At 45.3% G+C, this 48,693-nt stretch carries 44 protein-coding genes, 1 pseudogene and 2 riboswitches; of the genes and pseudogenes, 5 read left to right on the top strand and 40 right to left on the bottom strand.

Annotated elements, in window-relative coordinates; genetic code table 11:
- Positions 1 to 342: pseudogene (locus tag BLS23_RS22090) on the top strand (transposase); the annotation flags it as partial.
- Here BLS23_RS22090 and BLS23_RS22280 read toward each other — a convergent pair.
- The 11 genes from BLS23_RS22280 to BLS23_RS19335 form a co-directional block, all read right to left on the bottom strand.
- Entirely contained in the window at positions 306 to 692 is a 387-nt protein-coding gene (locus tag BLS23_RS22280; RefSeq protein WP_115893455.1) for a YuzC family spore coat inner layer protein, read from the bottom strand. The pseudogene BLS23_RS22090 and the gene BLS23_RS22280 sit on opposite strands and share 37 nt — an antisense overlap.
- 753 nt (positions 693 to 1,445) lie before the next feature.
- Positions 1,446 to 1,895 (bottom strand): Hsp20/alpha crystallin family protein, encoded by a 450-nt coding sequence (locus tag BLS23_RS19380; protein WP_089654659.1) that lies wholly within the window; start codon positions 1,893 to 1,895, stop codon positions 1,446 to 1,448.
- 73 nt (positions 1,896 to 1,968) lie between these two features.
- Positions 1,969 to 3,681 (bottom strand): assimilatory sulfite reductase (NADPH) hemoprotein subunit, encoded by a 1,713-nt coding sequence (gene cysI / locus BLS23_RS19375; protein WP_089654658.1) that lies wholly within the window; start codon positions 3,679 to 3,681, stop codon positions 1,969 to 1,971.
- 24 nt (positions 3,682 to 3,705) lie between these two features.
- Positions 3,706 to 5,502 (bottom strand): assimilatory sulfite reductase (NADPH) flavoprotein subunit, encoded by a 1,797-nt coding sequence (locus BLS23_RS19370; RefSeq protein ID WP_089654657.1) that lies wholly within the window; start codon positions 5,500 to 5,502, stop codon positions 3,706 to 3,708.
- A 23-nt stretch (positions 5,503 to 5,525) separates the two neighbouring features.
- On the bottom strand, positions 5,526 to 6,338 hold the full coding sequence (locus BLS23_RS19365; RefSeq protein WP_089654656.1) for a uroporphyrinogen-III synthase: 813 nt from the start codon (positions 6,336 to 6,338) through the stop codon (positions 5,526 to 5,528).
- Positions 6,326 to 6,952 carry an NAD(P)-binding protein gene (locus BLS23_RS19360; protein WP_089654655.1) on the bottom strand — a complete coding sequence of 209 codons (627 nt, stop codon included), beginning with the start codon at positions 6,950 to 6,952 and terminating at the stop codon, positions 6,326 to 6,328. Before BLS23_RS19360 ends, BLS23_RS19365 begins: the two co-directional genes overlap by 13 nt.
- Entirely contained in the window at positions 6,949 to 7,707 is a 759-nt protein-coding gene (locus BLS23_RS19355) for a sirohydrochlorin chelatase (protein ID WP_089654654.1), read from the bottom strand. Before BLS23_RS19355 ends, BLS23_RS19360 begins: the two co-directional genes overlap by 4 nt.
- Positions 7,708 to 7,723: 16 nt before the next feature.
- Positions 7,724 to 8,500 carry a uroporphyrinogen-III C-methyltransferase gene (cobA, locus tag BLS23_RS19350; RefSeq protein ID WP_089654653.1) on the bottom strand — a complete coding sequence of 259 codons (777 nt, stop codon included), beginning with the start codon at positions 8,498 to 8,500 and terminating at the stop codon, positions 7,724 to 7,726.
- Positions 8,501 to 8,516: 16 nt separating this feature from the next.
- Entirely contained in the window at positions 8,517 to 9,110 is a 594-nt protein-coding gene (cysC, locus tag BLS23_RS19345) for an adenylyl-sulfate kinase (protein WP_089654652.1), read from the bottom strand.
- A gap of 5 nt (positions 9,111 to 9,115) precedes the next feature.
- Positions 9,116 to 10,264 (bottom strand): sulfate adenylyltransferase, encoded by a 1,149-nt coding sequence (sat, locus tag BLS23_RS19340; protein WP_089654651.1) that lies wholly within the window; start codon positions 10,262 to 10,264, stop codon positions 9,116 to 9,118.
- A 13-nt stretch (positions 10,265 to 10,277) separates the two neighbouring features.
- Positions 10,278 to 11,012 carry a phosphoadenylyl-sulfate reductase gene (locus BLS23_RS19335; protein ID WP_089654650.1) on the bottom strand — a complete coding sequence of 245 codons (735 nt, stop codon included), beginning with the start codon at positions 11,010 to 11,012 and terminating at the stop codon, positions 10,278 to 10,280.
- Positions 11,013 to 11,094: 82 nt separating this feature from the next.
- Positions 11,095 to 11,209: riboswitch (SAM riboswitch) on the bottom strand.
- 169 nt (positions 11,210 to 11,378) lie between these two features.
- A riboswitch (SAM riboswitch) is annotated at positions 11,379 to 11,476 on the top strand.
- Between the two features lie 129 nt (positions 11,477 to 11,605).
- Here BLS23_RS19335 and BLS23_RS19330 point away from each other — a divergent pair.
- Positions 11,606 to 12,487: a sulfite exporter TauE/SafE family protein gene (locus tag BLS23_RS19330; protein WP_089654649.1), complete on the top strand. Its 882-nt coding sequence runs from the start codon at positions 11,606 to 11,608 to the stop codon at positions 12,485 to 12,487.
- Between the two features lie 37 nt (positions 12,488 to 12,524).
- Here BLS23_RS19330 and BLS23_RS19325 read toward each other — a convergent pair whose 3' ends face one another.
- Together BLS23_RS19325 and BLS23_RS19320 are read right to left on the bottom strand one after the other, a co-directional pair.
- Positions 12,525 to 14,192: a DAK2 domain-containing protein gene (locus tag BLS23_RS19325; RefSeq protein ID WP_089654648.1), complete on the bottom strand. Its 1,668-nt coding sequence runs from the start codon at positions 14,190 to 14,192 to the stop codon at positions 12,525 to 12,527.
- Positions 14,193 to 14,223: 31 nt separating this feature from the next.
- On the bottom strand, positions 14,224 to 14,586 hold the full coding sequence (locus BLS23_RS19320; RefSeq protein WP_089654647.1) for an Asp23/Gls24 family envelope stress response protein: 363 nt from the start codon (positions 14,584 to 14,586) through the stop codon (positions 14,224 to 14,226).
- Positions 14,587 to 14,828: 242 nt separating this feature from the next.
- On the opposite strand from BLS23_RS19320, the gene rpmB reads away from it, so the two are divergent.
- The gene (gene rpmB / locus BLS23_RS19315) at positions 14,829 to 15,017 is read left to right on the top strand and encodes a 50S ribosomal protein L28 (RefSeq protein WP_035505437.1); all 189 of its coding nucleotides are present in this window, start codon (positions 14,829 to 14,831) and stop codon (positions 15,015 to 15,017) included.
- Between the two features lie 147 nt (positions 15,018 to 15,164).
- On the opposite strand, the gene spoVM is transcribed toward rpmB, so the two are convergent.
- The 14 genes from spoVM to BLS23_RS19240 form a co-directional block, all read right to left on the bottom strand.
- Positions 15,165 to 15,245, bottom strand: coding sequence for a stage V sporulation protein SpoVM (gene spoVM, locus BLS23_RS19310; RefSeq protein WP_035505439.1), 81 nt, complete (start codon positions 15,243 to 15,245; stop codon positions 15,165 to 15,167).
- Between the two features lie 48 nt (positions 15,246 to 15,293).
- Positions 15,294 to 15,947 (bottom strand): thiamine diphosphokinase, encoded by a 654-nt coding sequence (locus BLS23_RS19305; RefSeq protein WP_089654661.1) that lies wholly within the window; start codon positions 15,945 to 15,947, stop codon positions 15,294 to 15,296.
- Positions 15,948 to 16,737: 790 nt separating this feature from the next.
- Positions 16,738 to 17,391, bottom strand: coding sequence for a ribulose-phosphate 3-epimerase (gene rpe / locus BLS23_RS19295; RefSeq protein WP_089654645.1), 654 nt, complete (start codon positions 17,389 to 17,391; stop codon positions 16,738 to 16,740).
- A 2-nt stretch (positions 17,392 to 17,393) separates the two neighbouring features.
- Positions 17,394 to 18,275: a ribosome small subunit-dependent GTPase A gene (gene rsgA, locus BLS23_RS19290; protein ID WP_089654644.1), complete on the bottom strand. Its 882-nt coding sequence runs from the start codon at positions 18,273 to 18,275 to the stop codon at positions 17,394 to 17,396.
- Between the two features lie 11 nt (positions 18,276 to 18,286).
- Positions 18,287 to 20,356: a Stk1 family PASTA domain-containing Ser/Thr kinase gene (pknB, locus tag BLS23_RS19285; RefSeq protein WP_089654643.1), complete on the bottom strand. Its 2,070-nt coding sequence runs from the start codon at positions 20,354 to 20,356 to the stop codon at positions 18,287 to 18,289.
- Positions 20,356 to 21,117, bottom strand: a complete 762-nt coding sequence (locus BLS23_RS19280; RefSeq protein ID WP_089654660.1) for a Stp1/IreP family PP2C-type Ser/Thr phosphatase — start codon at positions 21,115 to 21,117, stop codon at positions 20,356 to 20,358. Before BLS23_RS19280 ends, pknB begins: the two co-directional genes overlap by 1 nt.
- A 133-nt stretch (positions 21,118 to 21,250) precedes the next feature.
- Positions 21,251 to 22,597, bottom strand: coding sequence for a 16S rRNA (cytosine(967)-C(5))-methyltransferase RsmB (gene rsmB / locus BLS23_RS19275; RefSeq protein WP_089654642.1), 1,347 nt, complete (start codon positions 22,595 to 22,597; stop codon positions 21,251 to 21,253).
- Positions 22,590 to 23,537, bottom strand: coding sequence for a methionyl-tRNA formyltransferase (fmt, locus tag BLS23_RS19270; protein ID WP_089654641.1), 948 nt, complete (start codon positions 23,535 to 23,537; stop codon positions 22,590 to 22,592). Before fmt ends, rsmB begins: the two co-directional genes overlap by 8 nt.
- Before the next feature lie 22 nt (positions 23,538 to 23,559).
- Positions 23,560 to 25,968, bottom strand: a complete 2,409-nt coding sequence (gene priA, locus BLS23_RS19265) for a primosomal protein N' (protein ID WP_089654640.1) — start codon at positions 25,966 to 25,968, stop codon at positions 23,560 to 23,562.
- Complete coding sequence (gene coaBC, locus BLS23_RS19260; protein WP_089654639.1) at positions 25,965 to 27,170, bottom strand: bifunctional phosphopantothenoylcysteine decarboxylase/phosphopantothenate--cysteine ligase CoaBC; 1,206 nt, start codon at positions 27,168 to 27,170, stop codon at positions 25,965 to 25,967. Before coaBC ends, priA begins: the two co-directional genes overlap by 4 nt.
- A 105-nt stretch (positions 27,171 to 27,275) precedes the next feature.
- Positions 27,276 to 27,503, bottom strand: a complete 228-nt coding sequence (rpoZ, locus tag BLS23_RS19255) for a DNA-directed RNA polymerase subunit omega (protein ID WP_089654638.1) — start codon at positions 27,501 to 27,503, stop codon at positions 27,276 to 27,278.
- A 2-nt stretch (positions 27,504 to 27,505) separates the two neighbouring features.
- On the bottom strand, positions 27,506 to 28,120 hold the full coding sequence (gene gmk / locus BLS23_RS19250) for a guanylate kinase (protein ID WP_089654637.1): 615 nt from the start codon (positions 28,118 to 28,120) through the stop codon (positions 27,506 to 27,508).
- 14 nt (positions 28,121 to 28,134) lie between these two features.
- Entirely contained in the window at positions 28,135 to 28,398 is a 264-nt protein-coding gene (gene remA / locus BLS23_RS19245) for an extracellular matrix/biofilm regulator RemA (RefSeq protein ID WP_027954142.1), read from the bottom strand.
- A gap of 79 nt (positions 28,399 to 28,477) precedes the next feature.
- A complete protein-coding gene (locus BLS23_RS19240; protein WP_244157281.1) occupies positions 28,478 to 29,368 on the bottom strand; it encodes a YicC/YloC family endoribonuclease in 891 nt (296 codons plus the stop codon).
- A gap of 141 nt (positions 29,369 to 29,509) precedes the next feature.
- Here BLS23_RS19240 and BLS23_RS19235 point away from each other — a divergent pair, with 141 nt between their 5' ends.
- On the top strand, positions 29,510 to 31,225 hold the full coding sequence (locus BLS23_RS19235) for an Rqc2 family fibronectin-binding protein (RefSeq protein ID WP_089654635.1): 1,716 nt from the start codon (positions 29,510 to 29,512) through the stop codon (positions 31,223 to 31,225).
- A gap of 105 nt (positions 31,226 to 31,330) precedes the next feature.
- Positions 31,331 to 31,456, top strand: a complete 126-nt coding sequence (locus tag BLS23_RS22170; protein WP_258871051.1) for a hypothetical protein — start codon at positions 31,331 to 31,333, stop codon at positions 31,454 to 31,456.
- 37 nt (positions 31,457 to 31,493) lie between these two features.
- Here the strand turns inward: BLS23_RS22170 and BLS23_RS19230 are convergent, their stop codons facing one another.
- From BLS23_RS19230 to lspA, 13 genes are all read right to left on the bottom strand, one after another.
- Positions 31,494 to 33,668, bottom strand: coding sequence for an FUSC family protein (locus tag BLS23_RS19230; RefSeq protein WP_089654634.1), 2,175 nt, complete (start codon positions 33,666 to 33,668; stop codon positions 31,494 to 31,496).
- Positions 33,669 to 34,856: 1,188 nt separating this feature from the next.
- Positions 34,857 to 35,483, bottom strand: coding sequence for an orotate phosphoribosyltransferase (pyrE, locus tag BLS23_RS19220; RefSeq protein WP_089654632.1), 627 nt, complete (start codon positions 35,481 to 35,483; stop codon positions 34,857 to 34,859).
- The gene (pyrF, locus tag BLS23_RS19215) at positions 35,458 to 36,180 is read right to left on the bottom strand and encodes an orotidine-5'-phosphate decarboxylase (RefSeq protein WP_089654631.1); all 723 of its coding nucleotides are present in this window, start codon (positions 36,178 to 36,180) and stop codon (positions 35,458 to 35,460) included. Before pyrF ends, pyrE begins: the two co-directional genes overlap by 26 nt.
- Positions 36,146 to 37,078, bottom strand: a complete 933-nt coding sequence (locus BLS23_RS19210; protein ID WP_089654630.1) for a dihydroorotate dehydrogenase — start codon at positions 37,076 to 37,078, stop codon at positions 36,146 to 36,148. Before BLS23_RS19210 ends, pyrF begins: the two co-directional genes overlap by 35 nt.
- On the bottom strand, positions 37,075 to 37,833 hold the full coding sequence (locus BLS23_RS19205; protein WP_089654629.1) for a dihydroorotate dehydrogenase electron transfer subunit: 759 nt from the start codon (positions 37,831 to 37,833) through the stop codon (positions 37,075 to 37,077). Before BLS23_RS19205 ends, BLS23_RS19210 begins: the two co-directional genes overlap by 4 nt.
- Positions 37,830 to 41,033, bottom strand: a complete 3,204-nt coding sequence (gene carB / locus BLS23_RS19200) for a carbamoyl-phosphate synthase large subunit (protein ID WP_089654628.1) — start codon at positions 41,031 to 41,033, stop codon at positions 37,830 to 37,832. Before carB ends, BLS23_RS19205 begins: the two co-directional genes overlap by 4 nt.
- Positions 41,012 to 42,121, bottom strand: coding sequence for a carbamoyl phosphate synthase small subunit (locus BLS23_RS19195; RefSeq protein ID WP_089654627.1), 1,110 nt, complete (start codon positions 42,119 to 42,121; stop codon positions 41,012 to 41,014). Before BLS23_RS19195 ends, carB begins: the two co-directional genes overlap by 22 nt.
- On the bottom strand, positions 42,102 to 43,391 hold the full coding sequence (locus tag BLS23_RS19190; RefSeq protein ID WP_089654626.1) for a dihydroorotase: 1,290 nt from the start codon (positions 43,389 to 43,391) through the stop codon (positions 42,102 to 42,104). Before BLS23_RS19190 ends, BLS23_RS19195 begins: the two co-directional genes overlap by 20 nt.
- Positions 43,392 to 44,288, bottom strand: coding sequence for an aspartate carbamoyltransferase catalytic subunit (locus BLS23_RS19185; protein ID WP_089654625.1), 897 nt, complete (start codon positions 44,286 to 44,288; stop codon positions 43,392 to 43,394).
- A gap of 164 nt (positions 44,289 to 44,452) precedes the next feature.
- Positions 44,453 to 45,841 (bottom strand): solute carrier family 23 protein, encoded by a 1,389-nt coding sequence (locus BLS23_RS19180; protein WP_089654624.1) that lies wholly within the window; start codon positions 45,839 to 45,841, stop codon positions 44,453 to 44,455.
- Positions 45,842 to 46,026: 185 nt separating this feature from the next.
- A complete protein-coding gene (pyrR, locus tag BLS23_RS19175; protein WP_089654623.1) occupies positions 46,027 to 46,569 on the bottom strand; it encodes a bifunctional pyr operon transcriptional regulator/uracil phosphoribosyltransferase PyrR in 543 nt (180 codons plus the stop codon).
- A gap of 191 nt (positions 46,570 to 46,760) precedes the next feature.
- Positions 46,761 to 47,672 (bottom strand): RluA family pseudouridine synthase, encoded by a 912-nt coding sequence (locus BLS23_RS19170; RefSeq protein ID WP_089654622.1) that lies wholly within the window; start codon positions 47,670 to 47,672, stop codon positions 46,761 to 46,763.
- Entirely contained in the window at positions 47,669 to 48,142 is a 474-nt protein-coding gene (lspA, locus tag BLS23_RS19165; RefSeq protein ID WP_089654621.1) for a signal peptidase II, read from the bottom strand. Before lspA ends, BLS23_RS19170 begins: the two co-directional genes overlap by 4 nt.
- Positions 48,143 to 48,693: the final 551 nt, after the last annotated feature.

The following is a 48,693-nucleotide window of genomic DNA, read 5'->3' as shown; positions in this document are numbered from 1 at the left end:
GAAGGAGAAGCTTTCAGACGAGAAAACGGGTGAAATCTACGGAAAACGTAAGGTAGACGTAGAGCCAGTTTTTGGATTTTTGAAGGCTAATTTGCGTTTCACTCGAATGTCCGTGAGGGGCAAAGAGTGTGTGGAAAATGAATTAGGATTTGCCTTCCTGGCCGTGAACTTGAGAAAGTACACGGCCAGAAACGGAAACCGTCTAACCAATGATAAGATAAACTCAGTAAAAAAGGGTTCCGGTCATCAAAATTCGATGACCGGGACCCTTTTTTACGTTTTCGACTGGTTATGTCCCAGCCTCTTTATTGTATCCTCCATCGTAAAACAATGGTTAACTGACAGCATTCTACTTGTTGATTGCTTGCAGACAAATGGATTTTCATTCGGTCTGGATTATAATCTGCTTGAAAGGGGGACTCTACACCAGAACTTCGAATCAAGGAGTCTACTTTCGATTGATCTGATTCCTGAGCAGCCCCCATCACATCATTGGCAAAATCATGTGAATTGCTGATTTTTCCTACTACTTTTCTGGCATCATCCATCAACTTTTCCATCTCTGAGGCAGACTGGACAAACATGTCCTCATCAACTTCTGGATACAAGCGAATGTCCCGATGGTGAGGGTAATGGTGGTAAACATTATGGTATACGACAGGGACATAGCACGGAACCCACACGACATACATACAAAAACCCCCCGGGTCCTTGAGAACATTTCCTCCCTTTTTTTGAACCATTATTAAATATATGTACCCTACAAAAATTCAGAAGCCTCAAAATCCTCCCTCCTTCTTCCTGAAAAGCTCCCGATTGTGGAAGACTCAGTTTCGAGACGTTTGTTGAGTGGATTTGGGGCTGCGGGGAATGGCTCGCTTTCCGCGGGAGCGCGGTGAGCCTCCTCGGACTGCGTCCTGTGGGGTCTCACCAAGCACTTTTTTCCCGCAGGAGTCTCCCCATCCCCCTCCGCCCCTTTATCAAATAAGTGTCTCGAAACCACTTCCGGTATAGGATGTTTTTACTGACAAGGGAAGTAGAGCTATATGAATTTCCATAACCGCTATTTTGGATAAAAAGCTTGCTATAGAGCGCTTAATTACTATAAATCAGGAGTTGTGAAAGACATTCATCCTCGGGAAAGGGGTTCGTTTCACATATGCATCGAATGGGGTGGTTGGGAAGCTGCGAGACTCCCGTGGGAGAAGGAGATAGGCGAGATCCCGCAGGGCGGTAGCCCGAGGAAGCTCGTCGCTCCCCCACAGGAAAGCGAGTTGCTTCCCAGCCACCCCTGACGCTCAACATGGCAAACGAACCCTGAAACACCTCAAAATCGTGTCCTTTACAATCCTTCCATTTAGCTTTAAAACGACATAACAATGGATAAAAAAATCATCAAAAAAGCGTCCAGGGTATTCTGGACGCTTTTTGGTGTGAGGACAGGATTATTGATCATCCACGTCTATGACCTTAATGGAAGAGTTATGCTTTGGAAATACAATCGTAAGAACGCCACCTTTAAAGGATGCACTGCTTGCTGTATCAGCAACGGCAAAAGGAAGAGTGATCATGCGTTCTCTTTGACTAAATGAATGAGAACGGTTGTAATAATGAGCATCTTCATTTTTCACTTCTCGAAGTTGTCGTTCATCCACGCGGATTCGAAGCTGGTTCCCAGAGCGATCAATGCGTATTTGCTCACGCGTCACATTAGGAAGATAGGCTTCCACGGTGACGTCCCGTTCTGTTTCAAACACTTCAACAGGAATGGCCGTTTGTTGAAAGAAATCCTGAACATGTTTGATAGATTCATCAAAGAATGAATCGAACGCTTTGACGATGTCACGAAAGCGTTGATCGAACAAATCCGGCAATTGTTTCTGTTTGTCATCCATACCTTTGCACCTCTTTTTGCATAAAGTCTGCCCTACACTTTATGCATGGCGCTTCATATGGTGAAAATTTTATTTATGAATGAAAGTCTTGACCTGAAGTTACCGGTTGGATGTACCCTTTACGTATGACAAAATCTCCAAACCTTTCATTATCTTCCCGCTGCTTCGCATAATGGACAAGTAAGGGCCTTAACTCTTCTAAGATTTCTCTTTCTCCGATATTTTCACGATAGAGTTTATTCAACCTGTCCCCCGCAAACCCAGCTCCCAGATAAAGGTTATATTTACCAGGGGCTTTACCTATAAAACCTATCTCCCCAAGCGCTGGGCGTGAACATCCATTTGGACAACCTGACATTCTTATAATAATTTCTTCATTTCTCAAGCCCACTTCATCCAGGACGTCTTCTATTTGATCAATGAGTGAAGGCAGATATCTTTCCGATTCAGCCATGGCAAGCCCACAGGTAGGCATAGCAACACAGGCCATGGAATTCCTTCTTAAGGCCGAGTTTTGCTTTCCTTCCGATAATCCGTATTCTTCAATAATCGCTTCGATTTCTCGTTTGTTCTCTTCCTTTATGTTGGAAAGCGTAACGTTTTGATTAGGGGTCAGTCTAAACTCTCCAAGTCCAAGCTCGGCAATCTTTCGTATTCCTTCTTTTAATAGATAGGATTCTTCATCTTTTATTCGTCCATTTTGAATAAAAAACGTATGATGCCATTCCCCGTCTTCTCCCTTCAACCATCCGTATCGGTCTCCGTTATTCGTGAAGTGATAGGGTTTTGCCTCTGCCAGCTCCCAACCTGTTCTCCGGTTCAATTCTTCACGGATCCAATCCAGACCAAGTCGATCAACAGTGTATTTGAAACGGGCATTTTTCCGGTTTGAACGGTTACCGTAATCGCGCTGAATCGTCAGGATTTTTTCAGCCACATCTTTCCCTTTTTCTTTCGGGCAAAAACCGATGACACGGCCTAATTGAGGGTATGTGGTCTCATCCCCGTGAGTCATACCCATTCCACCGCCAACCACTACATTAAAACCGGTCAGCTCTCCTCCTTCTTCAACAGCTATGAAACCAAGGTCCTGTGAGAATACGTCCACATCATTGGAAGGAGGAACAGCGACACCGATTTTAAATTTCCGCGGCAGGTAGTGGGAACCATAGATCGGCTCTTCTTCCTTTTTTCCATCTGTAATTTTTTCTTCATCAAGCCAAATCTCATGGTAAGCTCTGGTCTTAGGAAGCAAGTGTTCACTGATTTGTTGAGCAAAATGATAGACTTCTGCATGATAGGCAGACTGATCCGGATTTACGTTAGCCATAACATTACGATTGACATCCCCGCAAGCAGCAATGGAGTCCAACAAAGCTTCATTCATTGCTTGTATGCTGTTTTTCATATTCCACTTCAATATCCCGTGAAGTTGGAAGGTCTGTCTTGTTGTAAGCTTCATGGTTCCGTTTCCATATTCATCCGCTAACGAATCCATCGTCAGCCATTGCTCTGGTGTCGCCACTCCACCAGGGAGGCGTACACGGACCATGAATTGATAAGCAGGTTCCAGCTTCTGCTTTTTACGTTCGTTCCTCAAATCACGATCGTCCTGCATGTAACTTCCATGAAATTTCAATAATTTCGTATCATCTTCTTTAATACTCGCGCTGATCGGGTCTTGAAAACTATCTACGAGGGTGCCTCTTAAGAAACGACTTTCCTCTTTGATTCTCTCCATATCATCCGGGGGACCTTCAGGCCTTAGGGTTTTATTTTCAGACACTAGACGTTCTCTCCCTTCTCTTTTTTAATAAACGTCTCTTTGGTAACGTTTCGCTTTTCTCATCTCTTTCAAATATTCTTCTGCTTCCGCTTCGGTATAGCTTCCTTCTTCTTTTATGATTTGTAAGATCGTGTTGTGGACATCTTTAGCCATATGTTTCTCATCCCCACATACATATACATAAGCACCAGAGGTTAACCACTGGTAAAATTCTTTCCTGTTCTCAAGCAAGCGATGCTGGACATACACTTTTTCTGATGTATCGCGGGAGAAAGCGACATCCATTTTGGTTAAGACCCCTTCTTTTAACCACTGCTGCCATTCCACTTGATATAGGAAATCCGTGACAAAATGCTGTTCACCGAAGAAAAGCCATGAGCTGCCCTGCGCCTCACTTTCTTCTCTCTCTTCAAGGAATGACCGGTATGGGGCAACCCCTGTGCCTGCTCCGATCATGATAATCGGGATAGAAGGGTCATCCGGCAGTTTGAAATTGTTGTTTTTCTGCACAAAAACAGAAAGATGATCTCCCACTTCCGTCCTTTCTGCACATTGCCCAGAGCAGACCCCCGTGCGTTTCCGACCATTTGAATCGTATCTTACTGTCCCGATGGTCAGGTGTACTTCATCAGGGTTTCCTTTCAAACTGCTTGCAATGGAATACAGCCTTGCAGGTATTTTCCTTAAGGCACTGACAAATTCTTCGGCTCCCGCTTTCCACGGTCCATAGTCTCTCACGACATCGAGCAGATCCCTTCCGTAAATGTAAGCATTCATCTTTTCTTTCGATGACACCAGTTGTTGGAATGCTTCCTGATCAGTCAGGGGTGCTAATTTCTCCAGTAAAGGAGTTGTCAATGAAGTAATCTCGTAGTGGGAAATTAAAGCTTCCCGTAAAGCTCGGAGTTCCCCGTCTTTGTTCACGATGACCGATAAGTCTGGGTCCCAATCCATTTCTTCAATCAGCTCATCTACAAGGGCTTCTTCATTTTTCGGATAAATCCCGAGACTATCGCCAGGTTCGTAGGTGAAGTTCGACCCCTCAAGGTCCAGTTCCAAATGGCGGGTCTCTTTATTCGATCCACGTCCGTTCAGATTGATATTCTCCAAGACTTCTGCTTGAAAAGGGTTTTTCTTCGAGTAAATCGGCCGATCGGTAACGGAGGAGACTTTTTCAATCGTTTGTGAGATCTGCCCCTGGGTGTCCCCTAATTGATCAAATACACCATGCCACCATGATTCAGCATCCTCTTCAAAATCCAGGTCACAATCGACACGTGGATGGATACGCTCTGCACCAAGTTCGTGCAGCCGTTCATCAATTTCTTTTCCTGTCTGACAAAAAAACTCATAAGAGCTGTCCCCCAGTGCAAGGACCGAATATCGGATTCCGTCTAACTTCGGCGCCCGTTTACTGAAAAGGAAATCATAAAAGGATAGGGCATTATCCGGTGGATCTCCATCTCCATGTGTGCTCGTTAATATCAATAAATCCTGCTCATTTTTTAAGTTTTTCGGCTTATATTCATCCATATCCAAGTAACGAGCTTCAAAGCCCTTTTCTTTTAATTGGTTCGCATATTCTTCTGCAAGCCCCTCGCAGTTTCCTGTATGAGATCCATACAACAGGGTCACTTGCCGAGCTGCCGTTGAGTTTCCTTCTCCCTCGTGATCTTTTGTCGTATGGGAAGAAGGGCTTTGGACGGCCGCCAAATAACCGCTCAGCCATATTTTCTGTCGATCATCCATTGTCACAAGCAAACGGTTCAATTGGTCCGTTTGTTCTTGATCAAAAGGGCTGTTCTTGACTTCAAGATTCAATAATGACACCTCCATATTGGTAGCTAGTGATTCAACAATTGTCGTTGAAAATACCGATCAAGCTCTACAATCATCGCCCCCATTTTCGGACGTTCAGGTTGAACAATTGAAGAAATCCCATTGTCACGCAAAGCTTGGGCTGTTACTTTTCCAACAGCTGTCGCCTGGACATGATGATTAAAAGCCTCTACAACACCTTTCATCCTAGCGGGATGGTGAAATAAATTTTTCACCTGCGTTTTACTTGTGAATACCACCGCATCCAGTTGAGCGTTTAAGATGGAATGTGTCAAGCTTTCAACGACATCAGGGTCTGGAGGCAGGAACTTGTAAGGATTTGCCCCATATACCCTGTATCCTTTATCTACTAGTTTTCTTTTCAAAAGTTCTTCATCTTCATTGTATGTCTGAAGAAAAACCTGATTGTTTTCCTCTTTATCTACGATGGGAAGCTGATTTAATAGATCTTCCATCGTTCCATCTGCAGAAATCATATCAGGGGCCAAATCATTCTCCTTTAACCAATCCATCGTTTTCGACCCTCGAATGGCAAGAGACTCTTTTTTCAACTTCTGAAGAAACGGGCCGTCCAGATCTTCTTTCCTTGCCGCATCACCAAGGGTCCGGGCACCAATTCCTGTCGTTAAAATGACCTGGATGAACGATTGTTGAAGGTAATCTTCCACATGGCGGTGAGAGGCCTTCTCATCCAGCAGCTGCTGCCCTTGCAATGGAAAAACAACCGGTTCTCCTCCCATGTTTGTAATTAATTTTTCAATCGCATCCGAACGGCGGTCTGCCGCAATGCCTACCTTTTTTCTTTTTAATCCTGACAAATGGTTCCTCCCCCTTTGTTATGTATTTCATCCTTCATGACCCATTGTTTTTCCTGTTCTAAATAAGAGGGATCAAGCATTCTTTCCAAGTAATGATCTTTTTCCGTCCCGGATAAAGGAGAGGCCTTCAGCATATGCCTGCATTCATATAAAAAATCGACATATGCTTCATAAGCCGGTGGGAACTGTTTTTCCCATTCTTCACGCAACCGGCTGGCGAGCTTAGGGCTTGCTCCTTGAGTCGTCACAGATAAGTTTAATTTTCCTCTGGAAAGTTGTGCAGGGATTTGAAGGTTTCCACCCGTTCCTCCATCCGCTCTGTTCACAAGAGGGACACCGTTTGCGAGCCTTGCGATGCTGTCGTTTGTATCACCATCATCTGTCGCGATCACTAAAAGGAAAACATCTCTTACATCACTCGCTTCAAAACTGCGGTTCAACCAGCGAATCTCCCCTGCCTCTGCCCTTTGTTTCAGCTCGTTGGTTACTGTAGGACTAACGACTGTCACTCTTGCTTTTTCTTCCTGCAACACTCGCACCCTTTTCGAAGCTACTTTTCCTCCCCCAACGACCACGACAGGCTGGCGGGCTAGATCAACGGAAAGCGAAATCATTTCACACCTTCCTCCTTTTCCACCCCTTTGTTTAACGCTTGATTCACTCGGTCCACAAGGGATTGAACCATATTTGGATGATCATTCAAATAAGAAGCAAGATCGACATGATGCCCTTCTCCTCTTGCTTTTTGAACGCTACTTTCCAAAGAATCATAGAGAAGGCCGGTAAACCACAAGTAAGGAACCACAATGGTTTTGGCATATTTGCGCAGCGATTCGTCAAACGCGTCCGTAAACCGAGGGGAAAGAGCAGCAAGATAGCATGTTTGGATATGCTGGATTCCACTCTTCTCTTTCAACACGCGTGCAATGTATTCGATGGATGTCTTTGTATCGGGATGTCGACTCCCTCTTCCCACAAGTAAAACATTGGTTGTATCATCCAGTTCGGCCGGCAGTTCTTTCAAGCGGTCTACCAGCACATCCGTGATTCGTTCCTGCACTCCAAGCGTTTGACCATAAGTGATTGAAAGATTTGGATAGATTGCTTTGGCTTTCTCGATCTCATTGGGAATATCCTTGAAATAATGCCCGGCACTTAAGAGCAGTACGGGGATGACGGCGATCTTATCTGCCCCTTTTTCTACAAGTTTACGAATGCCTTCCAGGACATCGGGATCTGCTAGTTCGAGAAAACAAATGTGATAGAGATCGACATCGATTTCCTTGTGAACACGGGTCAAAAAGTGGATGGCTTCGTCTTTGGCTTCCTTTTTTCTACTTCCATGACTGACATATAAAACAGCTTCCATATTACCCTCCCCACTTTCAGCCAACGCTTGACGCCACTACATTCACATCTTCTTCCAGCGAAGGCTCAAACCATTGCAGACGCTCTCTTAATTGGACAACATCACCTACGATAATCATCGCCGGATTCTCAATGCGTCTGGATTTTTCAACAATATCTTCTATTGTTCCTGTGACCGTTTTTTGTTCCTTTGTTGTGCCCCACTGCACCAGGGCTACGGGAGTATGAAGAGGTCTTCCGTGTTTCAAGAGTCGTTCACAAATGTCCGGTAATTTCTTAACTCCCATATAAATGCACAGGGTATCCATACTCTTGACGACCCGCTCCCAATAGGCGTCTTCATCGCTGTCTTTTTTATTGACCCCTGAAATGAAAGCGACGGAAGAACTATATTCCCGGTGGGTCACCGGGATGCCTGCATAGGCAGGCGCGGCAATTCCCGAAGTGATTCCCGGTACAATTTCATAGGAGATATTTCTTTTGGCGAGTTCTTCCGCTTCTTCTCCACCGCGCCCGAACACAAATGGGTCTCCTCCTTTCAAACGAGTCACCACTTTACCTTTCAGCGCATATTTGCACAGCAGATGATTGATGGTCGTTTGACTAAGGGCGTGATGATCCGGTCGTTTCCCGCAAAAAACAAGTTCCGCGTCTTCCTTCGCTTCATCCAGGAGCTCTTGGTTGATCAAGCGATCATAAAGAATCACGTCCGCTTTTTGGATCGCTTTTAACCCTTTGACAGTGATGAGCTCGTAATCTCCCGGCCCCGCACCCACAATATAAACGTTTGTCATTTTCCGGCCCCTTTCATTACACCCAATTTTTCTTTTGCAAAAGCTTCCACACTTGTTCTGCACAGCTTTCCACATCATGCGTTTTAGAATCGAGCACAAGTTCCGGTTTCGGCGGTGCTTCATATGGCGCATCAATACCTGTAAACCCTTTGATCTCCCCGTTTCTCGCTTTCTTATAAAGTCCTTTCGGATCACGGGTTTCACACTCTTCCACAGGACAGTCGACATGAATTTCAATAAAATCGCCCGCTTGAACAGAGGCCCTTACGAGATCCCGGTCTTTTTGATAAGGAGAAATAAATGCTGTTAAAACGATGGTTCCACTGTCTGCAAAAAGTTTCGCGACTTCACCGATTCGTCTGATGTTCTCCTCCCTGTCTTCTTCCGAAAATCCGAGGTCTGCGTTCAGTCCATGTCTCACATTGTCGCCATCGAGTAAATAGCTTTGGATGCCTTTTTCGTACAGCACCTTGTTCAATTGGTTGGCAATGCTTGATTTACCTGAGCCCGAGAGTCCTGTAAACCAGAGCACACCACTTTGGTGCCCATTTTTTCTACGATAATCTTCATTGCCAACGGATGTCTCATGCCAGGTAAGATTTTCACTCATTGTTTTCACCCCTTCTGTTCCACTGTTTCCTTCTGCATTCCTTCGATTAGTACGTCCACCACTTCAGGACGACTGAACGTTTTGGGTGGCTTTTCTCCTTTTCGCAAAAGCTCTCTCACTTTCGTCCCTGACAAGATCATGTGATGTTCTTTGTCGTGGGGGCAGGTTTTATGGGAAGCCATCGATTCGCAAGCGTTGCAATAAAAACTATGTTCAAAGAAAAGTGGCGTGATCCCAAGCTCCCCATCTTCATAATGGCTGAAGATTTTCTGCGCATCGTACGTACCATAATAATCCCCTACACCTGCATGATCGCGGCCGACTATGAAATGAGAGCAACCGAAATTCTTTCTGACGATTGCATGAAAGATCGCCTCCCTTGGACCTGCATACCGCATCGCTGCATTGAAAACGGCCAATGTGACTCTTTCTTTTGGATAGTATTGATCAAGAAGGACTTGATAGCTCTTCATTCGGACTTCACTGGGAATATCATCACTTTTTGTTTCACCCACCAGAGGATTTAAAAACAATCCATCCACCGTTTCCAGTGCAGCTTTCTGGATATATTCGTGAGCTCTATGGACAGGATTTCTTGTTTGGAAACCGACGACCTTTTTCCACCCGAGTTCTTGGAAATGCTCCCTCGATTGTTCTGGATCCAAATAAAAAGCTTTTCCATGTTCGTAAGGAGGTTTTTGAAAGACCTCAATTTCGCCTGCTACGTACCAATCTGGTCGGTTGTATAATTTGTTCACCCCAGGATGCTCAGGCTCTGTCGTTAAGTATACGTTTTGAGCTTCCTTTTCCTTATCCGGTTTAAATCGATCAGTTATCGTAATCGTTCCATATACAACCCCGTCTTTGACCAACTGCGCTTTCCTTCCAAGCGTCCGGGACTGTGACTCTGTGATTGGGAGCGTTATAGGAATACTCCATGGAGTGCCATCTTTCAACCTCATCGTATCGATAACAGATTCATAGTCGTCCTTGTTCATAAATCCTTTTAATGGACTATAAGCACCATTCGCAATCAAACCGACATCACTTAAGGCCATTGAATCAAGCTCGATGATATCTTCCGGCAGCTCCTCCGGTCTTTTTTCCTTCCATCTGTTTATAAGTTCTCCACCGTGCGGGGTTATGATTGACATACAAATTCCTCCTTCATGAATTTTCCTCTTCCAAAGGCTCCGCTGTGTGTAAACCACATTCGGATTTATTGAACCCTTTCCATCTTCCTGATCTCCCATCATCGGCTGCCTGAGCCGTACATGGAATGCATCCGACACTGGGATAATTCTGATCGTGCAATTCATTGTAATCCAACCTATTTAGTCGGATATATTGCCATACGTCTTCCCATGTCCAGTGAATCAACGGACATATTTTTATGGATTTGAATCTTTCATCCTTGTTGACGAAGTTTGTTTTTTGTCGGCTAGGGGATTGTTCACGCCTCAGCCCCGACAACCACGCTGTTTTCCCACTGAGGGCATCTTCGAGCGGTTTTATTTTACGGATGTAACAACATTGATCCGGCTTCCGTTTCCATAAGGCGGATCCGAATTGTTCTGCCTGTTCTTCCAGATTCATGTCAGGCTTCTTTATCGTTATGTTTAGTGCCGGATATCTCTTTCTTACTTTTTCAATAAGCTCATAGGTTTCTTGAAAATGAAGGTCTGTATCAAGAAAAACGACTTCGGCATCCGGCTGAGCCTTCGAAATCAAATCTATGAGAACGATACCTTCGGCTCCGAAACTACAGGCATACGCAATGTCCTTATACTGAGAATATGCCCAGCGAATGACTTCCGCTGCTCCTTTTGTATCGTCGCCCTTCGGTGGATCACCCTCAAATGGGTTTTCAAATGATTGATATGTGATGAGTGATGGTTTCATTTCCTCCTCCTTTCTTAAAAGCAAAAAAGCCTATCTTCACGATAAGAAGAAAGGCTTTTACAAATACATGTAAACTACATTCTCCCTATCTTCTCAAGCGTTCACCACTTGCTGGAATTGGCACAGTATCTGTATACATCATCAGACCCGTTGCCGAGGTTTCAAAGGGCCAGTCCCTCCACCTCTCTAGATAAGAAAAGGTATGAAATTTTTTGAAAAACAAGTTGATACAAATCTTATGCTCCTTTTCAACAGATGTCAATGTTTTTTTGAAAAATTATAATTTTTCTGCTTTTTTAATAAATATGTTTGACAAACAAATCCATGTCGGTTAGTTTTAGAATTATTCTAAAAATATTCATACGATCCTTATGAAGAGTCGGGGGAGGAACCTGGTCTGACGATCCCGCAGCAACCTTTAAGAAGGTGCTCATTCCAGCAGCCAGAAGGCTGAAAGATAAGGTGCGGATCACTCCCCCTTCTTTCAGACGGGGGAGTTTTTTTTTGATTATAAAACCAAGTAAATGCATAGGAATAATGAAAAATAAAAATACTTTACTATACATTGGACTTTTTAAAAGGAGTGGTACACTTTGCAAAAACTAACGATTTTCGCACTCATTGGGTTTGTTGCTCAACTGATGGACGGTGCACTCGGCATGGGGTTTGGGCTTAGCTCATCAACCATTCTCTTATCCTATGGACTTGCTCCTGCTGTAGCATCCGCTTCCATCCATATGTCTCAGATCGCCACCACGGCTGTTTCAGGCTTTTCCCACTATAAATTTGGCAATGTAGATAAACGCCTTGTCATGATTATCGCAGTTCCTGGAGCCATCAGTGCCTTTTTAGGTGCGGCATTTTTAAGCTATATATCAGGGGAATTCATTAGACCTTACATATCCATATTCCTACTCACACTAGGGATTTATATCATTTTTCGTTTCCTATACCTTTCGAAAAAAACACATACCAAAGAAAAGAAGTCTGTAAACAAACGTTTCCTCTTGCCACTTGGAATTGCCGGGGGTTTTTTGGATAGTGTCGGAGGGGGTGGATGGGGACCTGTGAATACACCTGCGCTTCTTTCTCAATCGGGGATCGCTCCAAGAAAAGTCATTGGAACAGTGGATACGAGCGAATTTCTGGTAACGATTTCAGCAACGGCAGGGTTTTTGATTTTTTTAGGGCATGACCAGTTCAGCTGGCTGCTCATTTCATCTTTCGTTATAGGCGGTGTTGTGGCGGCACCCATCGCCGCTTGGCTTGTCAAAACCCTCCCCTCTTCTGTTCTTGGAGTATTAGCCGGAGGTTTTATCATACTTACAAATACGAGGACTTTACTTTCTTCGATCCAAGTCAGTGATTCGATCTTAACGTTTGTGTACACTTGTCTGCTATCCGGCTATCTCTTGATTGTTGTTTTTTCTATTCGAAACCATCTTCGAGTCAAGGTGGTTCGAAAACAAGCATAAAAGAAACGCAGCCCCAAGAGCTGCGTTCCTGCACGTTTTATTCGATTGAAAAGATATAGGAGTAAATCGGCTGTCCACCATTGTGGATTTCCACTTCTAGATCTTCATACGTTTCTTCTATGAATGATTCAAGTTCTGCTACATCTTTTTCGTCGACTTCTTCACCTGTCAAGATGGTCAGAATTTCATCTTCATCTTCGTCAATCATTTGGTTCAACAACGTTTTAGCAGTCGTCAATGCATCTTGATCTGTGGCGGAAATTTTGCCATCGGCGATTCCCATGAAATGGCCTTTGGAAATGTCCAACCCATCAATTTGTGTATCTCTGACGGCGTACGTAATTTGCCCTGTCTTCACTTCAGCCATGAGGCTCTGCATTTCCTCTTTATTCGCATCAAGATCCGCTTCTGGGTTGAACCCTAGAAGGGCGCTCATCCCTTGAGGAATCGTTTTCGATGGAATGACAGCCACCTCTACATCCGCTAATTCTGCCGCTTGTTCAGCAGCCATGACGATATTCTTGTTATTCGGCAAGACAAGCACTCGTTTTGCATGTGCTTCTTTAATCGCTTCCGAAAGATCTTGAGTACTCGGGTTCATGGTTTGTCCACCTTGGATAACAACAGTAGCTCCAAGACTTTCAAACAACTTCTTGATTCCGTCTCCCATGCTTACTGTCACGATTCCGTACTCTGCTTTTTCCTCTGACTTGGGCTTGGCTTTCTTTTTGTCACCAACGATCGACGTATGCTGCTCACGCATATTCTCAATCTTCATGTTGACAAGACTGCCGTATCTTTGCCCCAAGGTCATCGCTTCACCTGGATATTCCACGTGGACATGGACTTTGATCAAGTCTTCATCAGAAACGACAAGCAGAGAATCTCCCATTTCACTGAGCTCATTACGGAAGGCTTCTTCATCATATGGATGTTCAGCAAGTTTATCTTCTTCAAATTTGACCATGAATTCTGTGCAATAGCCAAATTCAATATCCTCTGTATTCATGAAATCCTGATTTAACTTGTGGTGTTCAGCGTTGACCATGTCATCCATCGATACTGTATCATCAAGATCAGGAACCTCTTCCCCTTTTAAGTTGGCTAGGAAACCTTCATAAATCGTGACAAGGCCCTGACCGCCACTATCCACGACCCCCACTTCCTTCAATACTGGAAGCAGTTCAGGCGTATGCTTCAATGATTTTTTCGCTGCTTGAACGACTCCTTCGATGAATGGAATGAAGTCATCTTCTTTTTCAGCAATCTCGGCAGATGCTTCGGCAGTCTCTCTTGCTACAGTAAGAATGGTTCCTTCCACAGGTTTCATGACGGCTTTATATGCTGTGGTGGCCCCGCCTTGAAGAGCGTCCGAAAAGTCTTTGGTTGTAATGACTTCTTTACCTTCAATCGCCTTTGAAAAACCACGGAAAATTTGGGAGAGAATAACACCTGAGTTACCACGCGCTCCCATTAAGAGACCTTTGGATAAAGATTGGGCCACTGTTCCTACATGATTCTGGTCCACATTCCGTACTTCTTCAGCTCCAGAAGTCATGGACAGATTCATATTCGTCCCCGTATCTCCATCCGGTACAGGGAAAACATTCAAAGCATCAATCATTTGTGAGTTCTGCTTTAAATGATGAGCTCCTTGCAAGATCATTTCGGCAAGCGTCTTGCCGTCTAACTTTTGTAACGTCACACTTACTTCCTCCTTTGACTACAACCGCGATCTATTCAGTTGTCACACGAACTCCCTGAATGAAAATATTCACAGAATCCACGGACAAACCAACTGTTTTGTTTAGTGTGTATTTTACTTGTGATTGGACATTATGAGCGACTTCGGAAATTTTCGTACCGTAGCTCACGATAATGTACATGTCTATATGGAGGCGATCTTCATCCTGTCTGACAACGACTCCTCTGGAAAAATTCTCTTTGCGGAGCATTTCAGATAAACCATCACGGATCTGATTTTTAGATGCCATCCCGACGATGCCGTAGCACTCGACAGCAGCTCCTCCAGCAATCGTTGAAATGACTTCATTGCTAATAGTAATATGACCATATTGGTTATTTAAATCAACAGACATAATAGATCCTCCTTTATAATCCTCATTAATCCTACCCTATTATAACACAAAAGTGTGAAATGAATTTCTGTTCAATGGTAAGAAAATGACCTGGATATCCCTACTATACTGTGTAACAATTCATAAGTTCTGTCAAGAAAAAATTCTTGATATAATTCTCACTAGATTATTGCAAACACGTATTCTATATGATAAAGTTACTAAGTATCTGATGATTTATGTATGTAACAGGAGGGATTTTCATGGCACGCAGAAGTGTTCTATCTGGTAAAGGTACACGTTCAGGTAACCACCGTTCACACGCGATGAACGCTAATAAACGTAAATTTAAAGCTAATGTTCAAAAAGTTCGCATCCTTGTGGATGGCAAGCCTCAAAAAGTTTACGTAACAGCACGTGAACTTAAGTCTGGCAAAGTACAACGCGTATAATTGCGGACACTGAGCTTATGAGCTCACAAAAAAAGCACCCTTCCCGGGTGCTTTTTTTATTTGTCTAAAGATAAGTAAACGGGCGCTTGTAATGCTCTCCGGAGCTCAGCCCATGTGTACCCCGGAGTTTTCCCTTTTGATTTGGTCCTAATCTTTTTTAAATGTACTTATGACTGCGCGCACTAAACCCCCGACGAACCTTGGGAGTTTGATGGTATAAAATTTCAAAAGAGCCCCCTCCTCCTATATGAACTAATGCGAACTCCCTTATTACCTTCAAGTAGGCAAGTCTGTACTTCTTATTACTAAGAGTATGCCTGACTCAAATGAAAAAGTACCTGTATCTTCAATCAGTCGATTTGAGATGCACAAGGTGGATCCAAATGGCAGGTAAGCTTGATCCAAAGGATAGTAGAACCCTTCGAGCGTAATTTTTGTCACTTCAAGCGTGACCGGCAAGAAAGAAACATATGGGTAAAATTCATCCGCTTCTATCTTATGCTCACCAGCAGAGACTAATTCCACTCGGTTTTGTCGATCGATGATTGTACTTTTTACATTCTCCTTCATTAGAGGGTACAGGAGTTGCATGTTCGCTTGAGAATGATCGATCCGACCACCGGTCACCCCGAATAATAGAATATGCCCCGGATGTAAGCGGAGTGCTTCATTTATGGCTAATTCCAAGTCCGTTTCATCTTTTTCATCTGGATAAACAAGGACTCGTTTGGATTTCTTTTTTATTTCAGCCAAGGACTGTTCCGACACGGAATCAAAATCTCCGATGGCAATATCAGGGTTCACTCCCTGCTCAACGAGGACCTCCGCCCCTTGATCGGCCCCGATCCAAATGCATTCTTCACATGCGTATGCTTTTACATCCGGTATGTAAGACTTCGGCCCACCACCAACAACAATAACTCTCTTCATATCCATAACATCCTTCCTGTGCCTTTCACCAAAAAATCAATCCTTTACTATTCACGATAAGCTCCCTATTATGGAAGACTCAGTTTCGATTTAACCGGGGTTCGTTTGCCGTATTTGGAGTCAGGGGTGGTTGGGAAGCCACTCGCTTTCCTGTGGGGGAGCGCCGAGCTTCCTCGGACTTTGTCCTGCGGGATCTCGCCTATCTCCTTCTCCCACGGGAGTCTCGCAGCTTCCCAACCACCCCATTCCATGTAAGGGAGAAACGAACCCCTATACCGAGAAGGAGTTTCTCCAACTCTTCCCTCCTAAGCAGGAATAAAGCGCTCTGTATCAAGCTTTTACGTTGTGAATGCCCGCTGTGGAGGGGGTTATATTATCCACTTCCCTCAATCATACAAGCTGATTTTTCTAGAAGTGGTTTCGAGAATCTTCCATGGCAAAGGGGCGGAGGGGAATGGGGAGACTCCTGTGGGAAAAAAGTGCATGGTGAGACCCCGCAGGACGCAGTCCGAGGAGGCTCAAGAGAACAGAGGAAGTTCGATTAAGTTCGGCACGTCCTATGCCAACATCGAACGACCCCACCTCGTGTTGGGCCCCACGGAAAGCGACTCATTCCCCGCAGCCCCCATCCACTCAACAAAAGTCTCGAAACTGAGTCTTAAAGAAACCTGCCATATTCTACAATAGGACGATTTCTCCTAAAGTAAAATGTAACTTATTTCTGTATTGGATGCCAATCAAACAAGGGAATGAAAAAGCCCAAAGGATAAGGATCCTTTGAGCTTTTTGGTCATTCTGACGATTGTCTGATTTCTTCAATCGCTTTTTTACGATCTTCTTGATTAAAGATGGCACTGCCGGCAACGAGGACATCAGCTCCAGCGGCTGTACAAAGTTTAGCCGTTTCTACTTTCACTCCGCCATCGATTTCAATCTCGAAGGATATTCCTTCTTCTTCCCGCCACTGGGAGATTTGTTCAATTTTCGGTACGACCGAATGGATGAACGATTGACCTCCGAACCCTGGGTTGACCGTCATTAAGAGGACAAGGTCAACATCTTGGAGAATCGGACGGATTGTTTCTGCTGGAGTAGCCGGGTTAATGACCACTCCTGCTTTTACTCCATGGCTCTTGATCAATTGAATCGTTCTATGGAGGTGAGGACATGCTTCCTGATGAACGGTGATGATATCAGATCCTGCTTTGGCAAAAGCTTCGATATATTGATCCGGATTTTCAATCATCAAATGGACATCAAGGGGCAAGTCGGTTACCGGGCGGATGTGGTCCACAATTAATGGACCGATTGTTATATTAGGAACAAAATGTCCATCCATGACGTCCACATGGATATAATCCGCTCCGCCACGTTCGACATCCTTGATTTCATCTCCAAGTTTCGAAAAATCAGAAGCTAGAATGGATGGTGCAATTTTAGTCATGTTTAATACCTCGGCTTTCTATTCTGTATTTCATTTAAAAATTGTAAGTAATGCTCGTACCGCTGATCGGAAATCTCCCCGTTCTCTACGGCTGATTTTACCGCGCACTTCGGTTCTTTATGGTGCAGACAACCCCGGAATTTACAATCATTCTGTACCTCTACGAACTCAGGGAAACACTCAGGCAGTTGATCAAGTTCCAATTCCCCGAATTCCAGTGAACTGAAGCCAGGAGTATCCGCCACAAGACCTTCCGCTATTTCATAAAGTTCTACGTGACGTGTCGTATGTTTCCCGCGGCCTAAACTTTCTGAGATTTCATCTGTATCAATGGAGAGTCTAGGGTCGATTGAATTGAGCAAGGACGATTTTCCGACGCCTGACTGGCCGGCGATCACCGTTGTACGGCCAGCCAGGTGAGATTGAATTTGGTCCATAGCTTCCGTATCGTCTACAGCAGATAAAATGACCGGATAGCCGATTTTTTCATACAGTGTTTTGTAGCTTTCCATCACTTCCATTTGTTGTTCATCCAGCTGATCCACCTTGGAGATGACGATAAAAGGCTCAATCCTCTTCTCTTCCACAAGGACGAGGAAGCGATCCAGTAATAAAGCATTGAAATTCGGGTGAACGGCAGAAGTGACGATTAACGCTTGATCGACATTCGAAATCGGAGGCCTTACCAACTCATTTTTTCTGTTTTCGATGGATAAGATATATCCTTCTTTCTTATTTTCCGCCTTGAATTCTACGAGATCACCAACCAAAGGAGTGACTTTCTTTTTACGGAAGTTTCCACGCCCCCGGCATTGGTAGACCTCTCCTTCACAAAGGACATAATAGAACCCGCTCAATGATTTAATAATTTTTCCTACTGGCATTTTTTCACCTCTTAATACGCTACTTCCACTTCTTCTTGATAGACTTCTCCATCTCTCATTACCCGGTAGGTCGCTACTTCTCCCGGTTCAATCGTTAAAGTGATTTCAAAAGTCTTCGTCTCTGTAATTGTTTCACTAATCACAGGTGTACTTCCGTCTCGATTTGCATCTTTCACATAAATCAATACTTCCTGACCCTCGGGCTCTGCCTGTTCGTCTTCTTGTTCGCCTTCTTGCTCGCCATCACCTTGTCCTTCTTCATCATTCGTTTCCGGTTCATACGGAACTTCAATAGAAACGGTTTCATCTCTAGGAGGTTTTGGCTCAGGTCCTTTAGAAATAACTAAGTTTACGGTAGATCCCTGCTCTACTTCCGTTGAAGCAGCTGGGTCCTGGCTGATTACAATTCCTTCTGGCACTTGTTCTGAGTATTGATAAGTGATATTAGATTCTAGGTTATTACTTTCCAAGGATCTCACTGCGAAACTTTCATTAGCACCAACTAATTCTGCCAAGTCTATCGTTTCTTCACCAGAGCTTACACGGAATGATACCGTTGTATCCTCTGGAATGACACTACTTCCTGCGCTTGGGCTCAGGTGTGCGATGATTTCGCCTTTCGGTACATCACTACTCGTTTCTTCGTATGAATCAACCTTCTCATAACCTTTTTCTTCCAACTCTTCTTTCACCCGATCGAAATCCTGTCCTGTATAATCCGGAAACTCTACTCTCTCTTTTCCATTGCTAATGTAAACTGTAACATTTGACTCTTCTTTTACCGTCATCCCTGCTTCAGGATCTGTTTCAATGACATCGCCCTCTTCCACATCATCAGAAAAACGTGTTTCTCTTGTCACAGTAAGGTTCAAGTCACTGAGTTCACTATAAGCCGTCTCGTACTCTTCCCCTGCAAGATCAGGTATCTCCACATCTGCAGGTTGAATGATACCAGGGATTGTGAATAATGCCACGAGTCCCCCGATCAATAACAATAGTATAACGGTAAGAATCCACGGCCATACTTTCCGCTTTTTCTTTGTCTTTTTCTCGGCAGTCGGTTGATCAGATGGAGCTGTTTCCTTATAGGTTTTTGTCGACGATGTCGGGGGTGGGCTGACAGGTTTGTGATCACTAGTATTGATAATCGTATCTTCATCAGGTGAATCGCCGTAGGCTTCATTCGTAATGACAGGGATCGCTTTGGTTTTTTCTTCATCCCCATCATCAGGTAATGTGAAAACCGGCTCATCCGCCCGGTAAGGTTCGAGAGAAGTTTCAATATCATGTTCCATTTCTAACACTGATTCATATCGATGAAACGGATCTTTGGCCGTCGATTTCAAAACGATATTTTCGACACTTTGAGGCAAGTCGGAATTCCATCTTTTCAAGGAAGGCGTTTCATGCTGAAGGTGTTTCAAGGCGATCGAGACTGGAGATTCTCCTGAAAAAGGGAGCCTCCCCGTCAGTAATTCGAAAAAAACAATGCCGAGTGAATATACATCGGATTTTTTTGTCGCCATTCCACCCCGCGCTTGTTCCGGCGATAGATAATGAACAGAACCGAGTACAGAATTGGTCTGAGTCAGCGCTGTCGCACTTAGGGCCATCGCAATTCCAAAATCCGTCACTTTCACATGACCGTAATGATCAATAAGAATATTCTGCGGTTTGATATCCCTATGAACGATTCCATTATCATGCGCATGAGCGATTGCTGATGCAATCTGTCTCATAATATCCACCGCTTCAGACACATCGACTGGACTATGTTGTTGAATATACTGCTTCAACGTCATTCCATCGACAAACTCCATCACCATAAAATAAATATCGTCTTCTTCTCCGACATCATAAATGTTAACGATATTAGGATGAGAGAGACTCGTAGCTGATTGGGCTTCTCTATGAAAGCGGGCAATAAACTCCTCATCATTTCCATGTTCCAGTCGTAATACTTTAATGGCAACATCCCTGTCTAGAATCGTGTCATGAGCAAGGTAGACATTCGCCATACCGCCGCCACCGATCATCTCTTGTACACGATAACGGTCATTAAGGAGACGGTTATTCAACATTATTCCGCACCTTCTTTCTGGTCGGAAGAAGGATGATGGTGCACGACTGCAAGCGTAATATTATCTTCCCCTCCACGTTCATTCGCAAGATCAATCATCTGCTGCGTAAACAATGACCATTCCCCTTCGAATGATTTCAATTCACTTAATTCTTCATCGCTCACCTTATTGGTTAATCCGTCTGTACATAGAAGAAGGCGGTCATTCTCTTCGAATTCCATCGTTTTCACATCTGCTGTCAAATCAAATTCTGTCCCAAGTGCTTTTAATAATACGTTTTTTCTAGGGTGATGCTCCGCCTGCTCTTCGGTAATCTGACCTGAACGGACAAGTTCGTTCACTAAGGAATGATCCTCAGTAATCACTTTGAAGCCATAGGCATTAGCAAAATAACAGCGGCTGTCTCCAATGTGCCCGACCGTTGCGAATTCTTTTGTACATAGTGCCACAACCACGGTTGTTCCCATCCCTGCACATTCTTCATGGTCATTGGCATAGGATTTGATTTCATTGTTCGCAGAGCGCACCGCTTCTTTAATCCATTTTTCAGCTTCATCAGGAGTCTCAATGAGCTTGGCTTCCTGCCATTTTTTATGTAAATGTGAGGTCGTCATTTGACTGGCTACATCCCCGGCCTGGTGTCCGCCCATTCCGTCGGCTACAATGGCGAGGACTTGGCCTGCATCGTTTTTGAAAACCCCGCCGGCATCCTCGTTATGAATTCTGACTTTCCCCTGATCTGTCTCGTAATAACCTATCATGGTCTCACCTGCCTCATATTTATAACTTCGATCAAACATGGGGGTTGATTCTTAGGTGGTGTTCCTCTTTTCGCCTTAATGGGAAGGAATCGGCTTTCCTTCCCAAGGCTTTATTTTCTATTTCTGTTATTTGTCACTTCTTTCGCAATCGGGTCAAGAAAAAGCCATCCGTATCCCATTCTTGAGGGAAAAGCTGAAGGCCTGTTTCGGAAAGACCCTGGGATTCTTTAAGAGCTGGTGGTAGCTCCTCGAAGAAGGATGGATCTACTTCAAAGTCCGAGTGCTCTTTTAAGAAATGCTGGACGGCTTCCTCATTTTCATGACGGTCGACCGTACAAGTACTATAGACGAGCTTTCCTCCAGGCTTTAGTAGTGGTGCAACTTCTCTCAATAGATCATCCTGAATGTTTCTTAGAGAGAAAATATCTTCTTCTTTTTTATGGTATTTAATATCCGGTTTTCCTCGTAAAACTCCAAGGCCGGAACAAGGAGCATCAAGTAAGATGCGGTCAAAGGCGCCAGGAGCATGTTTTTCTCCCAGCTTCCTGGAATCTGCCTGACTAGCGGTAATTGATGTGAGCTGCAACTGTTCGGCCTTTTTGCTCACGAGTTTCGCTTTTTTCTCATGCAAGTCATAGGCAACGACTTCCCCCTGGTCTTCCATCTTTTCAGCGATATGGGTGGTTTTACCTCCAGGAGCGCTGCAGGCATCCAGCACAGTCAGTTCCTTTTCAAGATCCATCATTTCCGCTACAAGCATGGAACTCTGGTCTTGAACGGTCACGTACCCCTCTTGGAAAAGGGGATGAGAGAGAATCGCCCCTTCAAGAACGAGGAAGCCTTGAGGAGATAGTGTGCTCTCCTCGACTTTGAAACCATCCTCTTGCAGCTGTTTCATCGCTTCTTCCCGAGAAATTCGAAGCGGCTGGACTCTCAGAGACATAGGAAGGTGCTGATTGTTTGCTTCACACATTGCTTTCGTCGTTTCAAATCCGTACTGATCGACCCAGCGGTTGACGAGCCATTGAGGATGACTGGTTTCAATCGCCATTCGCTCTACAGGATCTTCGATTTTATCTAGGCTCTGGACTCCTTTGCGCTGGACGTTCCGAAGCACGCCGTTCATGAATGAAGAAATCCCCTTATGTCCCCGTTTCTTTGAAATTTCAACGGCTTCATGGATGATCGCATGATCCGGTACTCTTTCAAGGAAAATCATCTGGTAAACAGACATATAAAGAAGCCAGCGTACCCATGGCTTTATTTTCTTCTGTTTGGCGATGTAAGGCTGGATGAAATAGTGGATCAAATCCCGCCGTTGGAGTGTTCCGTATACGATTTCAGTTAACAGGGCTCCATCTTGTCTGGAAAGCTTTTGTTTAGAAATCTCCCGGTCTAATAAAACGTGACTGAATCCGCCCTGCTCACCAATTCGAGTAAGAAGATCAAGGGCTGACTCTCTTAATGCATATTTAGTCATGCGCCTCACCCAGACGTTCTCCGACCTGTAAGGACTGACCAGCTCCATTAATAAACGCCTGCCCGTCCATCTTCTTCTTGCCGGAAGGTTGAAGGGAAACGACTTTCACAGTTTTGTTTCCACCCGTTGTGACAAGGAAGCCATCTTCTTCGATTTTGACCACTGTTCCAGGTGCTTCCTCAAACGTATCTTCCATTTTTTCAATCCACCAGACTTTCATCGGCTTGCCGTTCCAATAGGTATAAGCGACCGGCCATGGATGAAGTCCACGTACATGGTTATAGACTGTCTGTTGATCTTTGCTCCAGTCGATGAGCTCTTGCTCCCTTTTGATATTGGAAGCGAAAGTGACTTTGGACTCATCCTGCTCTACCGGGGTAATATCTCCGCTCAATAACTTCGGCAGTGTGTCCGCCAACAACTCCGCTCCTGCTACGGAAAGTTTATCATGCAGCGTCCCGACATGGTCCTCGTCTTCAATCGGGACGGTGACTTTTGAAAGCATTTCCCCTGCATCGAGACGTTTGACCATATACATGATGGTGACGCCTGTCTCTTTCTTCCCTTCGAGGATGCTGTAATGAATCGGTGCACCCCCTCTGAATTCAGGCAGTAAGGATGCATGGACATTGATACATCCGTGCTTAGGCTCCTGGAGTAGTGCTTCCGGTAAAATTTGACCGAAGGCAGCGGTTACGATCAAGTCGGGATCGTAAGCAAGAACTTCTTTATATTCGTCTTTGATTTTTTCTGGTTGAAATACAGGAATTCCGTGTTTTTCCGCCGCTACTTTGACAGGAGGAGGGGTCATTGTTTTTTTTCTGCCTTTCGGACGGTCCGGTTGAGTAATTACAAGGACAACCTCATACCCCTCTTCAATAATGCGGTCAAGGACAGGTACGGCGAAATCCGGTGTCCCCATGAATGCGATTCGTGTCATGACTTTGTTGCTCCCTTCTTGCTTACATCAGCTGATACGGTTGGAAATCCACCGTAATCTGCAAACCATTTTCTTGTTTCATTTCATCTTCGTAATAGTGCAATATCCGTTCAACGAATTTTCGCTGCTCAGGTTCCTTCTTGTATTTTATCATGCATTGATAGCGATATCTATTATTGATCCTGGTGAGCGCAGAAGGAGTAGGCCCGAGAACATAGGATTGATCTGAAAGCTTCTGCTGCATGAACATGGTGATTTTCTGTGTCACTTCCTGCACTTTCAATTGGTTGGGATGTGAAATAGTGAAAAGTGTCAAGAAGAAGTATGGAGGATAGCGGAAAGCTTTCCTCAGTTTCATTTCTTCATTGAAAAATTGTTCGTAATCATACTGGCTGGCCAATTCAATACTATAGTGTTCCGGTGTGTACGTTTGAACGACGACCTCTCCAGGCTTCTCATGTCTTCCTGCCCTTCCGCTTACCTGTGTGATTAATTGGAACGTTTTTTCTGATGCACGGAAGTCAGGAAGGTTGAGAAGCGCATCGGCAGCGAGTACACCAACAAGGGTGACATTTCCAAAATCCAGGCCTTTAGCAATCATTTGCGTGCCAAGGAGGATATCCGCCTGTCCTTCTCCGAACTTTTTCAGGAGCCGTTCGTGTGCCCCTTTCCTTCTTGTCGTGTCGACGTCCATGCGGATCACGCGTGCTTCCGGGATTAACTCCTGAAGCGCTTCTTCCACTTTTTGAGTCCCTGTACCGAAATAACGGATCGTTTTGCTTTCACATTCGGGACATTCTGTCGGCATAGGTTCTTCATGGGAACAATAGTGGCATTTCAAACGATTCTGCCTCTTATGAAACGTAAGCGCAATGTCACAGTGCGGGCACTCACTGACATGGCCGCAATCCCTGCACATGACAAAGGTCGAATAGCCTCGTCTGTTCAGAAAAAGCACGACCTGCTCCCCGCGGGAAAGTCTTTCTTCGATTTTTTCCTTCAACATGATGGAAAACATGGAACGGTTTCCGTTATGAAGTTCCTCTCTCATATCGACGAGATCCACGGCCGGCATCACCGACTCATTCATCCGCTTTTTCATGGTCAACAGCTGATAATTGCCTTTGACAGCCCTGGCATAACTTTCGAGAGCCGGTGTGGCACTACCTAAAACGACAGGGCATTGGTGGGTTTTCCCTCTCTCAATGGCAATATCTCTCGCATGGTAACGTGTCCGGTCTTCCTGTTTGTAACTCGTTTCATGTTCTTCATCGATGATGATCAAGCCGATGTTCGTAAACGGAGCAAAGATCGCAGACCTTGCTCCGACAACGACTTGAACCTCCCTGCGTTGGATCTTCCGCCATTCGTCGTACTTTTCCCCTGCTGATAAAGCACTGTGAAGGACGGCCACTTTTGAGCCGAATCTTCCTTTGAACCGTTCAACCATTTGCGGGGTCAAAGCAATTTCAGGCACAAGCATGATGGCTTCTTCGCCTTTATCAATTACTTCTTGGATCGACTGCAAATACACTTCCGTTTTACCACTACCGGTCACTCCATGAAGAAGAAAAACATCATGGGCGTTTTCTTCGATGGTCTTAAGGATCGGCTGGATAGCTGTTTCCTGTTCTGCTGTCAGAGGGAACGGCTGCGTACGTTCGAAGTCGCGATCACCATAAGGGTCCCTGAAAACTTCCTGCTTGAATTCACTAATAACCCCCTGTTCGATGAGCGGCTTCAAAGAGGCAGGTGTAGTTGATAGCACATCCAGAAGCCTCTTCTTTTCTATCGCATCCGGATACTCGAGGAAATACTCGACAATGGTGCGCTGTTTTTTCGCCTGCGGGGATAGATCTTCAAGCTTCGCCTCTAATTCCATCGGATTTAAATTAGGTTGGACCATCGTCATTGTCTTCTTCGTTTCCCGGCTTTTCACTTCATAATGGACATCAACGTCTCCATCATTCATGTGTTTGCGGAGAGTATGATACCCGATGCCCGACTTCTCGAATTCTTCAAAATCCACAACCGCTCGTCCATCAAATAAAGGGTCGAGTTCAGAGCCGAGGGGTTCTTCGGTCAGCTTCCACAACTCTTTGCGATATTTAGCTTTCATCACCTGTGGGAGCATGACCTGCAGACAGGAAATATAGTAGCTCAGAGTGTTTTTTGATAACCATTTTCCGAGTTGGAGAAGTTCTTCGGTCAACGTTGGGATGACATCAAGGACATCGGTTATTTTTTTCACGGACGAAAAGGAACTTGTTTCTGAAAGAGCTACGACATACCCTAAGATTTTGCGTGGACCAAATGGAACGATCACCCGAACACCCGGCTGAACGATCCCTTCAAACTTTTCGGGTATTTCATAATCGAAAGGACGGTTCGTATTTTGCGAGGGTACATCAACGATTACGTTTGCAATCAAAGGGGTTCACTCTCCATCTCACCACTGGCCACCATGAGAATGTTTTCAGCGAGCTCCTCTTTGCTCATCAACGGGTATGTCATTTCTTCTCCTCGTTTGGTAATAAACAAGGAGGCATTGGTGTCGGTTCCAAACCCTGAACCCTCTTCGGATACATTATTAATGACAATGGCATCGAGGTTCTTTTTATCCATCTTCTGTCTACCATACTTCTCCACATCTGTCGTTTCTGCAGCAAATCCAATTAAGTATTGATGTTCTTTGCGATCTCCAAGTTCCATGAGAATATCCTTCGTCCGCTCCATCTCAACGACATAGTCCCCTGGTTTCTTCTTCATCTTTTGATCGTACGTTATTTTCGGACGATAATCGGCGACCGCTGCCGACTTGATGACAAGGTCTTGATCAGGATAAGCTTTCAACACTTCGTCATACATTTCCTGAGCGGACGTAATTTGGATCACATGCACGCCAGCTGGAGGTCCTAAGGCTACCTGCCCTGAAATAAGTGTCACTTCAGCGCCAAGTTGTTTCGCTTTTTTCGCTAACGCATACCCCATTTTACCCGTCGATGGATTCGTGAAATAACGTACCGGATCGATCTGCTCGCGGGTAGGGCCTGCGGTTATGAGTACTTTTTTACCTTTAAGAGGCTGAGACCGTTGATATTCTTTCCGGAGCACTTCGACAATCGATTCAGGCTCCTCCAGCCGTCCTTTCCCTACATAGCCACATGCAAGATAACCTTCCCCGGGCTCGATAAACCGGAAGCCCCAGTCATCCAGCTGCTTTAAGTTCTTCATAACAGCCGGATGACTGTACATATGGACATTCATGGCCGGAGCGATGTAAACAGGTGCCTCGGTCGCAAGTAAGGTCGTCGAGAGCATATCATCGGCGAGACCATTCGCGAGTTTTCCGATCACGTTTGCCGTCGCGGGGGCGATTAAGAAGAGGTCCGCCCAGTCAGCGACATCGATGTGCTGGATTTGAGAAGAATCTTGTTCATCGAAGGTATCGGTATAAACAGGCTGTCTGGACAAAGCCTGAAAAGTAGTCGGGGCTACAAATTTTTGCGCGCTGTCAGTCATGATTACTTTAACAACGGCCCCTGCTTGGACGAGTTTGCTTGTTAAAGCGGCTGCTTTATAGGCGGCGATTCCACCTGATACTCCTAAGACGATCTTTTTTCCATTCAACATCTAAAGAGACCCCTTTGCTTAAAAAATGTTGGCACTAAAACACGTAGGAAAAGCCGCGCTGATTCAATGAAGAAGCGCGGCTTTTCCTACGTCGTTTCGATGTTCTTATGTGGTTTCTGTTCGTTCTTGGATTTCATCCGCTTCAATATAGTTCAATTTGCCATCACGGATTTCTTCAAGCGCCACGCCCACTTGCTGGTGGGATGTCGGATGATCGATCATAGGCGCTGCTCCTTGTTTCAATTCACGCGCTCTTCTTGCAGACAGCGTTACGAGTGTATATTTGGATTTGATTTGTTTCTGTAGGGAATCAATGGACGGTTCTAACATCATGATTATTCATCCTCCAATGCTTTTTTATATTGATGGGCGACACGTTCACGTTTGCAGTGTTCACTGGCAACGATCGATTTCACTTTCGTTACAGCATTGTCAATCTGATCGTTCACGACGACATAATCATACGCATCCATCATATCAATTTCTTCTTTCGCTGCTTTCAAGCGGTTTTTCACTTTGTCTTCCGTTTCTGTGCCACGATTGACAATCCGGTCTTTCAATTCTTCCAAAGAAGGTGGAATCAAAAAGACGAACACGCCTTCAGGGAAGTTCTCCCTTACTTTGAGAGCTCCCTGGACTTCAATTTCCAAAAAGACATCTTTGCCTTCGTTCAGTGTCTGCTCTACGTATTGACGGGGTGTCCCATAATAGTTTCCCACATATTCCGCATGTTCAATCAATTGGCCTTCACTAATTAATTTCTCGAACTCATCTCTCGATTTGAAAAAATAATCGACGCCGTCCACTTCACCTTCACGTGGATCACGAGTCGTCATGGATATAGAATAGCGCAAATCTGTCGACTGTTCGAATAATGCTTTACGTACCGTTCCTTTTCCGACACCTGATGGGCCGGAAAGGATGAATAAAATACCTTTCTGATCAATCACTGCAAAAAGTCCTCCTAGTTTTCATCTGAGATCTCGTCGTTACTGATGACACGCTGTCCGACGGTTTCCGGCTGGACGGCTGAAAGGACGACATGATCACTATCTGTAATAATGACCGCACGCGTTCTGCGGCCATATGTAGCATCTACTAATTTATTATTGTCACGGGCGACCGTGATGATACGTTTGATCGGAGCGGATTCAGGCGAAACAATAGAAATAATACGATTCGCAGATACGACGTTTCCAAAACCGATGTTGATTAATTTCAAGCTCAAAGCTGACTCCTCCTTCTTCTGACCAAGCACTTTCATGACTACCTCTATTATATGAAAAAACTAGGCATAAACACAATTGTTATTCGACATTTTGTACTTGTTCTTTCACCTTTTCAATCTCGCTTTTCAAATTCACAACCATCTCAGTCATTTTGCCGTCATTGGATTTCGATCCGATCGTATTCACTTCACGGTGCATTTCCTGCACAATGAAATCGAGTCGTCTTCCTACAGGCTCATCAATCGAAAGGATGTCTTCAAATTGGATGAAGTGCGACTGTAGTCTCGTCAACTCTTCGGTGACGTCCCCTTTCTCTGCAAGCAAAGCGACTTCCTGGAGGATTTTTGTTTCATCGGTCCGGATTTGTTCTTTCGTGTATTCTTCCACACGGGTCCGAATCCTCTCTTTATACTCTTCGATTACCATCGGCCGCCTTTCGTCCAGGCTGCTCAGCCATGACCGCACTTTTGCGATGCGTTTTTCAAGATCTTCATATAATTCGTGACCTTCTTTCATCCGCATCTCTACCAGTTGTGTGGCAGCATCATCCATGGCCTCTAATAAAGCCATTTTCAACTCATCCGAATCGGTTTCTATCTCTTTTTCCGAAAAAACATGGTCTAACTTGGATACCATATCAATAGATATATCCCCCGTCAAATCGTAGCGGCGCTGTATATCCTTCAAGCGGACTAAATATTGATCGACAATTTCCCAATTGACATCGATTTTCTTTTCAAACAATTCTTCTCCTTCGATCGTTACAAAGATATCAACGCGACCCCTGGATATTCGGCCTTTGACGACTTGTTTCAGCCGATCCTCCAAAAACAGTAATGAACGGGGCATCTTGGTTGTTATATCCAAAAAACGATGATTCACCGACCGAATCTCCACATGAACCTTTGTTTCACCGACTTCCACCGTACTCTTCCCATAACCTGTCATACTTTTTAACAATAAGATCATCACCTGTATGTAAAATGAATGCAACACCTATTTTAGCAAAATGTTGGATGGTGTTGCGAATGTTTGGCTTTCCCTGATGAAAAATCTTAGAATAACGAGCTTTACTCATGCTATACTTCTAACAGTAGAGAGGTGAAGACGATGTCTTTTGACGGAATTGTAACCCGGGCGATCACGAAGGAATTGAATGAAACGATCCAGTCCGGACGTATTATGAAAATTTATCAGCCAACTGAAACGGAGCTCGTATTTACGGTCCGTTCCAATCGCAAAAAACACACGCTATTGTTGTCCGCACACCCAAGCTATGCTCGCTTCCATTTGACGGACGATCAATACCATAATCCTAAAGAACCACCGATGCTGTGTATGCTTCTCAGGAAACATTTGGTCGGAGGGTTTATTGAACGAATAGAACAGGTGGACATGGAAAGAATTGTGAAGTTTCATATCCGGACCCGCAACGAAGTGGGCGATGAAACAATGAAAACACTCATTATTGAAGTGATGGGTAAACACTCCAACATCCTGCTTGTCGACGAAGAAGAAGGACATATGCTCGACAGCATCAAGCATCTGCCCCCTTCCCAAAACCGGCACCGGACGATTATGCCCGGCCAGCCCTATAAACTCCCACCGGAACAAGGGAAAATCAACCCTGTTGATCTTGAACCAGAAGCATTCATCAGGAAGTTGGACTTTAACTCAGGCAAGATGGATAAACAAATCCTGAATGTGGTAATGGGTTTTTCACCAATGATGACGAAGGAAATTGTCCATCGGGCCGGACTCGGTGGTTCCCAAGCCGTGAAGGAAGCTTACCGGGAGATTAGAGAAATCATCCTCAACCATGAGTATGATCCACAGATCCATCGGGGAGAAAAAGAGCAGTTTTACGTTATTCCGTTGCACGCTTTTTCAGATGATGTTGAAAAATTCGATAGCGTCAGTGTGATGCTGGATGATTATTATTCTGGGAAAGCTGAGCGGGACCGTGTCAAACAGCAAGCAGGAGATCTCCACCGTTTCTTGAAGAATGAACGGGATAAAAACAAACGTAAAATTAAGAAACACGAAACGACACTGAAGAAATCCGAATCCGCGGAAGAGTATCAAAAGCTCGGCGAACTTTTGACCGCTCACATGCATATGGTCAAAACAGGGGATGAATCGGTGACGGTCGTTGACTACTACGACCCCGACCAGTCAGAAATGACGATCGAACTCAACCCTAATAAAACACCGAGTGAAAATGCACAAAACTATTTTCAAACGTACGCAAAACTGAAGAAATCCAAAGAAGTTGTACAAAAGGAAATCCAGAAAGCAGAAGATGAAATCCTTTATTTCGATCGTCTCATTCAACAAGTCGAAACAGCAAGAGAAGAAGATATCGAAGAAATTCGGGAAGAACTGCGTGAGCAAGGTTATTTGAAGAAAAAGCCGGCGGCGAAAGGGAATCGTAAAAACAAACCGCAAAAGCCGAAGCCGGAAAGTTTTGAATCGACGGATGGAACATTGATTTACGTAGGAAGAAACAACAAACAGAACGAATACTTGACGAACCGGATGGCGAACAAAATGGATATATGGCTGCATGCCAAAGATATTCCTGGGTCCCATGTGGTCATCCGAGATGAAGAACCGAGCGAAGATACGTTGTTTGAAGCCGCACAGCTTGCTGCAAACTTCAGTAAATCAAGCAAGTCCTCCTCGGTTCCGGTGGACTACACGCGGATACGTCATGTGAAAAAGCCGTCAGGAGCAAAGCCAGGATTCGTAACGTATGACCAACAACAGACGTTGTTCGTCACACCAGATGCGGCCTTCATCAAACGGTTAAAGAAAAAAGACTGAACAAGAATCCCTGTGCCTATAAATGGCACAGGGATTTTTACATACCTTAGATGCAAAGAACAAATAATATAAAGGCAACTGAATCAGATCAAGGAGGTTGCTGGTATGCCAAAGAATTCAAAATCAAAACGTAATCCGAAAAAGAGCAGAGATGCTGTTCAGCCAGCTACGGGAGAAGAACGAATTACAATCTCCAAAGCTGGCGAAGGTCCTTACGACCGTAACAGATAAACGAAAAGCAGCACGTGCGAAATCGCACGTGCTGTTTTTAACCTTCCAAACGTTCCACTGTCTCCAGTCCCATTCTTTCTCCGACAACAAGCAAAGCTTGATTGATTTTCCAAATAAAAAACAGGTGGTGGACAATATCCCCCTGTCCTTCTTTGTGTCCTGGTGCAAACCGCTCAATCATTTCCCGCTCATGTTGTAGCTTAAACAGTTGTCCACTCGTTGCTTCCCCATTCATGACTGCCATGATTGTGCGAATGTTGTGCTTGTAAACCTCTTCGGTCCGCTTAAGGGCCTGCGTGATTTCTTCGGAATGATGAAAATCCTTTTGATACGTAGATGCCACTAGCTGTTTCGCATAATAATTGATAGCGGTAAACGACATCAGTAACCTAGGAATACCTGAGTATTTATTAGCTCCGGGTCTCTGCAGCGCTGGTTTTGCATCTTCTTCAAGCAGCTGAATCTTTTCATCCATCTGAAAAGCGAGATCCGCCAGTCCCTTCATACTTTCTGAACGGCGGAATTTTTGAATGTAGGACAAGACATAATCCTCGAGAACCTCTAAGTACTCCACCAGCTGCTCCTTCATTTTATCCAGCGTTCGTGTAGGGAAAATGAATGCGGCAGCCGTTAGTGCGATGCCTGCTCCTACAATGGTATCGACCACCCTGGCAAGGAGCAAGGCATAACTGATCCCTCCCAACATGAGGTCATACATAAAAGCAATGAGCATTGTGATGAACATACTCATCACAGTGTAGGACACAGGAAGCGTATAAAAAGCAAAAAAGATGACCGCAAAGATAAGACCAACTTCCAGTTCAGACTGCCCTGACACAGACTTTGCCAAAAAGAAACCAATAATGGCTCCTGCTACCGTCCCGATCGACCTTTCCAAACCTTTCAGATATGTGCGCCCAACGGTCGGGGTCCCTAATTGGACGATAAATGTCGTTAACAAAACCCAGTACGGCTGTATAGGAGAAATCAAATGACCTACAATCACTGCGATCGTTCCGGCAATCACCGATTGAATCGCCTTTTTCGTTGAAGCCTCCATCCCCTTATTTTCATCTTCCTCTTCTGCTGCTTCCTTTTCTTCAGACCATTCATCACCGGGGACGTCTTCGCCACTGTATTTAATGGCGAGGGCTCCTTCCGTCACATGCGTAGCGATCGCCTCAATTCTGCGGAGCAGATACAGCCACCCCTCAGGCCTCGTTTCATGTTCACCAAACCTTTTATCAATTATATCTCTTAAAGAAAGAATCACACGTTCGGCTTCAGCAAGGTGCTTCTCTTCCTGTTCCATTTTAAGAACTTCTGCCTTTTTCAACGTAAGAATGAGGCGGGAGAGAATTGAACGCAGTTCTTCTGTCTCAAGCGCTCCTCTTTCTTTCAATTTCTCCAAACTATCCGAAAGGGTCATTACGAACATCGCCGTATCGAACACATATAACCGTAATTGTTCCGTACGAACCCCCGGCCAGACGTCCCTAATATTCTGTGAGTTCAAGTCTGTGGAAACGTGATTGGCATAATCCCTCAGTTTTTTCACGTTTTCCGTCAATTTTTTAGAACGGATCTGGTTGATATCAGGATCCTCAACGACTTCTGCCAACAGTTCGAAAGTCAGGTTCGCCTGCCTATGAAAAGATTGGACACTACGCTTAAGCTGTTGTGCAGTATCTCGGAAAATGATGAAATTATATAGAAAAGCGTAGCTGATGCCTATACAAATCGCACCGTAAAACCAAGGGAATTGTGCTGGAGGAAGTTTTAAAAAGGAAGAAAAATAAACGGTAATAAAACCGATCATACCTAAAGAAAAATAACGACTACCGAATTTAGAAAAATAAAAACTGCAAAAGATGATCAAGATCATTAACGTGGAGACGAGAACGGCACTCCATGAAAGCAGAGAACCTAGCGTCACTCCGCAGATAGCCGATAAAGGAAGCAAAAGTGTTGTCCCCTGTTTTTCCTTTTTGGTATCATCCATAACTGCCATGATGCCAAGCAGCCCACAGACACCTGAAATAATAGCTGGAAGAAGCGGATCCTGTCCGAACAGGTTCAATACCAGTAAGGTAGTGAAAACAGCCGAAATCACACTGAGCGTCGCTTTTCCTGCCTGCTGCAGCCGTTTGTGCCCGGGATCTGACGCCAGCATTCTCTTCAACCAATACGATTGTCTTCCTATTTCATACATTGAATATCTCCTCCTCTCTTATGTTTTTCATGTGGCATATCGATTCCATCTATAAAATAAATGATCACTTCTCTATATGTACGGACATCCTACTTACCCTTTCCCTTACTTGAGTAAGGATAGTATAGATAGAGATAAATTATAGAGCGCTCTCTCCCATCTGTCAAAAGGGAAACCTGCCTTTCTTCAGCTTTTACCTGATTGTTTTTATTTGCTATTTACTTATTTAGCAAAATGGCAGGATTGTGGAAGACTTGATTTCGAGATGTTTCGGGGTTCGTTTGCCGTGTTGAGCGTTAGGGGTGGCTGGGAAGCTACTCGCTTTCCTGTGGGGGAGTGGCAAGCTTCCTCGGACTTCGTCCTGCGGGATCTCGCCTATCTCCTTTCTCCCACGGGAGTCTCGCAGCTTCCCAACCACCCCATTCGATATAGGTGAGAAACGAACCCCATTAACGAGAGAGGCTGTCTTCCACTACTCTGTTGGTATAGGAAAAAACGCTCTATAACAAGCTTTCCATATGCAGAATAGCTACTTTAGTCATTGATTCCTTCCAAATTCGATGTGCATGAAGCAGCTTTATTTTGGAAGTGGTTTCGAGATACTTATATGGCAAAGGGGCGGAGGGGAATGGCGAGACTCCTGCGGGAAAAAAGTGCTTGGTGAGACCCCGCAGGACGCAGTCCGAGGAGGCTCACCGCGCTCCAGCGGAAAGCGAGCTATTCCCCTCCGCCCCCATCCACTTCAACAAAAGTCTCGAAACTGAGTCTTCAAGAATAGGGAGCTTATCAATAATAATTCATGGATTGCCTTGATGTCATTGTATTAAAAAAACCACGATTGAATCGTGGTTTTAGGTTAGAAAATATGCGAATACCGCTATCGATGCAAGATAAGAAAAAATTGCTTGTGCCCAATACCTTCGGCTTTCACGCTTCAGCATATAAACATTCCACAAAATGAATAAAGCGAGGGAAGCGACTAAACTCAATAAAGGTTCCAAGGACCACATGGACTCCATAAATGCGAATGCCACCCACGTATATAAGTAGACAAAACAGGTCAATAAGCCGAGCGAAGCATTCATGAGTATGAAAAAAGAATGTTTTTTTGATTTCATTGACATCACCAATACGCTTTGATGATTTCATCGTACTAGGAGACTAAGAAAATAGCAACTCCTCTATCTGTTAAGAGTTCGTAAAAACATAAGGATCCTGTCTCCACTTCATCAACAGCTTTTCCTGCTCTTTGTTGATTTGGTTTTCAGTGAGTAACTGCTGAAGAAGCTCTTCATAACTGGCCAGGGATTGATACGAATAGCTTTTACCTGTGAACGCATCTTGAGCCGCTTGAAGATTATAAGTGAAGATCGACAGCACTTCAACCACTTCGATACCTTCGTTTTCAAGTGCCTCTGCAGCTTCTATGGATGATTTGCCTGTGGAAATTAAATCCTCAATGACAATCGCTTTTTGACCTTTTTCAATGTGACCTTCAATCTGGTTTCCTTTTCCATGCTTTTTGGCTGAAGACCTGACATAAACCATGGGAAGGTTCAGAAGGTCCGCCACCCAGGCTGCATGGGGAATACCTGCTGTTGCACACCCTGCGATGACATCTATGGGCCCGAGAGCCTCGATCTTCTTAACAAATGCTTGTGCAATGCTTCTTCTTACTTCAGGGTAGGACATCGTTAAACGATTGTCGCAATAAATCGGAGACTTTAGTCCGGATGTCCAAGTGAAGTAGTTATCAGTTTCAATTTTAACTGCTCCTATTTGAAGCAAGTCACGAATGAGTGTTGATTGACCCATGTTGAAAGGCCTCCTTTATTTTCCGATACATTTCTCGCGGTTTTTCTGCATCTCGAATTGCTCTTCCCACAACCATCGCATCACTACCGTTTTCCAGAGCTTTTTCAGGGGTAGCGACACGTTTCTGATCATGATGTGCTCCACCTGCAAGACGGATACCAGGGGTCAAAGCAGCAAGCGCGGTATGTTTCTTAATGATTTCGGCCTCTTCGACCGAGCAAACGACACCATCCACACCACATTTCTCTGCACGTCCTGCATAGTGTTTGACTACATCAGCCAAGGGGTGGTCGATCAACAGCTCATCCTCCAGCATCTTTTGATCAGAAGAGGTAAGGACGGTGACAGCTAATAAGACAGGAATGTGATCTTGCGCCCCTTCTTGCAAACCAATCTTCGCGGCTTTCATCATTTCTTCCCCGCCCTGGGCATGGATGTTCACGACATCGACGTTCATGCCTGCAAGACCTCTCATCGCACGACGGACCGTTTCTGGAATATCATGCAACTTCAAATCGAGAAAGATCTCGTGCCCCTTTTCTTTCAATTGATGGATGATGCTGGGACCTTCTTTATAAAAAAGCTCCATACCCACTTTAACCGGGATGCCCGTAAGTTGGTGCCGCTCCAAAAAGTCCAGGGCCTCATTTCCCGTTTGGAAATCAAGAGCGAAGTAGAGAGGTTTCAACTTCTTCATCATGAGCACCTCCAATCGCTTGCTCTACGCTTGAAAAACCGTAGCGTGAAAGAGTACGGGGCAATTCTTCGATCACTTCTTTACAGATGAAAGGATTTTTAAAGTTCGCACTTCCGATCGCCACGGCACTCGCACCGGCAAGGAGGTATTCCAATACATCTTCGGCTGTTTCAATCCCGCCCATGCCGATGATCGGGATCGTTACAGCTTGATAAACCTGATGGATCATCCGAATGCTGATCGGTTTGATTGCTGCTCCGGATAGACCTCCTGTTCCATTTGCAATGACAGGTCTTCGGGTTTTAGGGTCTATCCTCATTCCTGTCAGTGTATTAATCATGGAAAGTCCGGATGCTCCCGCCTCTTCAGCCGCTAGCGCCATTTCGACGATGTCGGTCACATTTGGTGACAGCTTCACATAGACGGGCACAACGCTCACATCGACGACATGTCGGATCACTTCTTTCGCTAAGGCAGGATCGGTACCGAACTGCACACCTCCCTCTTTGACATTCGGACAAGAGATGTTCAATTCAATAGCATCCACATAGGAAGAGATTCGTTCGGCAACCTCTACATATTCCTCCACCGTACTCCCAGCGACATTGGCAATAATCGGGAGGTGATGATTTTTCAAAAAAGGAATTTCGTCTGAAATGATGCTTTCCACACCAGGGTTTTGCAGGCCGATCGCATTCAGCATCCCACTTGCCGTCTCCGCTACTCTTGGTGTGCCATTTCCAAAGCGCTGTTCCTTCGTAGCTGCTTTCATAATGACAGCTCCAAGCTTGGAAAGATCATAAAATTGAGCGAATTCCTTCCCGAATGCAAAACATCCACTGGCCGGCATCACGGGATTTTTCAAATTCAAACCTGGTAGTTTCACAGATAAATTCATGATAAGACGACCTCCTCTGCCTTGAATACAGGTCCATCACAACAGATGCGCTTGTACCCTTTTTCGTCTTTCGATTCGACGACACAGGCAAAACAAGCACCGATTCCACAGCCCATCCGCTCTTCCATAGACAAATATCCTTCTTTATCAGGAAGATGATCAGCCACTGCTTTCAACATGACCGTCGGACCACAGGATAAGTAGTGCTGGTAGTCTTTTTTCACACAAGGAAGAGCATCCGTTACACGGCCGCTCCTTCCTAATGATCCATCTTCTGTCGTCACGTGGACTTCTCCAAGAGCTCTGAATTCATCCAGTAAAAAGGCATCCTCCCTGGATCTGAAACCGAGAATACTTGTGACGGCTACTCCGTTCTCTTTCAACTTTTTCGCCGTGCTGTAAAGTGGAGGCACTCCGATCCCCCCACCAATAATCAGAGCATGGTCAGCATGAATTTGTGATGTCGGAAACCCTTGACCTCCAGGGCCAAGCACATCTAATTGCTCACCGACCCGCCGATTCGTCAACGCTTTCGTCCCGTCTCCCATGACTTTATAAATTAAAGTCATGGTTTCCTTTGCAGGGTCATAATCTGCAATGGACACCGGGCGCCGCAGGTAGAAGCCATCGATCCTTATATGGACAAATTGACCGGGATCCATGATGTCATGTACCAGATTTCCTTCCAGCACGAGAAGGTGCGTATCTCTCGCAACCTTCTCGTGTTTAAGAATGGTCATGCATTCGTTTTTCATCCTGTCACTCCTTCCATCGGTGTGATTGCACGTGCCGAGAAGGACATCGCATTGATGACATCGACAATGGTTTTGGCCGTGTCCAGGCTTGTTAAGCAGGCGAGTCCATGTTCGACCGCTTCTCTGCGGATTCTGAATCCATCGGATCTTGCACGCATACCTTTGTTGAGCGTGTTGACGACGAATTGGACTTCTCCTTGTTGGATCAGATCGATGACATCACGCTGGTCGGAACCCACTTTTCCTACCGCTTCCACAGGAATCTCAGCTTCTTCAATGACTGATGCTGTTCCTTCTGTGGCGAACAATCGAAAGCCCAGCTCAAAAAATGTCTTCGCAATGTCCAGCATCTCTAATTTATCTTTGTCAGCAACGGTCAACAAAACAGACCCTTGTGTCGGTATCTTCAACCCTGCTGATGTCATTCCTTTGTAAAGGGCTTTTTCTAATGTTTGGTCATACCCGATGACTTCACCGGTCGACTTCATTTCAGGCCCGAGTGTCGTATCAACACTTCTAAGCTTTTCAAAGGAGAACACTGGCACTTTGACATAGACACCATTTGGCTTTGCAGCGACCCCGGATGTGTACCCTTCGTCTTTCAACGTTTTGCCTAATAAAACCTTCGTCGCAAGTCGCGCCATCGGTACGCCGGTGATTTTACTCAGGAAAGGTACCGTCCGGCTTGCTCTAGGGTTCACTTCAAGGACGTAGGCGGTCCCTTTGTAAACGACGAACTGGATGTTGATGAGCCCTTTCATATTCAGCTCTCTGGCGATCTTCATTGTTGCATCGATACACTGTTGTTCAAGTTCTTTCGTCAGCCTCTGAGTCGGATAAACCGCCATGGAGTCTCCGGAGTGGACACCGGCCCGTTCAATGTGTTCCATAATCCCCGGGATGAAAACATCCTCCCCGTCCGAGATGGCATCGACTTCGATTTCCATTCCCGTCATGTACTTGTCAATCAATATGGGGTGACCATTGTGTGCGGCTGCATTCGTTTCCAAGTAAGAAGAGAGCTCTTCGTTGGAATAGACGATCGCCATCGCACGGCCGCCCAGGACATAAGAAGGTCTCACGACAAGCGGATAGCCGATCTTTTCAGCAGCAAGGAATGCTTCCTCTGCGCTTTTGACACTTTCCCCTCCTGGTTTAGGGATGTTCAAATCGTTGAGCAGCTGTTCGAACAAGTCCCTGTCTTCTGTTTTATCGATCGATTCCATCGTTGTACCTAAAATCCGAACGCCTTCTTTCGTCAGTCCGTCGACGAGGTTGATGGCTGTCTGACCTCCAAACTGGACGATGACTCCTTCCGGCTGTTCGAGGTCGATAACATTCATTACATCTTCAAGCGATAACGGTTCAAAATAAAGCTTGTCAGAAACGCTGAAGTCTGTGGAGACCGTTTCCGGGTTGTTGTTCATAATGATGGCTTCATAGCCCATTTCCTTCAGAGCAAGGACAGAATGTACGGTTGCATAGTCGAATTCGACTCCCTGGCCGATGCGGATCGGACCAGAACCGATGACGAGCACTTTTTTATTGCTACTTGGGATGGCTTCGTTTTCATCTTCATAACTGCTGTAAAAATAAGGCGTTTCGGATTCAAACTCACCAGCGCACGTATCGACCATCTTGTAAACGGGGCGGATGCCGTGACTTCTTCTCCATTCCCTCACTTCTGCTTCCGTCCGTTCAGTCAACCGTGCAATCTGAGCATCAGAAAAGCCGATCTTCTTCACCTTTTGTAGTAAAGAGGCATCCATTTCCCCTCTGGCGACTTGCTTTTCAAGCTGTATAATTCGCTGCAATTTATAAAGGAAGAATAGATCGATGCCCCCTGTCATTTCATGAAGGCTTTCGATGGAATAACCTCTCCTTAAAGCGTCTGCGATTAAGAATATCCGTTCATCATCCGCTTTTCTCAATCTTCTTGAGAGTTCTTCCTCTTTCATATGTTCGGCATAAGAGAGATATAGCTCTTCTGTATCTCCTTCAAGCGAACGGATCCCTTTCAGTAGGGATTCTTCGAAGCTTCTGCCGATACTCATCACTTCACCGGTCGCTTTCATTTGCGTACCAAGTGTACGGTTTCCTTTGGCAAATTTATCGAACGGCCAGCGTGGGATTTTCGTTACGACATAATCGAGCGCTGGTTCAAAACACGCATAAGTCGTACCGGTGACCGGGTTCTTGATTTCGTCCAACGTCATTCCAACAGCGATTTTGGCTGCGAGTTTTGCAATCGGATAACCGGTCGCCTTGGATGCGAGTGCTGATGAACGACTGACCCTTGGGTTTACTTCGATGATGTAATATTGAAAACTGTTGGGATCGAGAGCAAGCTGGACATTACATCCGCCTTCAATTTGGAGCGCCTGGATAATCTCCAATGAGGCGTTTCTCAGCATTTGATATTCCCGGTCACTGAGCGTTTGGGAAGGGGCTACAACGATGGAATCCCCGGTATGAATGCCTACAGGATCAAAGTTTTCCATGTTACAAACAACGATTTTATTGTCTGCACCATCACGCATCACTTCGTACTCTACTTCTTTGAAGCCGGCAATGTTTTTTTCGATTAAGCACTGACTGACCGGAGAAGCAGCCAGTCCACTTCTAGCAATCTCTTTCAACTGAGCGGCATCGTCACACATGCCTCCACCAGCGCCGCCCATCGTGTATGCAGGACGGACGATGACAGGAAAGCCTATGGTCTCTGCAAAATCCAATGCTTCTTCTACCGTGCTGACAATTTCACTCTCAGGTACAGGTTGGTTCATCTCATGCATCAAGGCACGGAATTTCTCACGGTCTTCGGCTTGTTGGATGGCATCAAGCGGAGTCCCTAGGAGTTCCACATCAAATTCTTCGAGAATGCCAGATTCACTCAACTCTACCGCCATATTCAGCCCCGTCTGCCCCCCCAGTGTCGGAAGGATCGCGTCAGGGGTTTCTTTACGGATGATTTTCTGCAGGAATTCAAGCGTCAGTGGTTCCATATAAACTTGATCGGCGAAGGTATGGTCGGTCATGATCGTTGCTGGATTCGAATTCGCAAGGATGACTTCATACCCTTCCTCTTTCAAAGATTGGCATGCTTGTGTGCCGGAATAGTCAAATTCAGCCGCCTGGCCGATGACGATCGGACCGGATCCGATAACTAGAATTTTGGTTAGATCTGTACGCTTAGGCATTGGGAGTCCTCCTTCGTTGTCTTCTGGTGGTGATCGATCATTTTCAAGAATTCATCGAATAAGTGAGCTGTATCTTCCGGTCCCGGTGAACTTTCCGGGTGGTATTGCACAGAGAAAACCGGGTGGTTCTTATGTTTCAGCCCTTCCACGGAGTTATCATTCAAAGAAACTTGGGAAAGGCGCAGGTCGGTCTGTTCCAAGGAATGGAGATTGACAGCATAGCCATGGTTCTGTGAAGTGATATAGGTTCTTCCTGTATCCAAATCTTTTACAGGCTGATTGATTCCTCTGTGTCCGAACTTCATTTTAGAAGTGTCTGCACCAGAAGCGAGAGCAATCAGCTGGTGCCCAAGACAGATCCCGAATATAGGTACCTGACCGATCAGTTCACGGATCGTTTGGATCGCTTCCGGAACATCTTTTGGATCACCAGGACCGTTGGAGAGCATGACGCCATCCGGTTTCAGTCTTAGGATCTCGTCTGCTGAAGTATGATAAGGAACGACTGTCACATGACAATCGCGCTTCGTGAACTCCCTTAAAATACCGTGTTTCATTCCGAAATCCACGAGGACAATCCGTTCGCCTCGTCCCGGAACGACATAAGGCTTCACCGTCGATACCTGTTTCACTTGGTCATTCAATAGCGGAGTAGCCTCTAATATGCTGAGTACTTCAGAGACCGAACGCTCGGATGAAGTGATCATCGCCTTCATCGTTCCATGCTGGCGGATGATTTTCGTCAGCTTTCTCGTATCAATGTCGCTGATGCCTGGAATATTTTTCGCTTTCAAAAATTCATCGATCGTTTCTTCATTACGAAAATTAGAAGGAAAATCACAGTGTTCTTTTACAATGACCCCGAATACTCCAGGATTTACGGTTTCAAAATCATCGCGATTGATGCCATAGTTTCCGATGAGTGGATACGTGAAGGTGATCAACTGCCCATAATAAGACGGGTCAGAAATCACTTCCTGATAGCCGCTCATTCCTGTGTTAAAAACGACCTCACCGACCGTTTCCCGTTCACTTCCGAATCCTTCACCTACAAATACTGTTCCATCTTCAAGCACGAGTTGTTTCATGCGTTTTCCCCTCCCATACAATTCTTCCGTCTACCATCGTTAACTCCGGCCATCCTTTTGCTCTCCAGCCATGGAAAGGCGTGTTCTTTCCTTTTGAAGCAAAGCTGTGACGATCGATCATCCGTTCATGATTCACTTCCACAATCGTTATATCTGCTGCCAACCCATTTTCCAACGTTCCATAAGGGAGTCCGAAAGTCTCTGCAGGCTTCCTTGTCAGCCACTCAATGAGACGCTCCAGCTGAATTCCATGCTTTTCTACGAAGTGGGTGTACAAGAGAGGAAAGGCAGTTTCCAAACCTGTGATTCCAAATGGCGAGTAAAGGAAGCCTTCTTTCTTATCCTCTTCCGTGTGTGGAGCATGATCTGTCGCAATAAAATCGATGGTTCCGTCTATCAAACCTTCGATGAGCGCTTCCTGATCTTCGTTAGAACGAAGCGGCGGGTTCATTTTGAAAAAGGCATCGTCTTCACGGATATCCGTTTCGTTGAGAACCAAATGGTGCGGGGTCACTTCCGCCGTGACATGAATCCCGGCCTTCTTCGCATCCCGGATAACCCTTACCGATTCTTTCGTTGATACGTGACATACGTGATAATGACAGCCGGTCGCTTCTGCAAGCAACACATCTCTCGCGATTTGTACGGACTCAGCAATGTTTGCAATCCCAGGAAGACCGAGCCTTTTGCTTACTTCACCATCGTGGGCGACGCCTTTGTACACGAGTGAATTATCTTCGCAGTGAGCAACGATGGCTTTATTCAGACGGCTCGCTTCCTTCATGGCTTCATACATCATGCCAGCCGTCTGGACGCCGACTCCATCATCAGTAAAGGCGAAAGCACCCATTTGTGATAAGGTTGTCATGTCAACAAGCTCTCTTCCAAGTTGACGAGTGGTAATCGAAGCGTAAGGAAGCACTCTCACCGATGCATCCTGCTTGATCTTCTCCATTAATTTTTTCATGTTCTCTTCGGAATCAGGCACAGGCTTTGTGTTCGGCATGGCACATACCGTGGTGAAGCCTCCGCGAGCTGCAGCTTCTGTACCTGTGCGGATGGTTTCTTTCTGTTCGTCTCCAGGTTCGCGTAAATGGATATGCACATCGACCAATCCCGGCAGAACAAGGCCCCCTTTAGCATCAATAACCTCATCCGCTTCTCCTACCGAAGGAGCTATTTCAACAATCATATTGTCCTCAATCAAAACCTCGCATCTTTCAAATTTATGATCCGTAAACACCTGACCGTTGATGATCTTCTTTTTCATTTAAAGCTCCCCTTTCATGAGTGCATGGATGATAGCCATCCGCATCGTTACTCCATTTGTCATTTGCCTGAAAATCTTTGACTTTTCGCATTCGACGAGTCTCTCATCGATTTCCACCCCGCGATTCACCGGAGCTGGATGAAGGATGATGCTGTGATTCATCATTCGTGCCTCCCTTTCGACCGTCAGCCCATATTGATTCAGGTAACTTCCTGTTTCACCATGGTTCGTATGGCGTTCATGTTGAATCCGAAGTAGCATCAGGACATCACAAGTTTCGACGGCTTCGTCCATCGTGATGTAGTCCTCTGTCATTGTAGGATCCTGCCATTCGGGTTTACTGACAAATGATACGTTGGCACCGAGCTGTCTTAGTGCGTAGGCATTGGACCTTGCTACCCGGCTATGTTTCAGATCTCCCGCAATGCATACATGTAATCCTCTGAAACTTTGAAAATGTTCATGGATGGTGTACAAGTCCAGAAGGGATTGTGTCGGGTGCTCCCCACAGCCATCCCCAGCATTGATGAGGGGCATATCCAATCCTTCCGTACATGCCGTCAAGCCGCCGACTTCGGATTGCCGGACGACAGCTAGATCCACGCCGATCGACTCTAATGTCTTTAACGTGTCATACAAGCTTTCCCCTTTCGTCAAGCTCGAATCGACCCCATCCAGTTCAACGACATCGAAACCCAATTTCTTTTCGGCTATGTGAAAACTCGTTTTTGTACGTGTGCTTGGTTCTAAAAAAAGATTGGCAGCGAAATGTCCCGGAAAAGAAGGACGGTTTGCGGGATCTCCCAGTCTTTCTGCTAAGTAAAGAAGGTTATGGATTTGCTCGTTCCTCAGCTGTTTGATGGAAAGCAAATTCCTCTTGGATCGAATAGCGGTCATGTTCATCTCTCCGTTCCTATTTTTAATGTAACGGGGACTAAGGAGAAAAAAAGCACCCCCAGGTGTCTGGGGGTGCTGAACTCGTCGCATGAAAAACGAGCCCATCCCTAGTGCACCTTTTTGAGCCTCTCGGGACTCATTTAAAACGTGAATCTAGTGTTGGTTTATGCTACATGATCTTTCTTGTTTTGTTGTTCGAGTTCAGGTGCTTCAAACATCTGCCCATTTCCGTGTCCTTTTTCTTTACCTGGAAGGATCAAGTTGAGCGCGACACCAATGATGGCAGCAAGCGCCATTCCTGCGATTTGTACTTCCTCCGTCACTTGGACGAAAGCACCGCCTACCCCGATGACGAGGATGACAGAGGCGATAATCAAGTTTCTCTTTTCACCAAAGTCGATCTGATTATCAATCAACATACGCAGGCCGCTGGAGGCAATGATCCCGAAGAGCAAGATGGACACACCGCCCATGACGGCTGTCGGTATCGAACTGATGACCGCGATTACCATGCCGATGAAACCGAAGACGATGGCAATGACTGCCGCACCTCCGATGACGAACACACTGTACACCCGGGTAATCGCGAGCACTCCAATATTTTCCCCATACGTGGTGTTCGGTGGTCCTCCTAGGCAGGAGGCGATGAATGTGGCCACTCCGTCACCAAGAATGGATTTGTCCAGTCCTGGATTTTTCAAAAAGTTTCTTCCTACAACTTTCGATAAGACCATTTGATCACCCGTATGTTCTGTAATCGTGACGAGTGCAAAGGGAACCATCAGAAAGGCGATTTCCCAGCTGATCACTTCCAGTGGTGAAAAGTCAACGAATGGGACAAGAAAATCAGGAGCTTGGAAGAGAGCGGCTATGGCGCCCGTGAACGAACCTGCTGTGGTTATTGCGGTCCATTCTTCTTGGATCCCGCTCGTGTCTACAATTCCTTGAGTCATAGCGAACGCATATCCGCCGACAATTCCGAAAAGGATCGGCAGCAGGGAAAAGAATCCTTTAAAGTAGATCGATGCGATAATCGTAATCGCCAGAGTGACAAGGGCAACCATGAAGTGGGTGCCACTGTAGATGTTTTCTTCCTGACCCGGCAAGTACATCGCCATCTCCACAGCTGTTGATGCTAATCCGAGACCGATGACAATGATGACCGGCCCTACAACAATCGGAGGAAGCAGGTTCATGAGCCACTTTGTTCCGAAAATGGAGATAAGCAGGGCAACTAAGCCGTAGACGAGACCGGCTAGGAAGCTTCCCACCATCGCGCCCGCAACGCCGCTGGATTTGGAAACTTCAATAATTGGTGCAATAAAGGCGAAACTCGATCCCAGATAGGCCGGTACCTTCCCTCTTGTAATGAGCAGGTAAGCAAGCGTTCCGAACCCGCTGGATACGAGAGCGACCGATGGGGATAATCCGGTCAGAAAAGGAACGAGAATTGTTGCGCCGAACATGGCGAACAGATGCTGAAGGCTTAGAACGAGCCATTTATTTAGTGCTGGTACTTCATTAACGTCGAGTGCTGCTTTATGTTGTTTCATATCGAATTCCTCCTTGATGTCTCCTCTTGTGTGAGGGTAGTGAACTGAGTGGAACCCTTGAGATTTTCACATAAAAAAACCTCTTTGCGCTTAAAAAGCACGCAAAGAGGTAGACGTGTAGACACACACGTATCCTTACGAACCTTTTAAGCCTCACGGGACTTCCATTAAAGGTTACTCTTCATTCATTTTTCATAAATTTTCACTTCGTCCGCTTCATCGGTTTCAGATAAAGTGACGGTAATGATTTCTTCCTGAGAAGTCGGAACATTTTTCCCGACATAATCCGCTCGGATCGGAAGTTCCCGGTGTCCCCGGTCTACCAAAACCGCCAGCTGGATTTCTTTCGGGCGTCCGTGGTCGATCAGTGCATCCATTGCGGCACGCACTGTTCGGCCTGTATAAAGAACATCGTCGACGAGGATGACTTTCTTCCCATCGATATCAGCCGTAATGTTCGTTTCTTTCAATTGAGGTTCCGCTCCATTTTCCTGAGGAGTCAAATCATCGCGGTAAAGCGTGATATCCAGCTCCCCGTCGGGAAGATCTGCTCCTTCAATCTCCTGGATTTTATCCTTAAGGCGCTGAGCGATCGGAACGCCACGGGTTTTAATTCCTACAAGGACGAGATCCTCAATTCCTTTATTTTTTTCTATGATTTCATGAGAGATCCGGGTCAATGCTCGACGGATCGCTGCATCATCAAGTACAGTCGCTTTTGCATTCATAATTGAGTCCTCCTTGTTTCCATAAGATCAGTGACAAAAAAACCCCTTTTCCACATAAGGGCAGAAAAGGGGTTTTCGTACACGTATCCTGTGCACAACCGTCACCTTTTCAGCCTCACGGGACTGTTCTTAAAGGTCTTTATATTCTATATGGAAGTATGACACTCCCTGTAAGGTTTGTCAATGACTTTTTATACCTCTTTCGTTTCCAGGTACTTCAGAGTCTCTTTAAATTCCGCAGGAGGTTCGACCTCGAACTTTTTCCATTCACCTGTTCTCGGATGCTCAAATCCAAGGGATTTAGCATGCAGTGCTTGACCATTGAGGTCTAAAGTTTTACGAGGGCCGTACTTCGGATCACCCGCTAGTGGATGATCGATGTAACGCATATGCACACGGATCTGGTGCGTACGCCCTGTTTCCAGTTTACATTCAACCAGTGTGAAATCAGTGAAATGACGCAGCACGCGGAAATGGGTGACCGCATCACGTCCGCCATCGACCACAGCCATCCTTTGGCGATCTTTAGGGTCCCTTCCAATCGGTGCATCAATGGTACCATATTCATGATGAATTTCCCCGTGGACAATCGCTTCATATTTACGTTCTACCGTCTTTTTCGAGAGTTGCTCAGCGAGCGATTGATGAGCGAGATCATTCTTAGCTACCATCAGTAGACCACTCGTGTCTTTATCAATCCGATGAACGATTCCCGGACGCTCCACTCCATTGATTCCAGATAAATCCTTCACGTGGAATAATAGAGCATTGACAAGTGTTCCGGAATAGTGGCCAGCCGCCGGGTGAATCACCATGCCGGATGGTTTATTGACGACAATCACATCTTCATCTTCATACACAATTTCAATCGGAATGTCCTCGGGGAGGATATCCATCGGTTCAGGCTCAGGAATATGCCAAGTGATCGTATCACCCTCCTGCACCTTGTAATTGCTCTTCACAGCTTTATCATCAACGAAGACAATGCCGTCTTTCAGCCATCCCTGAATTTGAGACCTGGAGGCTTCTTCGATAACCTCTGTTAGTAATTTATCAATCCGTTTCGACTGATCGTTTTCTGTAACCTTATAGTGTTCACTCAAGATTTCAAACTTCCTTTCTTTCTGCGCTCGTCAACGAATGTTGCAATCATGACAAAGATCACACCGACGACAAGAGCAGAGTCCGCTACATTAAAAATAGGAAAGTCGTAAGTGAAAATGTACGTATTGGCGAAATCGACGACTTCCTTACGAAATACGCGATCAATGAAATTCCCAATCGCCCCAGCAAGAATAAACGCGAGAGCTACACCTACAAAACGACTTTCTTTTCCATATTGATGTAAATAATAAATGACAAATCCAATGACAATCACCGTTATGATATAAAAGAACCACATCTGCCCTTGTAGTATTCCCCAGGCAGCTCCCTGATTCCGGTGAGAGGTCAAGTAGAAAAAGTTTTCGATGACCGTTATGCTTTCACCGATATCCATTTTTGTGACCACCAGCCACTTCGTCCATTGATCAAGGATAATGAGACCAATGGCGATGATATAATACAAAATCATAAGCGTCCCCCATGAATCTTAGTCCTAGCTTATTGTACCACAAAACTACTCCTGCAAAGAACAACTTCTCACTTCCACATAAGCACCCTATACTTGAAGACTCAGTTTCGAGATGTTTCTGGGTTCGTTGCCTAGGTTGAGCGTCAGGGGTGGCTGGGAAGCAACTCGCTTTCCTGTGGGGGAGTGGCGAGCTTCCTCGGGCTAACGCCCTGTGGGATCTCGCCTATCTCCTTTCTCCCACGGGAGTCTCGCAGCTTCCCCATAGCCGTCAAGCTAGTGAATGATTGTAATTTAGCTTAAGTGATAATCATTTACTATTCCTTTATTTTCCAGTTGGTGCCCTACCAAAAGCTGAAAGTGTCAAGGTTCTAAAAATCAGTCGTTCATCTTTTACTTGTAAGCTATACCTAAAATGTCAAATGGGCTGAGATGGTTCTTTCTGTGCTCTTTTCCTCCGTGAATCCTGGCATTCTCGTAGACAAGCCTTATCATGGCCCTCACGTTTTCGACTCCTGTTTCGGCAGCCGTTATCAGGTGAGGCAAAGACTCTC

Origin of the sequence: Halobacillus aidingensis, from assembly GCF_900104185.1 — a bacterium.
GTDB classification, from domain to species: Bacteria; Bacillota; Bacilli; order Bacillales; family Halobacillaceae; genus Halobacillus; species Halobacillus aidingensis.
Note: the sequence above shows the minus strand (reverse complement) of the source record. Positions and strands in the feature narration are given on the sequence as shown.

Coding starts and splice junctions, on each gene's coding strand:
- cysC (WP_089654652.1), bottom strand. CDS start 9,110: ATGAGTGAAAATCTTACCTGGCATGAGACATCCGTTGGCAATGAAGAT.
- BLS23_RS22280 (WP_115893455.1), bottom strand. CDS start 692: ATGTATGTCGTGTGGGTTCCGTGCTATGTCCCTGTCGTATACCATAAT.
- BLS23_RS19355 (WP_089654654.1), bottom strand. CDS start 7,707: ATGGAAGCTGTTTTATATGTCAGTCATGGAAGTAGAAAAAAGGAAGCC.
- rpe (WP_089654645.1), bottom strand. CDS start 17,391: ATGACTAAAATTGCACCATCCATTCTAGCTTCTGATTTTTCGAAACTT.
- carB (WP_089654628.1), bottom strand. CDS start 41,033: ATGCCTAAGCGTACAGATCTAACCAAAATTCTAGTTATCGGATCCGGT.
- BLS23_RS19280 (WP_089654660.1), bottom strand. CDS start 21,117: ATGATAGGTTATTACGAGACAGATCAGGGGAAAGTCAGAATTCATAAC.
- coaBC (WP_089654639.1), bottom strand. CDS start 27,170: ATGTTGAATGGAAAAAAGATCGTCTTAGGAGTATCAGGTGGAATCGCC.
- BLS23_RS19320 (WP_089654647.1), bottom strand. CDS start 14,586: ATGTCTGTTGATTTAAATAACCAATATGGTCATATTACTATTAGCAAT.
- pyrR (WP_089654623.1), bottom strand. CDS start 46,569: ATGAATGCAAAAGCGACTGTACTTGATGATGCAGCGATCCGTCGAGCA.
- BLS23_RS19190 (WP_089654626.1), bottom strand. CDS start 43,391: ATGAAAAAGAAGATCATCAACGGTCAGGTGTTTACGGATCATAAATTT.
- BLS23_RS19240 (WP_244157281.1), bottom strand. CDS start 29,368: ATGATCTTATTGTTAAAAAGTATGACAGGTTATGGGAAGAGTACGGTG.
- rsgA (WP_089654644.1), bottom strand. CDS start 18,275: ATGCCAGTAGGAAAAATTATTAAATCATTGAGCGGGTTCTATTATGTC.
- BLS23_RS19185 (WP_089654625.1), bottom strand. CDS start 44,288: ATGACCGCTATTCGATCCAAGAGGAATTTGCTTTCCATCAAACAGCTG.
- BLS23_RS19180 (WP_089654624.1), bottom strand. CDS start 45,841: ATGAAACAACATAAAGCAGCACTCGACGTTAATGAAGTACCAGCACTA.
- lspA (WP_089654621.1), bottom strand. CDS start 48,142: ATGATTTTGTATTATATCATCGCCATTGGTCTCATTATCCTTGATCAA.
- BLS23_RS19195 (WP_089654627.1), bottom strand. CDS start 42,121: ATGAAACAACTCGTGCTTGAAGATGGAACAGTATTTGTAGGTGAAGGA.
- BLS23_RS19210 (WP_089654630.1), bottom strand. CDS start 37,078: ATGAATTTATCTGTGAAACTACCAGGTTTGAATTTGAAAAATCCCGTG.
- BLS23_RS19305 (WP_089654661.1), bottom strand. CDS start 15,947: ATGAAGAGAGTTATTGTTGTTGGTGGTGGGCCGAAGTCTTACATACCG.
- BLS23_RS19205 (WP_089654629.1), bottom strand. CDS start 37,833: ATGAAAAACGAATGCATGACCATTCTTAAACACGAGAAGGTTGCGAGA.
- pyrE (WP_089654632.1), bottom strand. CDS start 35,483: ATGGGTCAATCAACACTCATTCGTGACTTGCTTCAAATAGGAGCAGTT.
- rpmB (WP_035505437.1), top strand. CDS start 14,829: ATGGCACGCAGAAGTGTTCTATCTGGTAAAGGTACACGTTCAGGTAAC.
- fmt (WP_089654641.1), bottom strand. CDS start 23,537: ATGACACGAATCGCATTCATGGGGACACCGGATTTCGCCGTACCTGTC.
- cobA (WP_089654653.1), bottom strand. CDS start 8,500: ATGACAAACGTTTATATTGTGGGTGCGGGGCCGGGAGATTACGAGCTC.
- rpoZ (WP_089654638.1), bottom strand. CDS start 27,503: ATGATGTTAGAACCGTCCATTGATTCCCTACAGAAACAAATCAAATCC.
- pknB (WP_089654643.1), bottom strand. CDS start 20,356: ATGTTGAATAACCGTCTCCTTAATGACCGTTATCGTGTACAAGAGATG.
- sat (WP_089654651.1), bottom strand. CDS start 10,264: ATGTCAATCATAACCCCGCACGGTGGAGAACTTATAAACAGATGGAAG.
- pyrF (WP_089654631.1), bottom strand. CDS start 36,180: ATGAAGAAGTTGAAACCTCTCTACTTCGCTCTTGATTTCCAAACGGGA.
- BLS23_RS19230 (WP_089654634.1), bottom strand. CDS start 33,668: ATGTATGAAATAGGAAGACAATCGTATTGGTTGAAGAGAATGCTGGCG.
- BLS23_RS19235 (WP_089654635.1), top strand. CDS start 29,510: ATGTCTTTTGACGGAATTGTAACCCGGGCGATCACGAAGGAATTGAAT.
- rsmB (WP_089654642.1), bottom strand. CDS start 22,597: ATGACTAAATATGCATTAAGAGAGTCAGCCCTTGATCTTCTTACTCGA.
- BLS23_RS22170 (WP_258871051.1), top strand. CDS start 31,331: ATGCCAAAGAATTCAAAATCAAAACGTAATCCGAAAAAGAGCAGAGAT.
- BLS23_RS19380 (WP_089654659.1), bottom strand. CDS start 1,895: ATGGATGACAAACAGAAACAATTGCCGGATTTGTTCGATCAACGCTTT.
- BLS23_RS19335 (WP_089654650.1), bottom strand. CDS start 11,012: ATGAAACCATCACTCATCACATATCAATCATTTGAAAACCCATTTGAG.
- BLS23_RS19360 (WP_089654655.1), bottom strand. CDS start 6,952: ATGATTTCGCTTTCCGTTGATCTAGCCCGCCAGCCTGTCGTGGTCGTT.